The organism is Nonomuraea endophytica (assembly GCF_014203235.1).
Taxonomy (GTDB): Bacteria; Actinomycetota; Actinomycetes; order Streptosporangiales; family Streptosporangiaceae; genus Nonomuraea; species Nonomuraea endophytica.
Genome location: NZ_JACHIN010000009.1, coordinates 1 through 54969, shown reverse-complemented (window position 1 = coordinate 54969; position 54969 = coordinate 1). Strand labels below are relative to the sequence as shown.

Genomic DNA, 54969 nt, shown 5'->3' with positions numbered 1-54969 from the left:
TACATCCTGTACGGCGGCCAGAAGAAGCCGCCCAGAAAGCTCGTCGCGCCAACCCCGAGACCGGGAGCAGGGTTCGGCGAATCCCTGGCCGTCCGCGGCGACCAGATCGCCATCGGCGCCCCGTACGACGACGCCGACGGCGTCACCGCCTCCGGTTCCGTGCACCTGGCGAGCAAGGGCACGATCACCCGCTCGATCACCCAGAACTCCCCCGGCATCCCCGGCACCGGCGAACCGTACGACCGTTTCGGCACCGCCCTGGCCCTGGGCCCGGACGCGGTCCTGGTAGGCACGCCGTACAAGAGAACGGCGACGCTCATCGGCGAGCGCGCGACCAGACTCCAGCCACCGCAGAGCTGCCGCAACTACGCGGCCACCCTCGCCTACCACCGGGGCTACGTCGTCAGCGGCTGCGGCCAGGTCAGGCTCTACGCCGACGACGGCACCCCCAAGCCCCACCTCATCAGGAAGGCGAACCCCACCTTGCTGACGGCCTCACCGAAGGGCTACGCGGCGGTGTGGAGCGACGGCGCCTGGCAGATGCCGCCCGCGGCCGCCCGCCCCTGGCAGCAGCCGGAGCCCTGGTCAGTGGCCCTCACGGAGACGAGCCTGGCCGTCGGCATGCCGACGGCCAGTCCGGGCGGCGCCGTGGCCGTCTTGGACCTCAAGTCCGGAAATATACAGACCTATCGGGTCGCGGGCAGCACCCAGTTCGGCGACTCCGTCTCCGGCTGACCGCCTCAGCCGAACAAGCGGGACCCGCAGTGCGGCCACTGGCCCTCCCACCGGCCGCTCACCCGCTGGTAGAGCAGCTGCGCCCGGTAGGTCTGCTCCTCGGCCGGCCACATCACCGGCGTGCCCGCCCCGCCCACCGACTGCCAGCTGGCCAGGCTGAACTGGTACATGCCGTAATAGGGCCCGGCCGGATTGAGCGCCTTGGGGTTGCCATGGGACTCGCACTGGGCCAGCCCGGCCCAGTTGAGCCTCGCGACCGCCGCCTCGATCGGGACGGTACGCGGCGGCAGCACCGGCCCCGGCGGCGTCACCCTGATCACGGTGCCCTGCCGGGGAAAGCTCTCCGGCGGCGGCGAGACCTTGTACCCCCGAGGCGTCCTGATCCGCTCCTGCCGCAGCACCTCCCGGACCGTTCCAGCGGTGGTCCTGGTCCACCGGCGCTCCGTCCCGGCGATCACCTGCACGCGCCGCGAGGTGTACATGGTCAGCGACATCCCCGACAGCGGCACCACCCGGTCGGGCGGCGCGGACAGCCGCCCGCCCGCGTGGTCGATGTCCAGCTCGTCGAGCGCGGCGGCGACGTTCGTGGCGGTCACCATGCGGTTGCTGGTGCGCCCGTCGACGGTCAGCCGGAGCGGGCGCGCGTGGCGTACCACGATCGTGGTGCCGTCGACGACCTGGTCGTGCCCGCCCGGCCGCAGGTAGTCGCCGAGCCCCACCGCCACGTCGGCCTCCGTCAGCAGCTCGAACACCGATCCGGCGAAGCTGCGGATCACGACGGTCTCGCCGTCCACGACGAGCTTGATGTCCTTGGACATGTTCGCGACGGCCATCAGTCCGCCCGCGACCGCGACCGCGATCAGGCCGACCACCGGCGTCCACGGCGAGCGCCATGGGACCTGCGGGCGCGGGGCGCGCCTTCTGCCACGCACGGGCGACCTCCGGAGAGACTCGGGCGCCCGACGCTAGCGGCGCTCGCGCGCCCGCCTCTACCGGTTCACGAAAAGATGCCGAAGACGGTGGCCCCGTTGGCGGTGATCGCCTCGCACAGCACCTCCGGCTGGACGCCCTTGACCTCGGCCAGGCAGCGCAGCGTGAGCGGGATCAGGTAGGGGGCGTTGGGCTTGCCGCGGTGCGGCATCGGCGGGAGGTAGGGGGCGTCGGTCTCGACCAGCATCAGTTCGGCGGGCGCGAGGGCGGCGGCCTCGCGCAGGTATCCGGCGTTCTTGTAGGTGACCGGACCGGAGAATGACATGAAATATCCGGCTTCGACGCACTTTCTGGCCATATCGGCGTCGCCGGAGAAGCTGTGGAAGACGACGAGGTCCGGCGCCCCCTGCTCGGCGAGCACCTTCAGCACGTCGTCGTGCGCGTCGCGGTCGTGGATCACCAGCGCCTTGCCGGTGCGCTTGGCGATCTCGATGTGCGCGCGGAAGCTCTCGTGCTGGTCGTCCTTCGAGGCCCAGTCGCGGTAGTAGTCGAGGCCGGTCTCGCCCACGGCCCGCACCTCCGGGCGCCCGGCGAGCCGTTCGATCTCGGCCAGCACCTCGGGCGTGGACGCGTGGGCCTCGTTGGGGTGGATCGCCACACCCGCGTAGACGCCTTGGTGCTCGGCGGCGACCCGCGCGTTCCACTGCGAGGAGGTCAGGTCATAGCCGATCGTGACCAGGCTCGTGACCCCCACCGAGCGCGCCTCGGCCAGGATCGTCTCCACCGAGGCTGCCGCCGCCTGCGCGGCCTGCGCCACCGGGTCGCCCGATGACGCCTGCCGGTTGCCGACCATGATGTCGAGGTGGCAGTGGCTGTCGAAGACCTCGGCGCCCAGGGGCTCGGGAACAGCGGGACTCTTGCTCACGTGACCCAACCCTATAGTGGCTGGCATGCGGTTCGGCGTGCTCGGGGCGGTCCGCGCCTGGCGGGCGGACGGGGGCGAGGTGCCGCTCGGCGGCCCGGCCAGGCGCGCGCTGCTGGCCGCGCTCCTGCTGAGTCCCGGCCGCGCGGTCGGCGCCGAGCGCCTCATCGACGAGGTGTACGGCGAGCGCCCCCCGAAGGACGCGCACCACGCCCTGCAGTCCCAGGTGTCCAGGCTGCGCCGCGACGGCATCGCGGTGGAACGCGTGGCCGCCGGATACGTGCTGAACGTGGACCCGGACGACGTCGACGTGCACCGCTTCCTCCGCCTGGCCGAGCAGGGCCGCGAGGCGCTCGGCTCCGGTGACCCGGATCGGGCCGCCGAGCTGCTGCGGGAGGCGCTCGGGTGGTGGGCGGCGCCGGCGCCGGCCGTACACCTGGAGGAGCGGCACCTCGCCGCCCTGGAGGACCTGGCCGAGTCCGACCTGCGGCGCGGCGACCACCGCGCGGCCCTGGCCGCGCTCGGCGAGCTGGTCGAGCGCCACCCGCTGCGCGAGCGCCCGCGCGCGCAGCTCATGCGCGCCCTGCACGCGGCCGGCCGGCCCGCCGAGGCCCTGGTGGTCTATGAGCGCACCCGCAGGCTGCTGGCCGACGAACTGGGCGCCGACCCCTCCCCCGAGCTGTCCGCGATCCACCGGGAGCTGTTGCGCGGGGAAGATCCGCCCGGCCCGCCGGAGGCGCTCGCGCTCACCAGCTTCGTCGGCCGCGAGGAGGACGCGGCGCGGGTGCGCGCGCTGCTGGCCCAGGCCAGGCTGGTGACGCTGCTCGGGCCCGGCGGGGTCGGCAAGACCAGGCTGGCCACCGAGGTCGTGCGCGGGCAGCCGGACCGGCAGGTGGTCGAGCTGGCCGCCATCCGCGACGGCGGCCAGTTGCCGCAGGTCATGATGGCCGCGCTCGGCGTCCGCGACAGCGGCCTGCATCCGCCGGGAGATCGCGGGGAACCAGCCGACCCGGCCGCACGCCTGGTCGCGGCGCTGTCCGGGCGCGAGCTGCTGCTCGTGCTGGACAACTGCGAGCAGATCATCGACGACGTCGCCGCGCTCGCCGAGCGGCTGCTCACCGCCTGCCCCGGCCTGCGCGTGCTGGCGACCAGCCGCGAGCCGCTGGGGCTGACCGCCGAACACCTGTGGCCGGTGCGCCCGCTGCCGCTGCCCGACGCGGTCAGGCTGTTCACCGACCGGGCGCGGGCCGTGCGGCCGGACTTCCCTGCCCACGCCGCCGTGGAGTCGATCTGCCTCGCGCTGGACGGGCTGCCGCTGGCGATCGAGCTGGCCGCCGCCCGCATGCGCACTCACGAGGCCGCCGAGCTGGCCGGACGCCTGGAGTCCGAGCGGTTCCCGCTGTTGTCGCGCGGCAGCCGTACCGCCGAGGCCAGGCACCGCACGCTGCGCGCGGTCGTCGCGTGGAGCTGGGAGCTGCTGAGCGCCGACGAGCGGGCGATGGCCGCGCGGCTGACCGTGTTCGCCGGCGGGGCGAGCGCCGCGGCCGCCGCCCGGGTCAGCGGCCTGCCGGACGCGGAGGCGCTGCTCGACTCGCTCGCCGACAAGTCGTTCGTGGAGGTCTCGGGCGGCCGTTACCGCATGCTCGCCACGATCCGCGCCTTCTGCGCGGAAAAGCTGGACACCCCCCACGCCGTACGGCAGGCGCACGCGGCCTGCTACCTCGACCTGGCCTTGGAGGCCGACCCCCACCTACGCCGCGGCGAGCAGCTGGGCTGGCTGGACGCGCTGGCCGCCGAACACGGCAACCTGCGTGAGGCGCTGCGCTTCGCCGTCGAGTCGGGAGCGGTCGAGCTGGGCATGCGGCTGATCGGCGCGCAGGCCCACTATCTGTGGATGCGCGGCATCCGCACCACCGCGACGGCCGAGGCCGCGGCGCTGCTGGCGGCGGCCGGCCCGCGACCGGACCCCGCGCTCGGCGACGGCTACGCGCTCTGCGCGCTGATCGCGGGCGAGGCTCGCTACCTGCGGCTGGCCTCCGCACTCGTCGACCGGGACCACCGCCATCCGCTGCTGACGTTCCTGTGGCCGCTGATGACGGCGAGCGGCGGCGATCCCGAGGTCGTCCTGCGCGTGCTGCGCCGGGCCGAGCGCGGCGACGATCCGTGGGGGCGGGCGATGGCCAGGTTCATCTGGGCCTTCCCGCACATGGCGGCCGGCGAGTACTCCGCCGCGCGCGCCGGCCTCACCGCCGCGCTGGAAGGTTTCCAGGAGCTCGGCGACCGCTGGGGCTCGGCGCTGGCCCTCGACTCGCTGGGCTGGCTGGGCGCCAACACCGGCGACAGGGTGTCGGCGCTGGCCCACACCAGCCGGGCGCTGGAGCTGGCCGAGCTGCTGGGCGCCGACGAGGACCACGCCGACCTGCTGTGCAACCGGGGCGACCTGCGCCAGCGCGACGATCCGGCGGCCGCGCGGGCCGACTACGAGCTGGCGGCCGAGGTGGCCAGGCGCTCGGGCATCCCCACGTACCTGGCAGCCGCCCTGCGCGGCCTGGGCGACCTGGCGCGGATGGCGGGCGACCTGCCCGCGGCCCGCGAGCTCTACGAGCAGGCGCTGGCCCGCTCCGACGCCGGATGGATCAAGAGCTCGGGCAACCATACGCGGGTGCTGGTCGGCCTCGGGCGGATGGCCGAGGCCGAAGGCGATCCGGTCGCCGCCGCCGCGGCCTACCGGCAGGCCGCCGAGGTGTCCGTCACCACCGGGGCCGTCCCGGAGAGCGCGCGGGCCGTGGAGGCGCTGGCCGGGCTGGCCGAACCGGCCGAGGCGGCGAAGCTGCTCGGGGCGGCCGTGGCGCTGCGCGGCTGTGCCGTACCCGGTGATGAGGATCGTCTCGCGGCCGAGGCGCGCGCCCGTGCGGCGCTCGGCGAGCGGGAGTTCGCGGCCGCGCACCGGGCGGGCGCGGAGCTGAGCAGGCAGGCGGCGCTCACGCTCGCGGGCGTCAGCCCCGAGGCCATCCGCGCCTCACCGCTGGACGTGATCGCCGCGATGACCGGTGAGCCGCCGGTGAGGCAGCGGTGAGCACCACCGGGCAGGCTCGCCGCCATGGACATCCTGATCTCCGGCGCGAGCATCGCCGGCCCCGCCCTGGCCCACTGGCTCAACACCTACGGCTTCACCACGACGATCGTCGAACGGGCCCCCGCGCTGCGTGAAGGCGGCCACGCCGTCGACTTCCGCGGCAAGGCGCACCTGAGCGTCCTGCGCAAGATGGGAGTTCTTTCCGACATCGAGCGCGAGCAGACCAACATGGGCGCCTTGTGGAACGTCAACGAGGCGGGCAAGAAGCTGGCCAAGATGCCCGACGACATCTTCGCCGGTGACGTCGAGATCCTGCGCGGCGACCTGGGCCGCATCCTGTACGAGCGGACGCGGGAGAAGACGGAGTACATCTTCGGCGACTCGATCGCCGAACTCCACGAGGACGCCCACGGCGTGGCCGTCACCTTCCAGCGCGGCGCCACCCGCCGCTTCGACCTGGTCATCGGCGCCGACGGGCTGCACTCCAACGTACGCTCGCTGGCCTTCGGCCCGGAATCGCGCTTCCACACCTACCTCGGGCTGTACAACGCGGTCTTCACCACGCCCAACCACCTCGGCCTCGACTACAGCGGCCAAGGCCTGAACGTGCCAGGCAAGATGGCCGCCTCCTACAGCTCGCGGGCCAACACCGAGGCCAAGGCGGTGTTCTTCTTCGGCTCGCCGGAGCTCACCTACGACCGCCACGACACCGACGAGCAGAAGCGCCTGCTGGCCGACGCCTTCAAGGACGTCGGCTGGATCGTGCCGCGACTGCTTGAGGACATGTGGAAGGCGGAGGAGTTCTACTTCGACTCGATCAGCCAGATCCACATGGACCGGTGGTCACGCGGGCGGATCGCGCTCGTCGGTGACGCCGCCTGGTGCCCGTCCCCGCTGTCGGGAATGGGCACCGGGCTGTCGGTGGTCGGTGCGTACGTGCTGGCGGGGGAGATCGCCGCCCACGGCCACGTCGACGGCTTCGCCGCCTATGAGCGGATCATGCGCGACTACGTGGCCGGAGCGCAGAAGTCGGCCGTGGGGGTCAGCAAGTTCATGGTTCCTGACAACAAGTTCATGGCCTGGTTCATGAACCAGAACTACAAGCTTCTCCCCTACCTGCCGTGGAAGGGCATCATGGCCAAGTCGGTCAGGAAGACCGCCGAGGCGATCACTCTGCCGGAGTATCCAGGCGCGCGAGCTCTTCGTCCACGACCTTCGGGTCGAGCTTCTTGAACAGCGGCACCGGCGGCGCGAGCGGTGTGCCCGGCTTGATCGGCCGGTGCTCCCACCGCGCGCCGTCCTTGTAGTCGCCGGTGATCACCGGGTACGGCGTGCCGCCGTCCTCGTCGACCTCCCGGATCTCCGGCATGCCCGACCAGACGCCCTCGCCGCCGAGCATGGCGTGGACCTTGTTGGACGAAGCCGGCAGGAACGGCGTGAGCATCGTCTTGGCGTCGTCGACGACCTGCAGAGCGGTGAACAGGATCGACTTCTGCCGCTCCGCGTCGTCCTTGAGCTTCCAGGGCTCCTGCTCGGCCAGGTATTTGTTGGCGTCGCGGACCACGTCGAGCGCCTCGGTGATGGCGTTCTTGAACCGCGAGCGGTTCAGCTCGGCGCCCACCGGCCCGAACGCCGCCCGCGAACGCTCCAGCAGCGCCCGGTCGGCGTCGGTCAGCTCGCCGGCCTCGGGGATGACGCCGAAGTTCTTGGCCGCCATCGAGATCGAGCGGTTGACCAGGTTGCCCCAGGCCGCGACGAGCTCGCCGTTGTTGCGGTTGACGAACTCCTGCCAGGTGAAGTCGGTGTCCTGGTTCTCCGGCCCGGCGACCGCGATGTAGTAGCGCAGCGCGTCGGCGTCGTAGCGCGCCAGGAAGTCGCGTACGTAGATGACGACCTGCCGCGAGGAGGAGAACTTGCGGCCCTCCATCGTCAGGAACTCGCTGGAGACCACCTCGGACGGCACGTTGAGCGCGCCCAGCGAGCCCGCCTTGCCGCCCCTGGCGCCGATGCCGCTGTAGCCGAGCAGCATCGCCGGCCAGATCTCGGCGTGGAAGACGATGTTGTCCTTGCCCATGAAGTAATAGCTCTTGGCGTCCGGGTTTTGCCACCACTGGCGCCACGCGTCGGGGTCGCCGCTGCGCCTGGCCCACTCGATGCTCGCGCTGAGGTAGCCGATGACCGCGTCGAACCAGACGTAGAGCCGCTTGTTGGCCTGCTCGCTCCAGCCGTCGAGCGGGATCGGCACGCCCCAGTCGAGGTCGCGGCTGATCGCCCTGGGCTGCAGGTCGCCGAGCAGGTTGAGGGCGAACTTGAGCACGTTGGGCCGCCACTCGCCCTGCTTGGACTGCAGGTAGGTGCCGAGCACCTCGGCGAAGGCGGGCAGGTCGAGCATGAAGTGCTCGGTCTCGACGAAGACGGGGGTCTCGCCGTTGATGCGGCTCTTGGGGTTGATCAGCTGGATCGGGTCGAGCTGGTTGCCGCAGTTGTCGCACTGGTCGCCGCGCGCTCCGTCGTAGCCGCAGATGGGGCAGGTGCCCTCGATGTAGCGGTCGGGCAGTGTGCGCCCGGTGGACGGGGAGATGGCGCCCATCGTGGTCTTCGGGAAGATGTAGCCGTTGTCGAACAGGCCCTTGAAGATCTCCTGCGTGACGGCGTAGTGGTTGTTCGTCGTGGTCCGGGTGAACAGGTCGTAGGACAGCCCCAGGCCGGTGAGGTCTTCGGCGATGACCCGGTTGTAGCGGTCGGCCAGCTCCCGCGCCGTGACGCCTTCCTTGTCCGCCTGGACCTGGATGGGGGTGCCGTGCTCGTCGGTGCCGGAGACCATCAGCACCTTGTTGCCCGCCATGCGCTGGTAGCGACTGAAGACGTCGGACGGCACGCCGAACCCGGAGACGTGCCCGATGTGGCGGGGGCCGTTGGCGTAGGGCCACGCGACAGCGGTCAAGATGTGCTGGGACATGCCCTAAGCCTACGGGTTCCCGCCACCTGGAGTATTAGATGGGTCAGTCCAAAACGTGCTAACGTCGGTCCCATGGCACGACCGAGGCAGTTCGACGAGGAGCGCGCGGTGGACGCGGCGATGCGCGCGTTCCTGGGCGCCGGGTACGAGGCGACCTCGACCCAGGACCTCTGCACCGCCACCGGCCTGGGCCGCAGCAGCATCTACAACACCTTCACCAGCAAACACCACCTGTTCAAGAAGTCCCTGCGGCACTACATGGACATCAGGACCGCGGGCATCATCGAGACGCTGGAGGGCCCGGCGCCGGTCCGCGAGAAGATCGGGACCCTGATGCGCCAGGCCGTCGACCCCCGCGACGGCATCCCCCGTGGCTGCCTGGTGGTGAACACGATGATCGAGCTGGCCCCGCACGACGCCGAGGTGGCCGCGATGCTCAAGCGCGACTACGAGCGGCGCCTTGAGGCGCTGCGAGCGGCGATCGAGGCCGGCAAGATCTCGGGAGAGCTCGCGGCGGACAGGGACGCCACCGCGCTCGCGCACTTCGTCATCGCGACCATCAGCGGGATCCAGGTCTCGCTGCGCGGGGGCGCTGGACCGGCGGCCGCGCAGGCGGTCATCCAGACGGCGCTCGGCGCGTTCTGACGCCCTCACACCTCTTTGGCATGCCCTCATTTTGAATCGATCGATCTAAAACTAAGGAGACGTATGCCCCTCGCCGTCTATGTCCTCGGACTGGCGATCTTCGCCATGGGGACCTCGGAGTTCATGCTCGCCGGACTGTTGCCCGCGATGGCCGCCGACCTGGGCGTCACCGTCCCGGACGCCGGGCTGTTGATCTCGGCGTTCGCGATCGGGATGGTGATCGGGGCGCCGCTGCTGGCCGCGCTCACGTTGCGGTGGCCGCGCCGCCGTACGTTGCTGGCCTTTCTCGCCGTCTTCGTCGCCATGCACGTGGTGGGCGCGATCGCGCCCGACTACGGGGTGCTGTTCGCCACCCGCGTCGTCGGCGCCTTCGTCTACGCCGGGTTCTTCGGCGTGGCCGCCGTCGCCGCGACCGACATGGTGCCCGTCGGCTCCAGGGCCAGGGCGCTGGCCGTCGTCGTGGGCGGCATCACGCTGTCCACCGTCCTCGGTGTGCCCGCCGGCACGCTCATCAGCCAGTTCGCCGACTGGCGCGCCGCCTTCTGGACCGTCGCCGTGCTCACCGCGCTGGCCTTCGCCGGCGTCTTCGCCCTGGTGCCCGCGGGGCGGGCGGCAGCCGCCGTACCGCGCCTGCGCGACGAGTTGCGGGCCATGGCCAACCTGCGGCTGTGGATCACCTATGGCGCGGTCTCGCTGAGCTTCAGCTCCATGATGGCCAGCTTCGGCTACCTCGGCGCGCTCCTGACCGACACGACCGGCCTGTCAGAAGGGTGGGTCTCGCTGGTCCTCGCCCTGTTCGGGCTCGGCAGCCTCATCGGCATCACCATCGGCGGTCGTACGGCGGACGCCCGGCCGTTCACCACCTTCTACATCGGCATGGCCGGAGTGCTCGTCACCTCGGCCGGAGTCGCGCTCCTGGCCTCGTCCCCGGTGGCCATGGTCGTCACGATCTTCCTGATGGGCGTCGCCGGCATGGCCACCAACCCGGCGGTCAGCGTCCGCGTGTACGCCCTGGCCGGCTCCGCCGCGACGCTGGCCGGGTCCACGAACGTCTCGGCGTTCAACGTCGGCAACACCCTCGCTCCCTGGCTGGCGGGACTGGGCATCAGCGCCGGGTTCGGCTACCCGTCCGTGGGCTGGGTGGGCGCAGCGATGGCCGCGGGCGCGCTGGGACTGGGCGCACTCGGCCACGCGCTGCACCGCCGCGCGGTCCCCGTCGCCGTCTGAGCTCACCCACCTGCGGGCGGCAGGCGGAGGGTGGCTACGGCGCCGCCGTCCGGGGCGTTGGCCAGGGTGAGGGTGGCGCCGATGACCCGGGCCTGTCCCGTGGCGATCGTCAGGCCCAGGCCGTGCCCCCGGCCGCGTTCGGCGGCTCCGGTGCGGAAGCGCTGCGGGCCGTCGGCCAGCAGGTCGGCGGGGAAGCCCGGACCGTGGTCGCGGACGACGATCGTCGTGCCGTCCACCGCCACCTCCACGGGGGCGCCGCCGTGGCGGTGGGCGTTGATGACCAGGTTGGCGAGGATGCGATCGAGGCGCCGGGGATCGGTCTCGGCGGTGCCCAAGGTGCCCGAGGTGGGGGCGGCCAGCCGTACCGGGAGGGCGGTCTGTTTCAGGGACGCGCTGACGACGTCGGCGAGCGCGACGGGCCTGAGGTCGGCGCGCTCGGCGCCCGCGTCCAGGCGGGAGATCTCCAGCAGGTCCTCCACGAGAGCGCGCAGCACGCGCACCCGGTCGCGGACCAGGTCGGTCGCCTCCCCCTCCGGCAGCAGCTCGGCGGAGGTGACCAGGCCCATGAGCGGGGTGCGCAGTTCGTGGGCCACGTCGGCGGTGAAGCGCTGCTCGTTCTGGAGGCGGGTCTGGAGGCTGTCGGCCATCGAGTCGACGGCCGTGGAGATGTCGGCGATCTCGTCGCCGCGACGGGCCGGGCCGGCGATGCGGGCGTCCAGGTCGCCGCCGGCGATGCGCCGCGCGGTCCCCGCCACCCGCCGCAGCCGACGGTTGGGCAGCTCGGCCAGCAGCAACGACAGCGGGACGATCACGGCCAGCGCGCCGAGCGAGGCCTGCGCGACGTCCCGGTCGAAGGCCACCAATGCCCGCATGTGCACGCCCATGTCGACCTGCACGGTCAGCAACTGGTCGCCCACCCGCTGCCCGCCCCACATCCAGGGGCTCTCCGATTTGCGGTCGTCGAACCAATAGGCCGGTTCGTCCGACAGGAGCATCTGGGACAGGAGCGGCGGCGGGATCTCCTCGGTCGACTTGTCCTGCCCCGTCCCCTCCCGCCGCATCTCGGTCAGCGCGTTGTACGCGCGCTCCCTGCCCACCTGCAAGGAACGTTCGAGCGTGCCCCGGTGGACCAGCACGCCGATGACCACGGCCACCGCACAGCAGGCCAGCGCCACCAGGGCGGCGATCCGCCAGCGAAGCGACCTCACCGGCGCAGCTTGTAGCCGAAACCGCGCACGGTCTCGATCCGGTCGGCGCCGATCTTCTTGCGCAGGCGCTGTACGCACAGGTCGACGACGCGGCTGTCGCCGTTCCAGCCGTAGTCCCAGACGTTGGAGAGCAGCGTCTGGCGGTCCAGGACGATCCCGGGGTTGGCCGCGAACTCCAGCAGCAGCCGCAGCTCGGTGGGGGCCAGCGCGACCGGCTGCCCGGCCCTGGTCACCTCCAGGCCGTCCCGGTCGATGGACAGGTCGCCGAAGACGAGCGCCCCGCCCCCGGCGGACTCGGGCGCCGGGGCGGCACGCCGCAGCAGCGACCGGATCCTCGCCACGAGCACGGCGGTGTCGACCGGCTTGACCACGTAGTCGTCGGCGCCCGCCTCCAGCCCGGAGACCACGTCGAGCGAGTCGCCGCGGGCCGACATCATCAGGATCGGGGCGAGGCTGGTCTCCCTGACCTTCCTGCACAGGCCGATGCCGTCCAGGCCGGGCAGCATCACGTCAAGAAGCAGCAGGTCGTGGCCGCCTTCCCGGGACATCTCCAGTCCGGTGAGGCCGTCCTGGGCGGTGCTCACGCGGTAGCCGTAGCGCTCCAGCGCCATGGCGACCGACTTGCGGATCACCTCGTCGTCCTCGACGAGCAGCACCCTGACGGGATCCTCCTCCCGCAAACCAGACATTTCACCCCTTAAGTCGACACCTCCATGGTGCCGTACGCGCACGTCCGCTCCGCCTCGGCCATGTATCAGCCGTGAATCAGACGTCGAGCGCGGTTGGCACGCCACCCGAGCGCTGGTCCGCACCCAGCCAGGACGGCGGAGCCCACAAGGCGTCTCGATCGCTCTTGGTCCGTCAACGACCAGCAGCGGCGAGGTCGGGAGCGTCTGAGCGGGGGTGAAAGGCGTTGTCAGTGGGTGGAGGAGTCCTCGCGGGTGACCGCTTCGGCGGCTTCCTCGGCGGCCTTGGCCGCGTAGTCGATCGGGGTCTCGCGGCTGCGCCGGATGCCCAGGATGCTGATGAACAGCGAGGCGAAGATGGTCTGGAAGCTCATGATGAACGCCGTGGCCGCCGGCACCACGAGGCGCAGGGACTCGCGCGGGTCGAGTTCGCCGAAGCTGCGCACCTGCCAGTGCACCAGCGACATCACCAGCCCGATCAGACCGGCCAGGGCCAGCAGTCCACCGACCACGAGGCCCTTTTCCAGGGTCACGATGCTGATGAGCTTGCGGACCCGTGGCGACTCGGGCAGGAAGCCCTCCTCCGCCGCGTACACCTTGGTGAACAGCGCGAACAACGCCGCCTGGAAGCCGATCACGACCATGGCCGACGCCCCGACCAGGGTGTCGACGTCGAAGGCGAGTTCGCCGATCCGGACCGGGCCGAAGGTCAGCGCGGTGCCGGCGACCAGGCCGACGAGCATGAGCGCGAGCCCGGGGATGAAGAACAGCCACTTCGGGCTGTAGAGGAGCAGGAAGCGCAGGTGGCGCCAGCCGTCGCGCCAGGAGCGCAGGTGCGGCGGGCGGGAGCGGCCGTCGGGCGAGAGCGTGGTCGGGACCTCGCGCACGTCGAGTCCCTGGAGCGTGGACTTGACGACCATCTCGCTGGCGAACTCCATGCCGCCCGTCTGCAGGCCGAGGCGGAGGATGGACTCACGCCGGAAGCCGCGCAGGCCGCAGTGGAAGTCGCCGATGGCGCTCGGGAAGAACAGCCGCCCGACGAACGACAGGACGGGGTTGCCGAGGTAGCGGTGGAGCGGGGGCATGGCGCCGGGGGCGATGCCGCCCTTGAACCGGTTGCCCATGACGAGGTCGGCGCCCTCGCGCAACTGCTCGACGAAGGGCAGCAGGCCGGTGAAGTCGTAGGAGTCGTCGGCGTCGCCCATGATGACGTATTTGCCGCGCGCGGCCCTGATGCCGCCCATCAACGCGTTGCCGTAGCCCTTCGCGTCAACGTGGACCACACGGGCGCCGGCGTCCCTGGCCAGTTGCTGGGAACCGTCGGTGCTGCCGTTGTCGGCGATCAGCACCTCGCCCTCGATCCCGTGCTCCTCCATGCACGCAAGTGCTTTGCGGACACAGACTTCCACGGTCTCCGCCTCGTTGAGGCAAGGCATGACCACCGTCAGTTCCACGTCGTAGCCCTTCCAGTCACGGCACATCCAGCACACCATCATGCCGTCTGCCCACCCATGCTCGGGTCAAGTCCGAAAAACGCCTGGCATTCTTGTTGCCATGGTGAGCGTCGCGGAGATAACCCCAGTGGACGACTCCGCCCGTGGCCGAACCGCGCGTCTGCGCACGTTCCTGCGCCGTCATCGGGTGTTCGCCGCAGCGCTCGCCGTGGGCGGGTTGCTGCGGCTCGTGACCATGCTCGGGTACGGCCCGGCGATGTGGTTCAACGACTCCTACGAGTACGTCTCTGTGGCCCTGCACCCGAGGCCGCACCCGATCAGGCCGGACGGCTACGGATTCTGGCTGCTGGCGCTGAAGCCGTTCCACAGCTTCGCCCTGGTCACCTTCACGCAGCACGTCATGGGCCTGGCCACGGCCGTGTTGATCTACGCGCTGCTCCGGCGCAAGTTCGGGCTGCCGACGTGGGGCGCGACGCTGGCGGCCGCGCCGGTGCTGTTCGACGCGTACCAGATCCAGCTCGAGCAGCTGATCATGTCGGACGCCATGTTCACGCTGCTGGTCGTGGGCGTGATCACGCTGGTGCTGTGGCACCGGCGGATGTCGTGGAAGATCGGCGCGCTGGTGGGGGTGCTGCTGGCGCTGACCTGGCTGACGCGTTCGATCGGGTTGCCGATCCTGGCGCTGGTGGTGGCGTACCTGCTCGTGAAGCGGGTGGGCTGGCGGCCGATCGTCGCGATGATCACTGCGTGCGCGGTTCCGGTGATTTGCTACATGGCGTGGTTCTCCACAAATTTCGGTAAATTCGCGATGACCAACAGCGACGGGCTCATCCTCTACATGCGCACCGCCATCTTCGCCGACTGCTCGAAGATGAACATCGATCCGCGCAAGGAACTCGACATCGCGCTGCTGTGCATCGAGGAGCCGGTGAGCCAGCGTCCCGAGTACGCGCAGTGGTACCTGTGGCGCTCCGAGTACGGCCAGCCGCTGCACCGCCTGGGCGGCAAGACGTTCGAGTCGGTCAAGAACGACGCGGCCAGCAAGTTCGCCATGCGCGCGATCCTGTCCCAGCCCGGCGACTATCTCCAGGTCGTGGGCCGCGACTTCCTGCGCTCCTTCCACTGGGGCCGCCCGCGCTTCCCGGACGCCTCCACCTACAACATGTACGAGTTCCGCCCCTATTACGAGCTCGTCAACGGCAAGCCGAAACGTCTGCCCACCTGGCCCTCCTATGCGCAGGGCCGTACCGACACCGACGCCTACTCCTACGAGCAGGGCCCGCCGGAGACCCGCATCGTCAGCCCGTGGGCCGACATCATGAGCGGCTACCAGAAGGTGTTCTACCTGCGCGGCATCATGCTCGGCGGCATCCTCCTGATCGGCCTGTACGGCGTGGCCGTCCGCTGGCGCACCTGGGGCGGCCCGGTGGCGCTGCCCTGGCTGGCGGCGTTCGGACTGCTTCTGGCCCCGGCCGCCACGGCCGAGTTCGACTACAGGTACGTGCTGCCGGCCGTACCCCTCGCGTGTGTGGCGGCGGCGATCACGCTGCGGAACGGCGTCAAGAGGAAGGTCACACCCACGAGCGCATCAGCATCCGAGCCCACCACTGAGCGTGCGTGATCGTCTCCGACGACAGGACCGGATAGAGCCACCAGAAGTTGATCAGCACGACCAGCGTGAACGCCCCGACGGCGGCGCCGCCCCCGGCCCGTCTCATGGGCGGTGCGTCCTGCTTGCCGAGCACCAGCCCGCCGACCAGCGCGAGCGCCATGGCCATGAACGGCACGAGCGGCACCATGTAGAAGAGGTACATGGTGCGCTTGTCGGCCAGCCAGTAGTAGACCCAGGGCAGCCACCCGGCGGCGTACGCCAGTAGCACCGCCCCGGCCCGCCAGTCACGCGTGGCCACGTACCAGACGACGAGCGCGACGAGCGCGAACAGCGCCGCGTACCAGAGCGCCGGCGTGCCGACCCCGAGCACGGCCTGCGAGCACTTGTCGGCCCCGCACCCGGCCGGCGGCAGGTCGCCCTCGTAGTGGAAGGAGACGGGCCGCTTGAGCACCAGCCACTCCCACGGCTTCGACTGGTAGGGATGCCCCTCGACCAGCCCGGTGTGGTAGCCGAGCACCTGGAGCTGGTACTTCACCCACGACCGCACCGAGTCCAGCACGAAGAAGACGGGCCCGGAGGAGGTCGCCTGTTCCCAGTTGCGCCCCCACCCGTGCGCCGAGACGAACCAGCCCGTCCACGAGAGCGTGAACACCGCCGCCGGCGCCGCGGCGAGCGCGGCCATCGCGGGCCCCAGATCAAGCGAGAAGGCTCCCCGGTACGGCTGCCGCAGCCCGACCGCCCGCCTGGCCCCCATGTCCCACACGAACGACAGCAGGAAGAACGCCAGCAGGAACGGCAGCCCCGACCACTTGACCGCGCAGGCCGCGCCCATGCAGATCCCGGCGGCCAGCCGCCACGGCCGCCTCCCGAGCCGCGGCCCCTGGTCCGACAGCCGCGAGCGCTCGTACCAGTCGGCCAGCCGCCGCCGCGCGTGGTCCCGGTCGGTCACCAGGCAGGCGAACCCGGCCAGCACCCAGAACATCACGAAGATGTCCAGCAGCGCGGTGCGCGAGAGCACCAGGTGCAGCCCGTCCAGCGCCAGCAGGAGCCCGGCCAGGCAGCCCAGCAGCGTCGAGCGGGTCATCCGGCGGGTGACGCGGGCCAGGATCAGGATGGACAGCGTGCCGACGACGGCGGCCATGAAGCGCCAGCCGAACGGGGTCATGCCGAACATCCACTCGCCGACCGCGATCATCCACTTGCCGAGCGGCGGGTGCGCGACGTAGCTGGCGCACTCAGCCGATTCCGCGCACTTCTTGAAGATGTCCAGGTTGCCGGTGATCAGGCGCTGGTCGGCGATGGGGTTCTTGGCGTCGCCGAGGAAGGTCCGCTCGACGCCGTACCTGAGGAGTGAGAAGGCGTCCTTGATGTAGTACGTCTCGTCGAAGACCACGGCCTTCGGCTCGCCCAGCCGGAAGAACCGCAGGATCGCGCCGAAGGCGGCGACGAGGACGGGGCCGAGCCACCCCCACAATGCGCCTTCCTGCATTGGCGGAACCAGCCGCTGTGCGGAAACCCCCCAGTTCTTCACGATGCGCACCCTATGGCGTTGGAGATCTCCTGTGAACCGCGTCATACAGCTCTCGTTTGGGAATCCCGGCCTCCTTGGCCACGTCCGCGACGGCCTGCTTACGCTGGGTTCCCGCCTCGGCCCTGCGGTCGACCTCGGCGACGAGCGCCTCGATGTCCTGCCCGCCCGCCTCGGCCGTGTGACCGGCCACGACGACCGTGATCTCGCCCTTGACACCGGCCTCGGCCCACGCCGCCAGCTCGGCCAGGCCGCCGCGCCGTACCTCCTCATAGGTCTTGGTGAGCTCGCGGCAGACGGCGGCGGGGCGGTCGTCGCCGAAGGCGGCGGCCATCGCGGCCAGTGAGCCGGCCAGGCGGTGCGGCGCCTCGAAGAAGACCATCGTGCGCTCCTCCGTGGCCAGCGCGCCCAGGCGGCGCGCCCGCTCGCCGCCCTTGCGCGGCGGGAAGCCCTCGAAGCAGAAGCGGTCGCTGGGCAGCCCGGAGATCGCCAGCGCGGTCGTGACCGCGGACGGGCCGGGCAGCGCGGTGACCGTGACGCCCGCCTCGACGGCCAGGTGCGTCAGGCGGTAGCCGGGGTCGGACACGCCCGGCATCCCGGCGTCGGTGATCACGACGACGGTGCGGCCCTCCTTGAGCGTTTCGACGAGCTCCTGGGCGCGCCCGGCCTCGTTGGCGTCGTAGTACGACACCACGCGGCCGCTGATCTCCGCGCCGATGTCATGCGCCAGCCTGCGCAGCCTTCTGGTGTCCTCGGCCGCGATCACGTCCGCGCTCTCGAGCGCCTGTCTCAGCCGGGGGGAGACATCTCCCGCTTGCCCGATCGGGGCTCCTGCCAGCACCAACTTGCCGTCTTGTGTCACCCGGCCATTGTCGCAGGGCACCCCAATTGCACCGTGTTTCTTATCTATTCCACGCCTTGGGGCCCGTACGATGTCCGAATGGCCGTGACCGATTTCCAGTACCAGGCCGTGGACGATCCGAAAGAGCCGCAGCCGCGATCGGTGCGTGACCGGCTGGTCCCGCCGATGGGCGGCAGCGTGCTCTGGGGCTGGGTGGGCCCGCTTCTGATCGCGGTGTTCGGCGGGGTGCTGCGTTTCGTCAACCTCGGCCATCCGAAGGCCGTCGTCTTCGACGAGACCTATTACGCCAAGGACTCCTTCTCGCTGATCACCTGGGGCGTCGAGAAGGTCGCGATCAAGGACGCCGACAAGGCGCTGCTCGCCGGCAACACCGACATCTGGCAGAAATGCACCCAGGACGCACTCGACAAATGCGCTTCCTACGTCGTGCACCCGCCGCTCGGCAAATGGATGATCGGCTTCGGCGAGTGGCTGTTCGGCATGAACCCGTACGGCTGGCGCGTCGCCGCCGCCATCGTGGGCACGCTGTCGATCCTGGTCATCGCCCGACTGGCACGCCGGATGACACGTTCGACGCTGCTCGGCTGCTTCGCCGGACTGCTGCTGGCCCTCGACGGCCTGCACTTCGTGCTCTCGCGCACCGCACTGCTGGACATCTTCCTCATGTTCTGGGTGCTGGCCGGGTTCACCTGCCTGGTGGTCGACCGGGACAAGATGCGCGGCCGGCTGGTCGACTGGTACGAGACCTCGCCGATGACGCCGGAGGGCCCGTGGCTGGGCTGGCGGCCGTGGCGGATCGCCGCCGGTGTGTGCCTGGGCGCCGCGTGCGCGGTCAAGTGGTCGGGCATCTTCTTCCTCATCGCGTTCGGGATCATGTCCCTGATCTGGGACATGGGGGCGCGCCGGGCGGTCGGGCTGCGCAAGCCGTACGCGGGGGCCTTCAGCAAGGACGCGCCCACCTGGCTGGGCGCGGTGGCGCTGGTGCCCGCGGTCACGTACGTCGCCACCTGGGCGGGCTGGTTCGCCAGCGCCGACGGCTACGGCCGCAACTGGGCGCAGGCGACCTCGTCGGGGCCGCTCTACTTCGTCATCGACTCGGCCAAGTCGTGGTTCGCCTACCAGGTGCAGGTGCTCGGCTTCCACACCGGCCTGGAGTCCACGCACCCCTACCAGTCGGAGCCGTGGCAGTGGCCGCTGCTGCTGCGCCCGGTCGCCTTCTACTACGAGGGCAAGCAGACCGGCTGCGGCGTCAAGGACTGCTCGGAGGCGGTGCTCGGCGTGGGCACGCCGGTGATCTGGTTCGGGGCGCTGGCCGCGCTGGTGGCGTTGATCGCCTGGTATGTCGCCTCGCGGGACTGGCGGGCCGGCGCGGTGCTTCTGGCGTACGCGGTGGGCTGGCTGCCGTGGTTCTACTACGCGATCGCGGACAACCGGACGATGTTCCTGTTCTACGCGATCCCTATGATTCCGTTCATGGTGCTGGCCATCACGCTCTGTGCCGGTCTGCTGATCGGCCCAGCGGCGCCTCCGGGTAGTCCGCTGCCGATGCGGCGTACCGTCGGGGCCGCCGCGGTCGGCGCGTTCGCCCTGCTGGCTCTGGTGAATTTCTGGTGGTTGCACCCCATCCTGACCGCCGATCTGATCCCCTACGCGGAGTGGAAGGCACGCATGCTCTTCGACAAACGCTGGATCTGACCCGCATCACAAGCCGCAATAGGATGAATTCATAGGGTAGCCACTGTGCAAGACCCAATACGCACCGGATTCGGTCATCGTCAGGCCTGGGGTCCATACGGCAAACTTCGAGGCATGAGTGCACCGGATGTCACAGCGCTTCTCACGGAGATGGAGCGCTCCGAGCCGGACCTGGCCGAAGATGCCAGGACCGCAGTCGAGTGGCTGACGGGCGGGGAGCCGTTGGAGACGGTGACCCAGCTCGATGTATGCGAGTTTCTCTGGTACACGCTTCCGCTGAAGGTGGGCGGCGACCACGAGCGGCTGGCCCGCTCGCTCGGCAGACTCCTGGCCCTCGGCGGCCTGGAGCGCTACGCCGCCCTGTGCGACTCCCCCACGACCACCCAGATCCTGCGCACCTACGCCCGCGACGGCGAGGACGCCGGCACCACCGCCTACCAGGAGGCGCTCGAAGCCACGGGCGTGCTCCCTCCCGACGTGCCCGACCTGCGCTGGAGCATGATCATGGGGCCGGAGGAGCTGGGCGCCCACGTGGCCTGCTCCGCCGCGCTCGAACTGGCCATCCTGTCCGGCGAGGAGATCGACCGCGTCGCGCTCACCCGCCGCTGGCTCACCGAGCCGCGCGCCGAACTCGGCGGCGACAGCTGGCTCAACCGCGTGCACGGCGAGCGCCTCAACCGCTGGGTCCTGGGCCGCGGCCCGGCCAGGCGCGAGCTGGCCCAGCCGTTCGAGGTACGCCTGCATGCCCCCATCCCCCACCAGCCGCTGCCCGCCCTGCACCGGCTGCTCACGCTGGCCTCGTCGGAAAGCCTCCCGCTCCGCCTGGCTCCGTCTCCGGAGGCGCTGCGCCTGCGCGAGGTGGCCGAGCACGACCTCGGAGCGCTGCTGCGGGACGGCTCCAAGCTGACCATCACCGAGGAGGGCCGGCGCCTGCTGCGCTCACCGGAGCAGATGTGGGCGACCGCCACCGGGCTGCTGCTCTCCCGCGTGGACCACGAGTTCGACCTCTCGGTGCGTGAGGCCGCGCTCATGCTGCTCGCCGACGGCAGCGTGATGTCCCCGCTGGAGCTGAACACCCGCGTGGCCGAGATCGTCGGCGGCGAGGGCTGGCACCCGGCCACCGGCCGCGAGGACATCTCCCGCCCGCTGTCCGACCTCGTCGGACAGCTCACCGCGCTCGACCTCGCCTTCGGCGACGAGTTGGTGGTACGGCTGACGCCCACCGGCCACCTGGCCGCCCTGGCCGCACTACGGTCGCACGCGCTCCGCCCCCGCCAGTACGTCAGCCCAGGATGACCTCAACCTCCGAGCACCCCCGGAACTCGGCATAGGGCGCGGCCTCGGCCGCGACCGTGTCCCGATCGGCCTTCCCCTCGACCGTGATCACCAGCTTGCCGCCCTTCTTCTGCTGCCGCCACATCCCCGCCAGCTCGCCGTCCAGCAGGATCACCCCGGGGTTGCCGGTCTTCCTCCAGATCCTCGGCCGCAGCCCCGGGTCGGGCGCCAGCGTGCCCCGATCACGCATCTGCAGAAACGGCTCATAGGGCGGCAGCAACCGCATCCCCTTGGGCCGCTCGGCCGCCTTGAGCTCGGCCAGATCCTCACCCAGCACGAACCCCGCGCCCACCGCGGCCGTCTCCCCCGCGACCCTCGCCCACGAACGCGCCGCGTAGTGGACGCTGACCCCAGCCCAGGCGGCGAAGTCATCAGCCGTACTGGGCCCGTAGAGCCGCAGATACCGCCGCACCAGCCCGGCCCGCGCGTCCTTGTCCACCGGCACCCCGGCCAGCCACTGATCCACCCGCATCAGCGACGCCTCGTTGCCCACCCGCGGCGCGATCGCGAACTCCCCCGTCAACGACGCCGCCCGGGTGAGAATGGCGCTGAACGACGAGAACATGTCCGGCTCCATCCACGGCGCGAACTCCGCCGGCAGCCGAGGAGCCAGCGCGCTGCCCAGCTCCCGCTTGGTGAGCGTACGCCCGTCCAGCGCGTCCCTGGTGGCCTCGATCACCCGCTCCATCGTCGCGCTGGCGCTCCTGCCCATCTGATCGAGCATCGGCAGGAACCCGGCCATCTGCGCCCGCCACGACTCCTCGTCATCGGGTAGCAGCCCACGGGTGAACAGCGGCAACTCCGCACTGCTCACCAGACACGGCGAACCCCGCAGGCTCCACGTCTGAACCAGAGTGCGCCGCTTGGCGATCGCCGCTCCCACCTCCGCTGCGCTCACCTCGGCCCTGGCCCGCAACGCGAGCTCCGCCGAACCCGGCGGCGTGTTCTGCGGCGCCGTGACCGCGGCACCTGCCAGCGTGCCCCGCTCGTCCAGCTGGTGCCGGCGCAGCCGGAAGGCGATGACCTGCTCTCGTTCGACGTTCATGACCCCGCCCGCGTCCTCTCTGCCCGAACCGACACTATCCACCTCATAAGATCCATGACCATGGAAAGTCACCTGGCCGGTGCGGGCGAGGTCGGCGTCCTCGTCCTGGCCGGATCCAGCGGCCGGATCGACTCCGCCCGATGCGACCTGCTGGCCGCACACGGTCTGACGGCTCTGTCGATCCGCTGGTTCGGCGGCCCGGGACAGACGCCGGGAATCCGGGAGATTCCGCTGGAGACCTTCGTCGCCGGGCTGGATCTGCTCGCCGAGGCGGGCGCGCGGCGGCTGACCGTCCTCGGGCTGTCCAAGGGCGCCGAGGCGGCTCTCTCCCTCGCCTGCTTGGAACCCCGTGTGGAGGCCGTCGTCGCGCTGTCGCCGTCCTCGGTGGTCTGGGCCGGTTTCGGGGCGGAGCCGTACCGCTCCTCGTGGACCTGGCGCGGCCGCCCGCTCCCCTTCGCCCCCTGTCCGCCCGAATGGCCGACCGACGGCCCGCCCACCTCGTTCCGTACCTTCTACGAACGCGGCCTCGCGACGGCTCCCGCCGAGTCCGCCATCCCCCTGGAACGCTCCCGCGCCGACGTGGTCCTCGTGGCCGGGGGCGACGACCAGATGTGGCCGTCCCTGACGTTCGCGCACGCCCTGGCGCGACGTCGCGACGTCCGCCTCGTCTCCCACCCGCAGGGCGGCCACCGCCCGCGCCTCCCCGGCGAGCCCGCCCCCGCGCCGTCCGACTCCTACGTGTACGGCGGAGCCCCCCGCACCGACGCCGAACTCGGGAGAAAGGCCTGGCCCGAGATCCTCGGAGCACTTCGCGGCCAGACATGAAGAAGGGCCCACGCATTGCGTGGGCCCTTCTTCAGTAGACGGTGCGCAGGTCGCCTATCGGCGAAATGCACAACGCGGCTCCAGCCGAACGGTAATCCGCGAAGGCGGTAGGTGAGGCCCTGGGACACTGGACACACCGGCTACGGGTTGTGTAACGACCGCCCTGCCAAGAACATTCCCGGCTACGCGACCGTCCCGTAGACCGGCGCCCCGGCCCACTCGTACACCAGATGCACCACCCCGGTGCTGGTCACCCGCGACCCGGCCAGCTTGAGCCCGGCGGGCACCGTCCCCTCGGAGAACAGCCGCTTCCCCTCACCGACCACCACGGGGAAGACCAGCAGGTGATACTCGTCCACCAGCTCAGCCTCCTGGAGCGTCCGCAGCAGGTCACTGCTCCCCTGCACCAGAATCACCCCGTCGGTGCTCTTCTTGAGCTCAGCCACCGTCTGCGCCGCTTCCCCCTGAAGCACGTGGCTGTTGCTCCAGTCGACGTCCTTGGGCGAGCGAGTGGTGACGTACTTGGCCATGCTGTTGATCTTGGCCCCGCCGTCCTCGTCCGACACGTTCGGCCAGTAAGAGGCAAGAATGTCGTAGGACTTCCGCCCCAGCAGCATCCCGTCCGCCCGCTCGAGAACATCCCCCATGATCTCGTTGAAGTCCTGGTCGACATGGGCCGGCAACCACCCACCCCGGGTGAACCCGTTGGACTCATCCTCGGTCGCCCCACCGGGCCCCTGCATGACACCGTCCAGCGACACGAACGTCCCGACGATCAGCTTGCTAGCCATGTTCCCGCTCCCTCTGTTTCTCGCCGCTCTCTGTCTGTGCCCACAGCCTGCCGGGACCGCCTTAAGCTCTCCCTACGATTCCCCTACGCCCACCACCGTCGAACCGGGCGCGGGCGGGATCCGGGCCGCGATCCGGTCGCGAGCGTGCTCACACTCGGCGAAGCTGTGCGGACAGGCCAGCGCGTGCCCGAACCGGTGTGCCAGCTCCCCGATGCTGGACTTCATGCGTCCATAAACCTGCACGCTCACGGCATGATCAAGCCATCGATCGCGCTCACCCGCGTGGTCAACTCCTGTGGTCTGCTGGAGCTGGACGGCCACGCCGTACTCACCGACCCGCCACCCGCCCGCCGGTGGACCTCGCCCTGCTCCCCGTCAACGGCCTGCGCCCGCTGCCCGGCCCCCGCCTGGTGATGGGCCCGGAACAGACGCGATCTCCACGCAGCCGACCTGCCAACAGGGCAGGCGGTGGAAGCTCCCGCACTGAATCCGCCTCCACCCATTGTCAAGTCTGGAAGTACGTACTAGTCTCCTTGCTTACTATGAAGGACGTACATACTTACGAACATGATCCGGACGGCTTCCTCTACGATCCGCGAGTCAGGGCGGCGATGACCCGGTTCGCCAACGGCGACCTGCTCGCTTTCGAGGCAGGCGCCGCCGTCCGCAGCGCCTCTCACGCCATCGAACGCATGCGCGCGCACGGCTCCGAAGGCAGAGGCATCAGCGCGGGCGCCCTGGATGTACTGATCCGGCTCAGCACGACCGACCGGGGCATCAGCATCGGTGATCTCGCCCGCGCCGGCGGAGTCAGCTCCCGCAACGTCACCGGCTTGGTGGACACGTTGGAGCGCGATGGGCTGGTCCGCCGCGTCCCCGACCCCGAGGACCGACGGTCCGTGCTGGTCGAGATCACACCTGCCGGGCAGGCGTGGATCGAGGCCTTCCGCAAACCCTCGCAACTCGCGATGCGGGCGATGTTCCAGGGCTTCACTCCGGAGGACCTCCTCACCTTCCGCGACCTGTGTCTGCGGCTGGCCACCAACCAGCACCGCCTCGCCGACCACCTCCGCCAGATCGGATCTCAGCCGTGACCCTGTCAGCGCAGGACCAGACCCGCCAGGCCGTACGCGGCTATCACGAGGCCCGCTTCCGCGGCGACGTGCCCGCGGCCGCGGCGCACCTGGGAGAGCCGTTCCGATTCGAAAGCCCGTTCATCGACTCCACCGACCGAACGGGACATCTAGCGACATTGCCGGGCTTCGTGTCGATCGTGACCGGAGTCGAGCTCATCAGCGAGCTCTACGGCGAGACCGAGGCCACGCTCGTCTACGACGTGCACACCGCCACCCCGGCCGGCACGCAGCGCACCGCCGAACACTTCCGCCTGGCCAGCGGCAAGATCGTAGCGATCATGCTGCTGTTCGACGCCTCCCCCTGGCAGTCGATGAAGGCCCAGATCGACCCGTGAGGTCCTCACACGACAAGAACCCACTCCCCAACCTGCGAACCTCCACGGCCCCGTCGTCGGACACCGACCAATGATCTCTTCGACGACAGTCGGCACAACCAGAAGGGTCCGAGCGAGACCTCTCAGACACACAAAAGGGGCTCCGGAAAACTCCGAAACCCCTTCTGACCTGGTGGAGATGAGGGGATTCGAACCCCTGACCCCTTCGATGCGAACGAAGTGCGCTACCGGACTGCGCTACATCCCCAAGGACTCGACCAGATTAGCAAACTCCCAGGGGTCCTCGCGCCACACATTCAGTCCCCGACCGCCCGCCGAGGCGGTTCCGCGTACTGGTCGAACAGGACGTCCGGCTGCCTCGCGGTGAACTCGATGATCTCGGCTTCGCGCTCGGCCTCCAGCCGCCGCTGCTCCCGCACCCGGCGCCGCCGTTCGGCGCGGGACTGGGCGGCGCGCCGCCGTCGTTCCTGATCCACCTGTACGGCGATGCGCAGGAACCCCAGATAAGCCGCCATCACCACCACAGAGGGAGCAACCCCCCACCACGGCATCATCTGCACCGCAGCCGTCACCAACGACGCGATCACCAGCAACGACGTGAAGAACAGCAACCGCCGCCGCCGGGCCACGATGATCGCCCGCCGCCGCGCGCGGAACTGCCGAGGGTCCACGACGGGCGCGGCGGGTTCCTCGATGGAGTATTCGCCGGTGTCCGGCTGGTCCATCAACGAGGCGCCCTGCACCTGCTCCAGGTCCGGCAGCTGGTGCTCGCCCGTGTAGTACTCCTCTTCGAGCTCGGCCAGCTCGGCGAGGTTGGTCTTGTCCCTGCGCAACCACATCGGGACAAGGACGCACAACCACATGACGACGATGGCGAGATAGAGGAGGACGCTGCTCACGACCACCTCCGGACACGATTAAGGGCAGCATGAAAACGCCTGTGCGTTCTTGGCGTCTTCGATGTGCTCACGTCACGCACCGTAAGACCGCGTGTCACTAATTGACGAGCATTCGATGCGGTGTGTCGCGAGATCGTCAAACCTCTTCTACCGGAGACCCACCGTGAGCCGCTGACTCACGCGCGCGACGCCACTGCACGAGTAGACCGCCGGGAACGTCCTCGACGGTCAACGCGTAGCAGATGTGGTCGCGCCAGGCTCCGTCGATGTGGAGTTGGCGACGCCGAATGCCTTCTTCCCTGAAACCGAGCTTCTCAACCACTCTTCTGCTCGCGTGATTCTCGGGCCGGATGTTGGCTTCGATGCGGTGCAGTCCGGTGGTGAAGAAGCAGTGGTCGACGGCCAGGGCGAGCGCCGTCGGCGTGATGCCGCGCCCGGCGAGCGCGCCGTCGACCCAGTAGCCGACCTGCGCGGAACGGGCGGATCCCCACACGATCGCGCCGATGGTGAGTTGTCCGGCGAATCGCCCCTGGTAGGTGACGACCCAGGGCAGCGCCATGCCTTGCCTGGCTTCTCTGCGCAGCGTGCCGACCATGGACACGTACGGCCCGAGACCGGTCCTGAACAGCGGCGTCTCCGGATTGCTCGGCTCCCACGGGCGCAGCCATTCGGCGTTGCGCAGCCGCGTCTCGCGCCACACCCGTACGTCTCCCAGCCGCAACGGCCGCAGACCCACTGGCCCTTCGCTCAGCGTCGCCGGCCAGCCACGAAGTCGATCCACACCCTCATCATCCCCCCATCGGACGTCATGTCGCCACGCATCAGCGCGGGTGGTCGCCGCCGCGGATCTGCTCGACCGCGTGCCGAAGGATGGGCGCGAGTACGGCAACGCCGTCACGCACGCCACCGCTGGAGCCGGGCAGGTTGACGATGAGGGTGTCGCCCGCCTGACCGGCCAGACCCCGCGACAGAATCGAGGTCGGCACTTTTTCGCGATTCGCCTGCCGGATGGCCTCCGCGATACCCGGAATTTCCCGGGAAATTACCCGGGCGGTCATTTCCGGAGTGAGATCCATTGGCGTCAGCCCGGTGCCGCCGGTAGTGATGATCACTTCGTATCCGCCCGCGATGCCGTCGCGCAGCGCGGCCTCGACCGGATCGCCGTCGGGAACCACCACAGGGCCGTCCACTTCGCAGCCCGCCTCACCCAGCAGCGAAACCAGAAGAGGTCCGGATTTGTCGGCGTAAATCCCGGCGGAGGCGCGGTTGGAGACCGTGATCACCAATGCGCGGATCACGGCCGCGTCCAATGGCCGGTCTTGCCGCCGGTCTTCTCCTCCACCCGCACATCGGTGATCACCGCGGCCGGGTCGACCGCCTTCACCATGTCGATCAACGCCAGCGCCGCCACCGACACCGCGGTGAGCGCCTCCATCTCCACGCCCGTGCGGTCGGCCGTCTTGACGACGCAGGTGATGTCCACGCCCTCGTCGACGATGTCGAGCGTGACCTTCACCCCGTGCAGCGCGATCGGATGGCACAGCGGGATGAGGTCGGGCGTGCGCTTGGCGCCCATGATGCCGGCGATCCTGGCCACGCCCAGCGCGTCGCCCTTCGGCACCTCGCCGGAGCGCAGCAGCGCCACGGCCTCTTCCGACAGCAGCACGCGGCCGGTCGCGGTGGCGGTGCGCGCGCCGACGTTCTTGGCGGAGACGTCGACCATGCGGGCGGCGCCGGACTCGTCGAGATGGGTGAAGCTCACAGTCTGATCACCTGCACAGAAGCGCCCGCCGGTACGTCGGTGACGTCCTCGGGCACCAGGATGAGGGCGTTGGCCGAGGCCAGCGCCGCGAGCTGGTGGGAACCCTGGCCGCGTACCGGCGTCACGGTGCCGTCATCCGACAGCACGCCGCGCAGGTAGGAACGCCGGCCCGCGGGCGAACGCAGCGACCCGGCGACATGAGCCGTCAACGTCTCCGGGGCCCCGGCCGGCAGTCCGCGCATCTTCCGCAGCGCCGGCCGTACGAACAACATGAAGGAGACGAAGGACGAGACCGGATTGCCGGGCAGCGCGAAGATCGGCACCTGATCCTCGCCGACCACGCCGAAACCCTGCGGCATGCCCGGCTGCATCGCGACCTTCTCGAAGCGGACCGTGCCGAGCGGCGCGAGCGCCTCCTTGACCGGCTCGTAGGCGCCCATCGAGACGCCGCCGCTGGTGATGATGGCGTCGGCACGCACCAGCTGGGCGTCGAGCTGCTCCAGGAACTTGGCCGGGTCGTCGCCCACGGTCGCGGCGCGGTAGCCGTCGCCGCCGCTCTCGCGGACGGCGGCGGTGAGGGTGAAGCTGTTGGAGTCCCAGATCTGGCCGGGGCCGAGCGGGAGTCCGGGTTCGACGAGTTCGGCGCCGGTGGAGAGCACGACCACGCGCGGGCGCGGGCGCACCCACACCCGGCGGCGGCCGACGCCGGCCACGATGCCGAGCTGGGCCGGGCCGATCACCGTGCCGGGGCGGAGCACGACCTCGCCGGCCAGCACGTCCTCACCGGCCCGGCGGATGGCGTTGCCCGTGGGCGCGGCCTGGTTGATCGTGACCGTGACGGTGCCGCCGTCGGTCCACTCCACCGGCACGACGGTGTCGGCGCCGGCCGGAACGGGCGCACCGGTCATGATGCGCACCGCGTGCCCGGGGCCGACGGCACGCAGCTCGTCGGATCCGGCCGCCACGTCGTCGATCACCGGCAACGTGACGGGAACCGCCGCGAGGTCGGCCGCGCGTACGGCATAGCCGTCCATGGCCGAGTTGTCGAACGGCGGCAACGGCACCGGGGAGCTGACCTCCTCGGCCAGCGTGGTGCCCAGCGACCGCTCGAGCTCGAGCTCGAGCGGCGCCAGCGTACGCACCGTGGCCAGGATCTCGGCCAGGTGCGCGTCAACCGATTTCACGAAGGAACTCCCGCAACCACGGAACGAACTCGGGGGCCAGGTCGGGGCGGTCGGCGGCGAACTTCACCACGGTGCGCAGATAGTCGAGCTTGTCGCCGGTGTCGTAGCGGCGCCCGCGGAACAGCACGCCGTGCACCGGCCCGCCCTCCGAGCCCGACCGCCCGGCCAGCGTGCGCAGGGCGTCGGTCAGCTGGATCTCGCCGCCGCGGCCGGGCGGGGTGTTCTCCAGCACCTCGAAGACGGCCGGGTCGATGACGTAGCGGCCGATGATCGCCCAGTTGGACGGCGCCTCCTCGACCGGGGGCTTCTCGACCAGGTCGGTCACCCTGACCACGTCGTCCTCGCCGGTGGCCTGGATGGTGGCGACGCCGTAGAGGGAGACCTGCTCCTTGGGGACCTCCATGAGCGCGATCACGCTGCCGCCATAGGTGCCGCGCACCTCGATCATGCGTTTGAGCAGCTCGTCACGGTAGTCGATCAGATCGTCGCCCAGCAGGCAGGCGAAGGGGTGGTCGCCGACGTGCTGCTTGGCGCAGAGCACGGCGTGGCCGAGCCCCTTCGGCTGGCCCTGCCGTACGTAGTGCAGGGTCGCCAGCGCGGCGGGTTCGCGGACCTGGGACAGCTTGTGCTCGTCGCCTTTGGCTTCGAGCACCTCCTCCAGTTCGAAGGCGCGGTCGAAGTGATCCTCGATCGACCGCTTGTTCTTCCCCGTGACCATGAGGACGTCGAGGAGCCCGGCGGAGGCGGCCTCCTCAACGACATACTGGATCGCGGGCTTGTCGACGATGGGCAGCATCTCTTTGGGTGTCGCCTTGGTCGCCGGGAGGAACCGGGTGCCCAGACCCGCGGCGGGCACGACGGCTTTCGTCACAGGGTCGAAGTCAGCCATGAGTAGACCCTAGTGGAGGTACCTGTGGACAAGATGAAGCTGCGCCGCGAGCTGGTCGAGGCGCGTGCCTCTCTCTCCCCCGAGCAACGCAGGGCAAACGCGACAAGCATCCGGGAAACCCTCCTTGATCAGCCGTGGGTCCAGATGGCGGGGCTGGTGGCGTGCTACTGGTCTATCGGAAGCGAGCCGGAGACGCACGGGCTTGTCTTCGCCCTGTGGAAACACGGGGCCACAGTGATCTTGCCTGTGCACAAAGATGATGATGATCTGGACTGGGCGGTATACGACGGGCCAGATACCCTCACACCTGGACGATCCGGGATCATGGAGCCCATCGACACCCGGCGCGGCGTGGACACGATCCGTACCGCCGCGCTGGTGATCGTCCCGGCCCTCGCCGTAGACGCCCGGACCGGCGTCCGGCTCGGGCGCGGCGGCGGCTCCTACGACCGGGCCCTGTCCAGGGTCGGTCCGAACGTCCCCGTGGTCGCCTTGCTGCACGACGGCGAACTGATCGACGGCGTCCCCGCCGAGGCCCACGACCAGCGGGTCCGTTATGCGGTGACTCCTACGGGACTCACTAGGCTTATGTGACTGCAAAGGGAGAGGGGGCCAGGTGACCGTCGAGTTCTGGCTCCTTCTCGGTGGCGCGGTCTTCATCGCCGCCATCGCCTCCGTCCGCGTCGCCCACCGGAGCGGGCTGCCGAGCCTGCTGCTGTTCCTCGGATTCGGGCTGGTGCTGGGCGAGAGCGGCTTCGGCATCCAGTTCGACGACCCGAACCTGGCCAAGCACATCGGCCTCACGGCACTGGCGGTGATCCTGGCCGAAGGTGGTCTGACCACCAACTGGAACCACGTCCGCCGGGCCGTGCCCCTCGCGCTCATCCTGGCCACGGTCGGCGTGGCCGTGAGCATCGTGGTCGTAGCGCTCGCCGTCGCCGGCCTGCTCGGCTACGAATGGCGGGCCGCGCTGATCCTCGGCGCCGTCCTGGCCTCCACCGACGCCGCCGCGGTCTTCTCCGTCCTGCGCCGCCTGCCCCTTCCGCCGCGCCTGGCGGGCATCCTGGAGGCCGAGTCCGGCTTCAACGACGCCCCCACGGTCATCGCGGTCGTCCTGCTGAGCAGCGTCACCGACCCCATCCCCAGCCTCGGCGAGTTCGTCCTGAAAGCCGGCGCCGAGCTGCTCATCGGCGCCCTCGTGGCGCTGGCCGTCGGCCCGCTCGGCGCCCTGGCACTGCGTCACGTCGCGCTGGCCGCCTCCGGCCTCTATCCGCTCGCGGTGCTCTCCCTCACCTTTCTGGCGTACGGCGGCGCCGTACATCTGCATGGTTCTGGGTTTTTGGCGGTTTACATGACGGCGCTGATACTCGGCAACGCCCGGCTCCCCCACAGGGCAGCCACCAGGGGCTTCGCGGAGGGCGCCGCGTGGCTGGCGCAGATCCTGCTGTTCGTCATGCTCGGACTGCTGGCCAGCCCCGGCGAGATGCCCAAGGCGGTGGTCCCCGGCCTCATCGCGGGAACGGTCCTGCTGCTGCTGGCCAGGCCGATCTCCGTCATGGTCTCGGCGCTTCTGGCGCGTATGGCCCGCCTGGGCAGGACCGGTCTGCGCGAACAGGCCTTCCTGTCGTGGGCGGGGCTGCGCGGGGCGGTGCCGATCGTGCTCGCGACCATCCCCTGGGCGGCCGAGGTGAAGGGGTCGGAGGACATCTTCAACCAGGTGTTCGTCATCGTGATGGTGTTCACGCTGCTGCAAGGGCCGACGCTGCCGTTCGTGGCCAGGCTGCTGGGCGTGAGCGCGCCCGGCGAGGTGCACGACCTGGAGGTGGAGGCGGCGCCGCTGGAGGAGCTCAACGCCGACCTTCTGCAGGTCAAGGTGCCGCCGGGCTCCCAGTTGCACGGCGTGGAGGTCTTCGAGCTACGGTTGCCGGCTGGGGCGAACGTCACGCTGATCGTGCGCGAGGGCAGATCGTTCGTTCCGTCCACGACCACCCGGATCAGGGCGGAAGATCAGTTGCTCGTCGTGACCACCGCGAGTTGCCGCGAACAGGTCGAGCTGCGGCTGCGGGCGGTCAGCCGCCGTGGGAAGCTTGCCGGATGGTACGGCGAGCGGGGTCTGGAATGAAAGTTTGACCCCATCGGTTAGCATTAGCAGTCGCCACGGTCGAGTGCCAACCCAGAGGAGGAATGCGTGCCCACGTACCAGTACGTCTGCAACGACTGCGGGCAGCCTCTCGAGGTCGTTCAGAAGTTCTCCGATGACGCGCTGACCGTCTGCCCAAACTGTGAGGGCAAACTGCGCAAGGTGTTCTCGGCAGCGGCGATCGTGTTCAAGGGGTCGGGCTTCTACAAGACCGACAACCGTTCGTCGTCCACGAGCGCCACCACGACGCCCGCGTCCTCCACCCCGGAGAAGACCGCTGCCCCGTCGACCTCGTCTTCGTCGTCGGAGAAGTCCTCCACCCCCGCCGCGGCCTCCAGCTGATCAGCCCGGCCGGTCGGCGTCCGCGCCGAGCAGCTCGGGCGCGATCCGCTCGCACAGCTGCAGCAGCTGCGGACTCGGCCCCCAATCCGCCACCAGTCTGCCCAGTCCGGCCTTGGCCTGCTCCAGGAGCCGCTCGGCGACCGCGTCGCCCTGCTCGGTCAGCCGTAGCGAGTCGCCGTCGGGCGAGCGCGTGACGAGTCCGCGCTCGGTGAGCCTGTCCACGTACGGCCGGCCCTCCTCCCGGCTGACGTGGGCGCGTTCCGCCAGGTCGGCGGCCTTGACCCAGCCTTCCCCGCCCAGTCTGGCGATGACCCACACGCTCTGGGGAGGCAGGCCGGACAGGCCGGCGAGCTGGCCCAGGCGTACGTAGTAGTCCTTGCGCAGGTCGGCGTCGGCCAGCCGTACCAGACCTCTTTCCACCTCCGCGAGCGAGGAGCGCTCGGCGGAGGTCGCGCCCATGCCCTCGCCGTAGTCCATGGCCTTGGTGGTCTCGCGCAGGCGCTGTTCCGGGATGAACCAGGACAGCAGGAACGCGACGAACAGGACGGGCGTGCCCACCAGGAAGACGGTGGCGATCGCGTCGGCGTAGACGTGCAGGAAGTCCTGCGCCAGGGGCTCTGGGAGCTTCTGGATGAGTGTGGGGTCCTTCTGGATGTTCGCGGGGTCCACGCCGGGCGGTATGGGGGTTCTGGCCACCAGTTCCGCCATGTCGGCGTTGAGCCTGCCGGTGAAGACCGCGCCCAGAGTGGCGACGCCGAAGGAGCCGCCGATCGAGCGGAAGAACGTGGCGCCCGAGGTGGCGACGCCGAGGTCCTCGAAGTCGACGGCGTTCTGCACCACGATGACCAGGACCTGCATGGTCATGCCCAGGCCGACGCCCAGGACGAGCAGGTCGATGCTCATGACCAGCGTGCTGCTGGTCTCCGTCAGGCGGGAGAGCATGAACATGCCGACGGTGGCGGTGAAGGTGCCCGCGATCGGGAAAAACCGGTACTTGCCGGTGCGGGAGATGATCTGTCCGCTGACGATGGACATGGTCAGCATTCCGGCCATCATCGGGAGCAGATGGACCCCGGACAGCGTGGCGCTGACGCCATGGACCGTCTGCAAGTAGAGCGGCAGGTAGGTGAGGGCGCCGAACATGCCGAAACCCACCACGAACCCCACGATCGACGTCATCGTGAACGCTCTGAGCTTGAACAGCTTCAGCGGCATGATGGGCTCGGCCGCCCGCCGTTCCGCGAAGTATGCCGCGATGAGGAGCGCCACGGCGGCGAGCCCGAGTCCGAGTATCTGCGGACTCGTCCACGCGTACATGGTGCCGGCCCACGTGGCGATCAGCACCAGACAGCTCGTGGCGCCGCCGATCGTCACCACGCCCGCGTAGTCGATCTTGTGCCTGGTCCTGCTCTCGTGGCCGGGCAGGACCGCGATGATCACGAACAGCGCCACGGCGCCGACCGGCAGGTTGATGTAGAAGACCCAGTGCCAGGACAGATGGTCCACGAACAGGCCGCCGAGCAGGGGTCCGATGATGCTGGAGACGGCGAAGACGGCCCCGAAGAAGCCCTGGTACCTGCCGCGCTCGCGGGCCGGCACGACGTCGCCCACGATCGCCTGGGCCAGCACCATGAGCCCGCCGCCGCCGAGTCCCTGAATGGAGCGGAACAGGATGAGCTGGCCCATGTTCTGACTCAGCCCGCACAGCGCGGATCCGATGAGGAAGATGACGATCGCCCCGATGAACAGCCCTCTGCGGCCGTACTGATCGCCGAGCTTGCCCCACAGCGGCGTGGAGACGGTGCTGGCCAGCAGGTACCCCGTGACCACCCACGACAGCTGCTCCAGCCCGCCGAGGTCGCTCACGATCGTCGGCAGCGCCGTGGACACGATCGTCTGGTCGAGCGCCGCCAGCAGCATGCCCAGCATGAGCGCGATGATGATGAGGCCCAGCCCTTTTTGCCGCATACCTAGATCGTACTGTGTGTAGTCTTTCGACTACTTATCGGAGTCTCCTCTGTCCACAACCATCCCACTGTCCACAGAACGCCGCTCTGCCCCACCCACCCCCCAACCCCGCCCGCTAATCTCTGCGGCATGCGTGCAGACATCGGCGTCATCGGCGGTTCCGGCTTCTACTCCCTGCTCGACGACGCGGAGGAGATCACCCTCACCACTCCGTACGGACCGCCCAGCGACGTCGTCACCGTCGGCCGGATCGGCTCGCGATCGGTCGCGTTCATCCCCAGACACGGGCGTGACCACCGCTTTCCGCCGCATCGCATCCCGTACCGCGCCAACCTCTGGGCGCTGCGCGCGCTCGGGGTGCGCCAGGTGCTCGCACCGAGCGCCGTCGGCTCGCTGAAGGCCGAGCACGGGCCGGGCACGATCGTCGTCCCCGACCAGATCGTCGACCGCACCTCTGGGCGCGTGCAGACGTATTACGACATGGGAGGGGCCGTTCACGTCTCCTTCGCCGACCCCTACTGCCCGTCCGGCCGCGAGGTGGCCGTGTCCGCCGCCCAGGCCGGCCAGTGGAACACCGTCGACGGCGGCACGCTCGTCGTCATCGAGGGCCCGCGTTTCTCCTCACGCGCCGAGTCGCAGTGGTTCGCCGCCAACGGCTGGACGATCGTCGGCATGACCGGCTTCCCCGAGTCCATCCTGGCCAGAGAGCTCGCCCTCTGCTACACCTCGCTGTCGCTGGTCACCGACCTCGACGCAGGCGTGGAGGCGGGCGAAGGCGTCACCCACGACGAGGTCCTCGCCTTCTTCGCGCAGAACGTCGCCCGCATGCGCACGCTGGTGGCCGACGCGGTGAAGGCCCTGCCCGAAGACCGCACCTGCCCCTGCGGCTCCACCCTCGACGGCATCAAGCTCCCCTTCGACCTGCCATGAGACGCCGCCTGATCGCCGCCGTCCTGGCCGCCACGGCGACCCTCGCCGCCCTGCTGGCCGTACTCCCCGAGCCCGGCACCCCCGTGGTCGTGGCCGCCCGCGACCTGTCCCCCGGCACCCTGCGCGAGGGCGACCTGCGCCTGGCCCCGCTCAACGCACCCCCCGACGGCGCCCTGCGCGCCCCGCCCACGGGCGGCGTGCTCGCCGTGCCAATGCGCCGCGGCGAGCCCCTCACGGACGTCCGCCTCCTCCATCCGGTACGGCTCGCGCCCGGCCTGGTGGCAGCGCCCGTCCGCATCGCCGATCCCGACGCCGCGAAGCTCATCAAACCCGGCACCACGATCGGCGTACTGGCGGCCTGGGAGGGCCAGTCGGCCCAGCTCGTGGCCGACGACGTCACGGTCCTTTCGACCCCCAGAACACAGGACGACCAGGGCGCCCTCATCGTGCTGGCCACCACCACGACGCAGGCCGCCCAGCTCGCCGCGGCCCAGTCCGGCGGGCGGCTCTCCGTGATCCTTAAGCCTCACCCTGTGTAATCATTAGGCTACGATCCCTGCACATGAGTGGATTCAAGAAGTTCCTCATGCAGGGGAACGTGATCGACCTGGCCGTCGCGGTCGTCATCGGCGCCGCCTTCACCGCCATCGTCAACTCATTCGTGGCCGACCTGCTGACCCCGCTGATCTCCGCCTTCGGCGGCATGCCCGACTTCTCCTCGCTGAAGGTCACGATCGGGCAGTCCAACTTCAACTACGGCAACTTCATCAACGCGCTGATTTCGTTCCTGCTGGTCGCCGGGGTCGTCTACTTCCTGATCGTCCGGCCGTACACCTCGTACAAGGACCGCCTGGCCGCCGGCGAGGAGGCGACGCACCACGAGTGCCCGCAGTGCCTCACCGAGATCCCGAAGGCCGCCACCCGCTGCCCGGCCTGCACCTCGGAGCTCACTCCCGCCTAGATGAGCGAGTCGATCTTGGGATCGTACTCCCAGTGCCAGGGCTCGAACGGACTGCTGTAAGCCCAGTCGGGGTGGAACCACCCGTATCGCTTGCCGTTCTTCTCCAGCCAGTTGAACTCGGCCGACCGGAAGCGCTCCACCCCTCCGCACAGGTCGACCGCCAGCCCGAACCCGTGATTGCTCCGCCCCGGCACCGCGGCGAACCCCGGCCGCCGATAGTAGACGGACTGCTGCTCGGCCAGGCTGCGGTAGGCGTCGGTCACGCAGATCTGCCGTCCGAACTGCTTGCGATAGGCCTCGTTGAGGCTGACGAACGCGATGGCCGCGTCCGCCCGCAACATGTGCCCGCGCTGCTGCAGCGGGCAGAGCAACGTGCGAGGAATGAGCCCGTTCGGATAGGCGTCGGCCGCGGTGATCCGCAGCGGATTACAGGCCAGCGCCGCCCGCCCCACCTTGTCGATCTTGATGCCCATCTTCACGAGCGCCGCCGTCAACGACTTCACGATCTTGTCCGACCGCAGCCGCAGAGTGTCGATCTCCGCCGCCATCTGCGCCTCGGCCAGCAGGTTCCCGGCCCGCAGTTCCTGAGCCTCGGTCGCCAGCCGTTCCGTCTCCTTGTAGAGCCGACTCGTCTGCTCAACGGCCAGCTGCCGAACCGCGACGATCTGACTGGCATCGCTCATGGCCCGAAGCGTCCCCACCCCGGCGTCCCCTGAAAGGAACGGGATGATCCCGTCACCGCCGATGGGCTGCTGATAGAACAGCTCGGCCAGCCGCGAGACCGGCTTACGAATCTCCGCCAGCTGACTCTCGGCCTCATCCAGGGCGCGAAGCTTGGTCTTGAGCTCCTTCTCCTGGGCAGCGACCTTCGATCGCCGCTGCTCCAGCGCCTTGGTGGCGTCCTCAAGCTCCTTGGCCGACTTCTCGGCTTCCTTGCGAAGCTCCGTGAGACTGCCGGGATCCACGACAACAGCGGCCTTGGGCACGTTGGTGGGGGCCTCAGCACGAACCGGGGGTGCGAACAGTGAAGTCATCGCCACGACGACCGCGATCAGACCCGCTGATCGAGGAGTTGGCACGCTTGACTCCTCCGTTTGCACACTCGTTACCTTGGTCAGGCACGCACGTTACTACAGCCCCCCGAGTGCCCGGACCCAACTCCGGAGAGCCGCTATATCCCGTTTAGGGTTTTTAACCCGCATCCCCGCCCCGCCCCTCACAGTTCACTAGCCATCCACCCAGCGCCTCAACCCGCTTGACCCAACCACCGCCCCCACCTACCAAACCTGGAGCCCCCTCCCAGCCAACACCTACACCCCCGGGAGGCTTCGCGAGCCCACCCCCAGCCCGTCCGCGCCGTTCATGCGTCAGGCCGAACCCGCGCAGTCAGTTCGTCAGGCCTGAATCACGCCGTTCGTTCGCCAGGCCGAAACCGCGCCACCAGCCCGTCAGACCAGAACCGCGCGGTCAGTTCGTCAGACCGGAATCACGCCGTCGGTCCGTCAGGCCAGTCGGTGCGTCAGGTCTGTCGGCCCGTCAGGCAGGAGCCGGCTCCCGCTCCCGGCACAACTCCCAGAGCCAGGTCTCCTCCCACTCCCCCGGACACCCGCCCCCCTGCCCTGGCGCTTGTTCCTGCCCCCGCTCTCGCCGAACCGGCTCCGGCGACCCCCGCCGCACCACCGATTCCCCAGCAGGAGGTACCGCAGGCACATCCACCACCCGCACCCTCACCCCTTCCTGCTTCCGAGGCGCAGGCAAGCTCCCCTCATAGACCAGATCCGCCCGAGCCGGCGCAGGCACATAGACCGGCTCGAACGCCAACCCCACCCCCGGAGGCAACCCGTCACCGGCAACACGCTCCCCGTCGTACCCGACGCCCTCCCCCACCATCAGCCCCCCAGCAAGAATCGCCGGCGCGAGCAACGCGGCCACAAGCACGGTTGGCCTCTGTTTACGTCCCCTGTTCGTCACCCGCCCGACGCTATCCATGCGCCATGATCGGCCAGGGGATCGCTGGCGATCCCTTTACCCCACCCCGCCCCACCCCTGACCCCGCCACACCCGGCAACTCACCCTCGGCCGGGTGACCCATGCGCTCCCAGACTTCGCTAGGCTTAACGCGTCCGCCTCCGTAGCTCAGGGGATAGAGCACCGCTCTCCTAAAGCGGGTGCCGCAGGTTCGAATCCTGCCGGGGGCACCTTGTTGATCAGGCGTTTTGGGCATTGACCTGCGGTTTCTCTGCCGTAGGTCTTTCGCTTGGTAGGTCACTGAAAGCAGCGGAATGCAGCCGTAGGCCAGTGATCGCGAACCATATGCGAACCGATCATGAGGCTCTTCGTGCAGGTCGTCGGCCCCTTCAAGGCCAGCGCATCGGAAGGCCGTGACGATCGCTGGCAGTGGCTGAGCCCCGTAACAGGGCGGGGGCGATCGCCGCCACAGGGCCTCCTTCGTCGGCCCCGCGGCATCGGTGACCGTGGCCGCACGTCGCCTGGTGCCAAGCGAACCGTGCCTCGCCTGCGCTAATACGGTTCGCTCGGCTCACACCTCGGATCAGGCGGCCTCTTCCGAACCCACCTCTCTCCCGAGGTCAGCAAGAACCTGGGCCAGGCCCTCAGCGGGGTCCAATCTCTGGATCGTGAACACCATCCCGACAGAGTGCTTCCTGCTAGCCAGATACACGACCCGAGAAGCCTCCAAGCTGGGCAGCACGTCAGGCCACATCACTACGCCCTGTCGCAACAGAGCCTCCTTGATCAAGGGCATCCGACGCTTGCTGTTCCGCCTCATTACCGTCTCGGAGTACTCGGCGGCATAGGCATCTCGCAAGATCCCCAGCCCATATGCCTTAACCCCGTCCCTCTTGACCAACGTCGCGATCTCGGACAACTTCATTGCGATCTCCAATCAGTAATCAATCAGCAACTCTCAGACATATGCCCTTTTGGGGGGATCTTTACTCCCGGATACCGAGCCGCTATTACAGGGCATAGGAGCCGTAGCGCCCGTGTTGGCTTCCCGCGATCCAGCTGTTCCTAGCCCTTGGCCGCCCTGATCCTGACCGTTATTCGTCGCCGGTCACAGCCGTACCACCTCGCTGTGCTCCAGGCGCTCCACTTTGACCAGTTCCTCAGCTCGGCGGTTGAAGTGCCACTGAGGATCGAAAGGAAGCGATACGGCGAGCAGAAGGCCCCGGCGATGAGTCCGGGGCCGAGGTCGGATAGGGGTCAGCTATTCGAGCGCGTCATTGATCTTGCCGTTGATGTGGTCCTGCTGGCCGTCGATGCACTTGGCGTAGACGCGGAGTAGGACGTCCACGCTATGACCGGCGCGCTTGGCGACCTCGGGGGCTGGGACGCCCGCGTTGAGCCAGAGCGAGACCGCCGCATGGCGCAGGTCGTATGGCCGAGCCGCCAAGGACGAGGCGACCTGAGCCGGGGAAAGGGCGAGTCGGCGGGTTTCCTGCCAGACGTAGGAGTAGGCCGAGCTGGAGTAGGAGCCGCCCGTTGCGGTGCGGAAGAGTCTGCCGTCCGCTGCGACGCCGTACGCCTCAATGTGCTCACGGAGGATGGCCACCAGCACCGGCGGGATCGGGATCTCCCTGGTCTCCTTATCGGCCCGATGCTTGAGACGGCGGGACTCATGGGTCTGGCCACTGTCGGTCCAGCGCTTGGTTCCCTGAGGCCGGGCACGTTCCAGGACGAGCAGGCCCCATCCTGACTCGGGCAGCGTGCAGTTCTTCTGCCGCAGCTCTGCTGCTTCCTCGGGACGGAGTGCGGCGTAGTAGATGCAGGCGAACAGCGCCTTGAGCCGCGCACCGCGCCTACGGCCCACCTTGGGCAGGGCGTCGAGGAGTTGGCGCGCTTGGGCCGGGTTAACAACCGTGCGCGGGTCGACGACGGTCACGGCCTTGGGCGGCTTCCACTTGATCTCATCGAGAGGGTTCGTGGCGAACAGCTTCTGCTCTACCGCCTGCTCCAGGAGGTGATGGAAGACGGCACGCTTGCGCCGAACGGTGTTGGCCCCGGCGGTCTTACCCGCGAAGGTCACCGCGATGGTGTCGAGCGCCAAGCGGAGCGTCGCCGCTTCCCCAAGCGCCAACATGGGCAGCGACGCCTTGACCAGCCAGCCCAGAGCCCTGATCTGCTCACGGGTCAGCTCCGTGCGCCGATCCACCGGCATGAGGGCATGCGAGCGCAGCGCTTGCCGCACTACTTCCACGTCGGGTTGGCCCGGGATATCTGCCACCAGGGTGGAAATCAGCGAGAGCAGCGCGTAGGCGTCGGTCTCACGTGTGCGGGCCGCCGAGGTACGCCACCGCCCCAATACGTAGGACTGGGCGGACTCCAAGAACGACGGACCGGACGGCTCTGGTTCGAGCATCGACAGCGGGAGGCCCGTGGACAGGTCGAACGCCTCACCCTGCTTAGCGGCCTGCCGGAGGTCGGACAGGAAGGAGTCGGCCAGGCCCTTGGTTCGGAAGGTCTTGCTCTTGGGCTTGCGAGCCACGGTCCAGCGGACCAGGAATGCCGCAGCCTTACGGTCAGTGCGGCGCTGGATCTCCCAGAACTTCACGTCGTAGGTCGTGTTCATACGATCCTCCGGCGGGCGTCGAGCCAGGAGACGAGATCGCTACGCCAGACGCGCAGCTCGTGGTTCGGGAGCTGGATGCACACTGGCGCGGTCCCGAGTTCGCGCCAGCGGTAGAAGGTGCGGCGGGAGACCCCGCCAAGCTCGTCGAGGACCTGGGCCACAGTGAGCAGTTCGTCACGGCGACTCATCGGCCATCACCGCCCAGGTCCGGGAGGCGGGTACCAGCAGTCATCGCGGCGGCCAAGAGCTGGTCTCCAACGGAGTGCCCCTTGCCCGCGTATGCCCATTCGCTGATCACGAGGACGGTGTCCTCGTCGAAGAGCGGGAGGCGGCCAAGAGTGATCTCGTGGTCGCGGACGTGATCTTCCCGAGCTGCGCGGAGCACCCCGAGGGTCGTCGAGTATCGGCGGGAGCGGGTGGAGAAGTGGCCCCGGAAACCGAGCATGTGTGCCCACTCGGCCAGGCGGAGATCCTTCAGTTCTTCGGTGGCGCCCAGGCGGAGGCACTCGGCGATCAGGCGCTTGGCGTGGTCGCGCAGGTTGAAGGCGTCGAGGTTGTCGAGTGGGTTGATGCGACGGTCCAGGGTGCCGACACACTCAGCCGCTTTCGTCGCGTATTTCGCGATGTACCCAGCGACGGCTTGCTCGGTGAGGTCGCCGTCGAGGGTGATGGGGCGGATGTCGAGCTGAGAGCCCCACTTGAACAAGCGGGCCGGGGTGTCGCCGTACGTGGGGACGAGGACGCTGACGACTCCGGCGGCGTGCCGTACGGCTTGCGCCAGGACGTCAGCGGTCGCCCAAGCGGGTGGTTGTACGGCGGGGCCGCCGGGGCCGTCGAGGCGGACCACGGCGTGGAAGTGGACGACTCCGCGCCGCTGGTATTCGGCGACCTTGGCGAAGGAGACCGTCACATGGTCGCGAAGGTCTTTGAGGGCCAGGCCGCCGAGCTTGGCCAGGTGCCGGCGGAGAGAGTCGGCGAACCGCTTCCAGAGGGTCGGCGCGAGCGCGTTGAACAGGACGGAGCCGGTGTAGTCGTAGCAGTCCGAGCACAGCGGTTCGCCGAGGCAGGAATCGTCCAGGCTGTGCTTGGCGGTGCAGGACATGACGCGCCCGTGCGGACAGGTCTCGGCTTTGCGGCGGGGGTGGCAGGGCATCGCCTTGCCGTTCTTCTCCTTGCGGGAGTGGACTGCGCCGAAGGACGGGGCAGTGAGGGTGACGAAGAGCGTGGGGTGAGCAGTGACGGTGTCGGGCACGCCCTTGCCGCCGATAAGTCCGGCGCGGATGAGCTGGTAGGTGTCGGCTCGGTAAATCTCGGCGCAGGCCGGACAGCGGGAGGCGCGGCGGGTCTTGCACGGCAGGCGATGGACGCCGTCAGGCTCGTTTCGTGTGGTGTAGCGGTGGAGCAGTGCGCCGGTTGCGGCGTCGTAGTGTTCGACCTTGCCGCGCAGGTGGATGGGCTGTCGGCAACCGCCGGTTCGCTGGATCTGGGCGGCCCATCGGTCGAAGTTGGGGGCGTTGAGGCGGGCGATCAGGCCGTGGAGTGCGTGCGCGTTGGTGTGGTTTGTGGGCAAGATGGAGTCCTCCTTTCGCTCGTTCGGGTGAAGGGATGGCCCCCGACCTGGCGTTCGTCTTGGCGGATGTGCGGCCAGGCCGGGGGCGCTGCGCTATGCGCCGTGATTGTCGATGCCGGTGCCGTGGCAGTCGCGGCAGGTTTCGCGGTCGCAGTCGAGGCCGGTGCCGTTGCAGGTGCAGCAGCCGTACATGCTGATCACCTCCCTTCCTTGGGCAGCGTGTTGACGTAGACCCGCCAGTGCCGGGGACGGGCGCGGTCGGGGTAGGCGCGGGAGACGCCGGAGACGGTGAAGTTGAGGCGGAGCCGGAACAAGGCGTCGGTGATCTCGGATCGGGTGCCGTCGAGGCGGATTCGCATGATCGGGTCTCCTATTCGGGGTGAACGTGGCCGTAGTAGCTGGATTCGGCCTGGTGACGGGCGCGGGCACCGGAGAGGATCGCCACGGCGCGGTACTCGACCGGCCCGAAGTGGATCGAGGTGGTGTAGTGGCCGTGCGGGATCTTGTCGACGTCGACGGTGGTGCCCAGCCAGATGGCGATCTGGTCGACCTCGGCGCACAGGGCGGTGTCGTCGGGGTTGTGCGGGAAGTGGTGGACGGTGGCGGTCCTCGGAACCGGGATGCTGGGGTTGGCCTCCAGGAAGGCGGCCAGGTCGCGCAGGCCGGTGATGACGGCGTTTCGATGGTTCATGTAGTGGTCTCCCTTCAGAAGGCTTGGATCAGGGTGGAGGCGAGTTGGTCGGAGATGCCCAGGCGGACGCGGAGGGCGTCGCGGGTGATGGGCTTGCCGTGCTTGGCGTGGTGTTCGTCGGCGACGCGGCGGGCATAGTCGAGCAGGGCGGGCGCGGGACCGTCCTCGGTCTCGACCGGCGTTGTGTCCTCGTCGGCTTCCAGGGCCGGGACGGGAGCTGGGCATGGTTCGGGGCGGGGCGAGGCGGCGCGGCGTTCCAGCATGGAGACGGCGACGAGTAAGGCGCCGGCGGGTGTGGCTGCGGTGATCCAGCCCCATACCGTCGGTACGGCTTGCGCGAGGTTGGCGGCCAGGGACAGGACGACGCCGCCGGACAGGACGAGGACGGGCCAGGAGATCAGGCCGCGGCGAAGGCGACCGGTCTTCTTGTCCCGTTGCCGTTCGCGGGCGGCCATGACGCAGGTGAGGTCGATGCAGACCGCGATGGCCCAGGACATCCAGCCGGTTTGGCCGTGGTCGGCGGCGGTGTCGCGGATGTGGGTGAACGATCCGGCACCAGCGATGACGGCCAGGACGAGGACCGGCCCGGAGTCGAGCAGCCAGCAGGCGAAGCGTCGCATCGTTCCACCCCCTTTCGTGGTTCAGGCGTCGATTAGTTCGGACGGGTCGTAGTCGGGCAGGTGAGCGGTGATCTCGTCCCAGGGCAGGGCGAGGTGCGCATAGGTCTTGGCGGCGTGTTCGGCGGTGTGCTCACTGACGTAGAAGGAGCGCGCCCGGTACCACTGGCCGTCCTGAGAGGCGACGATGGCGACGCCGGGTGTCTCGGCTGCGATGGCGCGGGCGGAGGCGAGCGCGGCGGGGTCGAGGTCGCCGAGGGTCATGGTCGCGGTTTCGGGGTCGTTGACGCGGTGGCAGATCCGTCCCGAGCACTGGGCGCGTAGGGCGGTGACGCCGGGGCCGAGGTCGGAGCCGATGCGCTGGCCGCAGCAGAACAGGTAGATCCCGAAGGCCCGCCCGAGCTGGGCGACGCGCAGGAGGGCCGTTGAAGTGCGGGCGATCTCGTCTTTCTCGCTCTTGTCGGCCATCAGGTAGAGCTCTGCCAGCTCATCGACCAGGACCACGATCGGGACGGGACGAAGCGCGGGCGGGAGCTGCCAGATGTTGCGGGCGGCGGCCTGACGGCACAGGCCCATCCGATCGATCATCAGCCCGACCAGGTCATCGAGCAGCTTGAGTGACTCGGTGCGGTCGGTGGCCAGGGCCGACAGCCGCGGACTGTAGGGCGTGAACTCCACACCGCCCTTGAGGTCGAACCCAACCAGCGCCACCGGCTGTGGCGCGAGGCCAACAATGAGGGCGTTGGCGAGGTTGGACTTGCCGGACTGGGTTGCTCCGGCATTGAGCCAGTGCGGCACGGTACGGAAGTCGACCACCCAGGACTTGCCGGTCTCCAACCGGCCCACGGTGACCTTGAGCAAGTCTGGACTCGCCGGGAGGTGGTCGACCTTGACCAGCGGATCTCGCATGGTGGCCATGAGCACAACGCGGCCAGGCCGTGGTGAGGAGACACGTACCGCGTGAACGCCCCAGGAGTGGGCGAGGCGTTCGGCGGCGTCGGCGTAGTCGCCCGGGATTTGCCCTCCAGGGTCCACAGAGTGATGCGCCAGCCGTACCGGGTCGGCAGCGGAAGCCACATCCATGGCTTCGTATCGACGCCCACCCGCTGAAAGCGGCGGCGTACTTTGACGAGGCCGGTGGAGGCGATCGCGCCGGGGACGGTGGTGAACCACCAGCGTTGCCGCTTCTTGGTCAGCCCGCAGCCGAGCGCCACCCGCCGCCACGAGGCGCGGACGGAGATGGCCATCAGCGGGTAGCCGACTACCAGCCAGAAGGACCGGTAGTGCCAGCGACGCCAGGCCCACAGCCCGGCCGCCGAGGCGGCCAGGACTGCGAGCAGGATGAGCGGATCAGGCATCGGCGGCCTCCCGCATAGGGAGCAGCGCCGAGGCGCGGTAGGCGATGCCCCACCGCCCGGCGATCTCCCAGACGTAGCCGAGCAGGTTGACCGCGTTGACCGGGTCGCCGGTTCGGATGGGCGGTTCACCCGTGGTACCGATCTTGACCAGTTCGATCCGGCCGAACTCGTCCTCTACCGAGACGGTGACCTCGTAGACGGTGTTGCCGTTCTTGTCGGTCTTGATCTCGCCGGTGTCGCGGTTGAGCACGCGCGGCGCGGGTGCCTTGACGCAGGTGATCGCGAGCTTGGACGTGTCCACAGGGATGGGAACGGAACGCATAGGAAGGGACCTCCTTATCTGTCCTAGCCAACATAGTTAACCTAGTTGGCTCAGCTGTCAATGTTGGCATGGGTCTTCTGACGTGGTGAGATTGGCGTGATGGTCAAGCACACCGGACGTCCCGGCTACCTCCAGATCGCCGACGATCTGCGCGCGCAGATCCGCGGCGGCGCCCTTGCGCCCGGAAGCCCGTTGCCGTCCACGGCCCAGCTCGCTGAGCAGTACGACGTCTCGCTGTCATCGGTGAAGACCGCCGTCGGCGTCCTGCGCACCGAGGGCCTAGTCGTCGGCCAGCAGGGCAAGGGCGTATATGTCCGGGACGCTGCGGAGGCCCCGGCTGACCTTGCGGGCGAGGTGGCCGAGCTGCGCTCCGCCGTACAGGAGTTGTCGGTACGGCTTGCGCGCCTTGAGGAGCGGGTCACGTCCACTGGACACCCCGCGTAGCCATTCGAGCCCGGACACTGGCGCTCATCCGCCGGTCAGCCCGATGGATGCTCACCACCAGGGCGACGAAGCCGATCACGAGCGTCAGGGCGAGCAGGGCCGTGATGATGATCGCGATCATGACCGGACCTCCCCGGCCTGGAAGCTCTTGCGCGGGCCGCGCGGAGGACGCCGAGTCTCGCCGCGCCGCCTCTTGTTCTTGTTCCTCTGCTTCTTGATCCAGCGAGCACGGGCGCTGCACTTGAGGCAGCGGGTCTCTCCCTCGTCGAGCTGCGCACCGCACTCGCACGTGGGGTCGGGGTAGATCGGGTTGGCCATCTCGGGTCTCCTCTCAATCTGCGGGTGTTGCCTTGCGAGATCGAGAATGCGGCGGAGAGTTAGGACGAGATCACTACACGACGGGACATGTTCAAGACGTCCGGCCTACGATGTTGCGGTCCCTGGACGTCCCCCGCGGAGCAGGTGAGATGGCGAACGAACGGCTACGTGCTGCCCTTTTGGCCAAGGGTGTGGACATCGGCCAGTTGGCCGAGGCGATCCAGGTTGACCCCAAGACGGTGGAGCGGTGGGTCACCCAGGGCCGGCAGCCGTACCGAAAGCATCGTTACGCTGCGGCGTCGTTCCTAGGAACCGATGAGAGCTACCTGTGGCCGCAGGCCCTGACGCGCGAGCAGGTCGCCTCTGCGTCCGAGAGTGAGATCGTGCAGGTCTACCCGCACCGGTGGGCCGTTCCCCGGGACATCTGGGGACGGCTCTTCTCCGGGGCTTCTGAGGAGATCGGCATCCTCGTCTACAGCGGCACGTTCGTTCACGACGACCACGGCCTGATGCGGGTCCTCGCAGACAAGGCACGCAGCGGGGTGCGCGTCCGCATCCTGCTGGGAGATCCCGAATGCCCTGCTGTCGCCCAGCGAGGTATTGACGAGGGTGTGGGTGACACCCAGATCCAGCGATGCCGCAACGCCATCCACTGGTACGGCACGCGGCTCACGCCCGCTGGGGTGGAGATCCGGCTTCACCGGACGGTGCTCTACAACTCCATCTATCGCGCCGACGACCAGCTTCTCGTCAACACCCACGCATACGGCCAGCCCGCAGGGGACGCGCCCGTCCTCCATCTGCGACGGGTGGCCGGCGGCGACATGGCGGGCACCTACGAGCGCAGCTTTGAGAAGACCTGGGACGAGGCCACCCCGCTAGAGTCGTGACCCATGGGCAAGCGGATCGACTTCTACGACGACCCATCCGGGCCGAAGCCGAACAGCCTCGTGCCCTCGGTCAATGTGATCGTGACCAATGACGCGGGCGATCTGCTGATGATCCGCCGTACCGACAACGACAACTGGGCCGTCCCCGGCGGCGCCATCGACCTCGGGGAGTCGATCCCGGCGGCAGCCGTACGGGAAACACTGGAAGAGACCGGGATCGAGTGTGAGATCACCGGTCTCGTCGGCACATACAGCGACCCCCGCCATGTGGTTCTCTACACCAGCAACGGCGAGGCCCGCCAAGAGTTCTCTCTCGTGCTCACCGCCCGAGCGCTCAGCGGGGAGCCGACCCCGAGCAGCGAATCGCGTGAAGTCCGCTGGATGCCTCGCGATCAGGTCACCTCGCTCCACATGGACCGATCAATGCGCATGCGGATCGAGCACTACCTAAACGGAACCGACTTGCCGTACATCGGATGAAATGTCAGGTGTGATCGCTAGGGTCTCCGCCATGGCCGACAACGACGACGCATGGCGTGAGCTTCTTGGGCAGGCACCGGGGTTCCCGACCGTAGGCGCAAGCGAGGCCGACATCGCCGAGCAGGAGGAGCGTCTCGGGGTACGCCTCCCCCCGAGCTATCGCGCCTTCCTTCGTATCGCGAACGGGTGGGGACAGGGCATTTTCCGACCCGTCAACGAGATTGGGAGGGTCCGAGACCTCGCCCCGTGGCTGGCCGAACTGGCGGACCCCAACCCCGCCTACCCGATCGACAGTGCATCGGATGAGGACTACTTCGTCTACGGCGACGATCAGGATCCCGTGTTCTACCGCCCCGAATACCTTCCCGACTCCATCCTGATCGGACAGTTCGACGACGGCGACTTCTTCCTCAACCCGCACGTCATCAGCCAGACGGGGGAATGGGAGGCATCCTTCGCCGCCGCGTGGCTGCCGGGAGTCGAGCGATATCGCAGCTTCTTCGACCTCGTGGCAAGAGACATGGACAGGTTCAAGGACTCCCAACCTGATGAGAGCTGATCATCGCGGACTTCACCGCCCTGACAGCGGCCAGAATGCACGGAGTGGATGCGGTGATCGAACGCGAGACGAGATGCTCGGGACCGTAGCGTGAGTGGATCTCGGCCAGCCGTTCGCTGACGTCGAGGTGCACGCCATCGGGGCCGGTGGTCATGTCGCAGTAGGTCAGCGCCTCGACCAGTTCCGGGCGTTCTTCGTCAAACTCGGCGGTGAGGGCGTCGAAGAGGTTGCGGTTGAGCGCTTCGTTGACCGCGCAGGAGTGGTGAGCAACCAAGCGGCACAGCGTGTCGTCGGCCTTGACCACGTCGCGCAGGTAGCGCGCACCGTCGAGCGGATGGAATCCAGTCTCGACCAGATCCGGCGCGTAACCGATGTCGTGCAGGTAGGCGGCTGCGATCAGGGTGTCGGTCTCCGCGCCGAGCATCGGCGCCAGGGATTCGGCACGATTGGCAACCCCTTGGGTGTGCGCCCAGCGCCGGGGCAAGGTCGGCTCCAGCAGGTGTTTGGCCAGGTCACGTGCCCACTCAGCTTGTCCCATGATGTTCACAATAGGCGGGTGCCCCCCGAGGAGATCCAGAGGTCAGGCGTGGACGTCCCAGGACGTCTCACCTCACACTCGCACGAACCGACCCCGCCCATGCTCAGCCACGATCAGCCCCTCCCGCTCCAGGATGGCCAACGCCTGACGCACCGTGTTTCGCGAGGCCGGATAGCGCCGCCGGAGGTCGGCCTCACTCGGTACGGCAGCGCCAGGCCCCAGCGTGCCCTGAGCGATCTGATCACGCAGGTCATCGGCAATCTGCCGGTAGCGGTACGGCGTTGCCGGAGCGCCGCAGACCACGCGGCCCTTGCTCGGGATGGTGGCGATCAGGCCCTCGTCCTCCAGGACCGCTAGACCGCGCCGGGCGGTGTTGCGCGCGACCCCGAACTCTGCACACACCTGCGCCTCGCTGGGCAACACGGCCCCGGCCGGATAGGTGCCGTCGGCTATCCGGGCGCGGAGCCGATCAGCAATCTGGGAGTAGACCCGCCAACCAGTCAAGATCTCAGCGGTACGCATCGGCAATCTTGCTGAGGTCGATGCCGAGTTCGCCCTGTTCTCCCTCGTGCCAGCCGTCGCGTGCAGCCTGAGCGATCCGATCGGCAGCCGCCGGGAGCTGGAGGAAGGAGGTCCGTTCGTCGTGCTGCTCTCCCCAGTAGAACCAGCAGAACGGCAGGTGCACGAAGACCCACCGAGCCCGGCCCCGACCGTCGGTGACCTCCAGGGCGGGGCGTCCATCCGTGGTGACGCCCAGGACAGCCGGCAATTCCCGCGCGGCGAGTTCCTGCTGCAGGCCCGTCAGCAACTCCTGGGAGTAGGCGCGCTGCCGTTCCTTGATGATCTGCTTTCCCTGCATCCTTGTCCCTCCATTCGCTGTGCATCGAGCGTCACGCAGCGTCGAGGGCCGGAACACCACGACTTTGGGACGACTAGGGACGTCTCGTGTTAGCGTCGCAGGCAGCGCCGGTTTCGCGAGAGGAGCGGCCCCGAATGAACCACCACTTGCGTCACGCTCTAGCAGACGCACGACTGCAAGCTGTGGACTTGGCCGCCCACCTCGCCGTGGATCCCAAGACCGTTGAGCGCTGGCTGAAGGGGCGAGTTCCCTATCCCCGCCATTGATGGGCCGTCGCCGATTTCCTTCAGGTGGAGGAGGCTGACCTTTGGCCTGAGGTCGCTGGGAACCGGCGCCCGATCTCCACTGAGGTTAGAGCCGTCTACCAGCATCGCCACCAAGTCCCGCAAGCGTTCTGGCGGGAGTACTTCGCCAGCGCGAGACGAACCATCGACATCCTGACCTACAGCGGCCTGTTCCTCGCCGAGGACACCACCATCGTGCGGACTATCGGCCACCGCGCCCGCCAGGGCGTCAAAGTCCGGATGCTACTGGGGAACCCCGACAGCGCCGAGGTAGCCACCCGGGGAGCTGATGAAAAGATCGGCCCGGAGGTGATGGCGGCCAGGATCAGGAACGCCCTTGCTCTCTACATGCCGCTTCTCGACATCCCCGGCGTCGAGGCCCGACTCCACGGCACGACCCTCTACAACTCCATGTACCGGGCGGACGATCGACTCATCGTGAACACTCATGCCTACGGCACCCCGGCCGCTCAAGCACCGGTCATCCATCTCCAGATCACCGGGGACGAAGGGGCGGCAGCCGTCTACCTCGCCAGCTTCGAGCGCGTATGGACTGACACAAACTGCATCGATGCTCAGTAGCGCGGGTCCATCGCCACATGGACGAAGACGACGAGCAAGATGATGAGCACGCATGCCGCCAGCACGAGACAGCCGCAGGTACGGTCAGCGGCGGCTCCGGACGGATCTGACGGCTGCCCGTTGTCATCAGGGACCATCCCGCGAAGCTAGCGGAGCAGATCCCATGGTCACCGGCGAACGCCGGGGGTCACCAATGAGAGACCGGACAGAACGCCCCAGGACGCCGGCGGTCCCAAGCCCGGAGACTCAGCGAAAGCAACTTCTCTACACGTGATTTAAAGGCGGCCCGCCTGCGGCAGCCCGCCGCGCGTTGAGCGGTCGCCGGCCGCGCTGCGGCTCTTCGGCCGGTCGCGCCCGGCGCCGCCCACGCGCTGATGTCCACCGAGCAGGAGTCTAGGACCGGCAGAAGACTTCCCCACATCGTGGTTGAACTGTCCGTAACGGCTGCCGCGCCGCTTCCGGTGCTCGGGCCTGGCGGCCCTGCGCTCCGGGTCGGCTTGCCATCGGCTATCCCGGCTGACGGTGGAGATCATTACGGCAGCGGTGTACGGCACGGACACACAACCCGCGCCGCCGCCCGACAGGTCAGTCGCCGATGAGATCGTCAAGGCTGGTGACCGGAACATTCTCGGACGTACTGTCGTCGTCCTCAGCGATCAACGCGTCGTTGTCGGAGGAGATCTCGTCAGCAGTAAGAGCTGCCGGGGATTTTGCAAGCGATGAGAGCCAGGACTCGTACGTCTCCTCAGACAGGTAGAACCAGTCCCTCAGCGCCCGCTTGATCGAATTGCTTGCCGCCTGCTGAGCTTCGACGCGGAGCTTTGCCTCGGCAGACCCTGGCTTGCTGATCTTCAGAGCCTTGAGTTGCTGGTCGGTACACAGCTTCAGGTACAGCTCACGGGCAGCGCTGATCATCCGATCAAAGCCTGAACGATCGGGGAACCACGGCGCGATGTGCACCCAGGCAGCCGCCGTGTCGAGTGCCTGCATCCAGAAGTACCGGAAGAACACCGACTGCGCAGTGTCCATATTCCCAATCTGGTTTAGCGGGTGGTTGACCTCAGCCTTGTTGAACGCGAGCCTGCGATCCTTCGCCTTTCCCTGATCCTGGAAGAAGTACGCGTTCCAGCCCTTCACCAACGCGTCGGCAAATGCGGGCAGATCCTTGGTGTCCGCGCCGCCAGGCTGCTCCTTACGAAGTTGCCACAGCGTGCCAAGGGTCAGCACCAAACCGAGCTGGCAGGCATGTGTGTTGAACACCGCGTAGGCGGCCTTCGACTTCTTGAGGGCCTCAAGCTTACCGGATTCCAGGAACTCCACCGCTCGGTAATTCTCGAAGTTCTCCTCGCGGACTTTCAGGGCCTCCCAAGCCTTGATCACGTCTGACTTGGTGGTCTTCGTGCCGAGCGCCTTCTTTTCCTGGTAGTGCTCATAGCTGTCCCGCAACGTCCAGAAGACGCCGACACCACTGAAGAGTGCATCGTGAGCGAGGGTCAACCCGGTGTCGTCGACATGCCAGTCGTCCTTCAAGCGGGTCAGCGCTTTCGCGTGGGCGGCGTACGGGGCGGTCTTCGACAGAACCGTGAGAATGCCGCGTCCCCACGTCTCGGCGAACTGATCGCTGATCGTGTCCACCTGGCCGATGGGGAACTCGGAGTTGCCGAGGCTTTCCCGCTGGTAGGTGAAGCCACCATCCTCGAACTGGGCTGGGAAAAGGCTGGTCAAATCCAGCTGTTCGCGCATGAATGCGTCCTGCTCAGCAGGGCTCTGACGACTCCCGAACCTCAAGGTCACATCCTTGAGGTACTTAGGCGGACCAAACACGCAACGCTCCACCGTCGTCTTCAGGAGGTTGATGTTCGTCAGCACCGACCAGCGAGCTGGGCGGCTGGAGTTGACCTCTGGGTTGTCATACTCGACCGCGTACAGCGGCAGATAGGACTCGTCCTGTCCATTCCGGAGCTCGCTAAGCAGCCGCCGTGTCAGCACATTGCTCAACTCGGCATCGGACAGCAGGATGATGCGCGACTCGGATGGAGGGCGTGCCTCCTTGTTGACGTCCACGAAGAGCTTGCGTGCGGCCTCGTGCGGCTTGGCGTCCTCGCCGGCCTGGTCAGGGAACCAGCAGACCGTCACCGGTACCTCGACCTTGCTCAGGTCCAATTCGCCATGACTGATGTCCTGCAGCGCCTGCTTGACCTGGTTCTCGTAGAACGATCTGTATCTCGCGCCGGCGGAGTTCTGCCAGCTATTCGTCGTCGTGCGCTCGACAGCGAGCAGCGCCATTGCACGATGCTGGCCGTCCAAAACGACTAGCTGCGACTCAGTCCTGTTCCACCACAGCTTGCCGACGTTCGCAGGGTGCAGCCGATCATTTCCGCCGAGGAGCCGTTGCACCTGGAACGAGGTCCCCGCCTGTTCCTGCTCCCACCTGGCGCCGTCATCTTCGACCACCGTCGGCGCGTCCAAGACCGGAAAGCGCGATGGGCGCTTGTTGCGGAACGGCAGCAACACCGCCACGATCGGAGGGAAGAACGCAGGTCCGGTCGCTTGGGGCTTCAGCAAGTACGGGATCAGGCTGACTGCAACTCGGTGGTCATCCAAGTCGCGTTGCAGGAGCTGGTTGAAGTCCAGGTCCCCGGCCTCCATGACTTCGCGGACTGGGGACAAGCTCTTGGTGAGCTGACGTTCCGGGTCGTCGGCGTCGTCTCCGAGCCGGGCCTTGGTCATGATGTAGTCCACCCGGCCGGCCGGCGTGGAGAAGCTCCCCCACGTGCCCTGCACACAGTCACGGAACGTGAGCTTGGTACCTGAGCCGAACATCTCTTACTGCCTTCCCAGAATCGGTGAGTACAGCCGATGCAGGAGCCACTCGGCTGACTCGGCCGTGTTCCGTAGGTGCTTCTTCGTTGCTTCGTCGTTGTCCTCGTCGGCCAGGTCAATGATCCAGGCTTCGAGGTGTTCCATCGCAATGTTCCGGGCCGCGGCACGCTGGCCGAAGTTCTTCCCCCGGCCTCGGATGGTCTCCGCGTCCTCAGGGTGCTCACGCAGCCAGTCATGGGTCCGTGTGTAATCCAGACGGTGCTTGCGAAGACGTTCCTGCAGGTTCGTTGCGACCCCAATGTAGAGAGGGGCGGAGAACACGGGAGACGCCTTCTGGAGGATGGTTGACATCACCCGGCGCCGCTCCTCGGTGTCGAGGGAACTCATCAGCATTTCGAGGCGCTGCAGTGAGTCCTCATCCCCGACCTGAACGCCTTCTGCGGGCTCACGAAGAGGGTAGTCAAGCTCCAGAGAGCCCTCCCATTTTGCTCCGTACGATCCTCTGCCGCTCAGATCGATTGGCAGGGGCTCATAGTAGCCAGCGTACTTGCGGAGCAGGTTCAGGAAGCCCTCAATGGCCTGGTCTCCATCGGCACTGGGCTTAATCTTCCAGTCGTGCGGGCCGGCACGAAAGCTGACATACCAAGCGTAGAGTCCAGGACTCTCCGGAGCCTGGTCTACGTCCAGCATGGAAAAATGGTTCAGAAAGGAACTGTCCGTCACTGGGTGTCGCCTCGCCCTGGCCTCGACTCCAAGCTGACCAGGGGGCCGTACGTCTTGTGTGCATACCCCAACAGCGTTGGTCTCCCGACTACGTGTGGACCGTTACAGATGCAGATCATCCGAAGATATTGCCACTTCGATGCCGAGTGTAGGGGACAGGGCTAACAATCCGGGCAATTTCTTCGCTCACACCTATTGACTCAGCGTATTCATAGCGGGACCAACCCCATCGGATATACCCCGGCATCCCTGACTGCGCCTACTCCACTACTCCGCTGCGAAGGTCACCAGCTCTTGGATCGGCCGCATGTCTTTGTTCCCCGCCAGATAGCCGATGCCTCGGTGAAGGTGGATCACAAGCGTGCGACTCACCGACTCGTCCGTGAGCGGCTCACCGTCGGCACGGTCGCGTCCGTGGTGGCGACGTTCGTGATCAGGTTGGGCAGCACGATCGTCTGCCGTTCGTGTCGGCGGCGGTGTCGCAGAACTCGCTGATGTGCAGTTTGTAGCGTTTCATAACAAGTCGTCGCCTTTGGCCGACCACCGGGCGTCGACATCGTAGGGAAGGTCAGCCGTACTCTGCCCGGCGGCAGTCCTTCTCGATCGTCTTCGAGGGAGCGCCGCCGCTGGACCACCTCCTGCCCCTCGCGGTCGGTGACGCGCACAGTTTTGGATCAACCTGACCCGCAGCGCCTGCACCGCGAGCAGATTCCGCAGCCAGACCGGGAAGAACGGCGCATAACCGTCGACGCCGTAGGCGCACGCAAGCTCGGCGCGCTTCGTCTCCGAGACCGGCAACCGCCAGGAGTCGACCCAGGCGGTAGCGTTTGGCCCTCCAGGCAGCTCCAGTGCTTTGCTCGTCCTGCCCGGGTCGGCGACCGAGATCGCCCCCAACGCCTCGCGGACGCATTCCCCGGCCGCCTCCAGCCGGTTCAGGCCCGGACCGCGCTGATCACGTGGTTGGCGTCGGTACGCTGCTTTCCACCCGCCCCAATCAGGCCCATCTCCACGAGCTTGGCCAGCGGCTGGTCCGGGGCCCTCTCCTCTAGATGGTTGATTCCAAGGCGGCGGCTTACGATCAATGGTCGTAGGCGGTGAGGGATCGGGCGGTGGGCTGGCCGGTCTTGTCGTTGTGCCAGATGGCGGCGGTGAGGGATCGGGCGGTGGGCTGGCCGGTCTTGTCGTTGTGCCAGATGGCGGCGGTCAGCGCCAGGATCCGGGTGATGACGCGGATGACGA

58 protein-coding genes, 2 tRNA genes and 1 pseudogene (1 of these 61 only partly in view) are annotated in these 54969 nt (G+C 68.5%); 24 read left to right on the top strand and 37 right to left on the bottom strand.

The window, feature by feature from the left end; all coding sequences use genetic code 11:
• A protein-coding gene (locus HNR40_RS30740) for an FG-GAP-like repeat-containing protein (protein WP_184967465.1) crosses the window boundary here: on the top strand, positions 1–735 show its 3' portion. The gene continues 324 nt to the left of window position 1, outside the view; only the last 735 of its 1059 coding nucleotides appear in the window; its start codon lies beyond the left edge, outside the window; the stop codon is at positions 733–735.
• 5 nt (positions 736–740) lie between these two features.
• Here the strand turns inward: HNR40_RS30740 and HNR40_RS30735 are convergent, their stop codons facing one another.
• Together HNR40_RS30735 and HNR40_RS30730 are read right to left on the bottom strand one after the other, a co-directional pair.
• The gene (locus HNR40_RS30735) at positions 741–1667 is read right to left on the bottom strand and encodes a resuscitation-promoting factor (protein WP_184967464.1); all 927 of its coding nucleotides are present in this window, start codon (positions 1665–1667) and stop codon (positions 741–743) included.
• Between the two features lie 65 nt (positions 1668–1732).
• A complete protein-coding gene (locus HNR40_RS30730) occupies positions 1733–2617 on the bottom strand; it encodes a TatD family hydrolase (RefSeq protein ID WP_184967462.1) in 885 nt (294 codons plus the stop codon).
• On the opposite strand from HNR40_RS30730, the gene HNR40_RS30725 reads away from it, so the two are divergent.
• Positions 2616–5663, top strand: coding sequence for an ATP-binding protein (locus HNR40_RS30725; RefSeq protein WP_184967460.1), 3048 nt, complete (start codon positions 2616–2618; stop codon positions 5661–5663). The genes HNR40_RS30730 and HNR40_RS30725 overlap by 2 nt on opposite strands.
• 24 nt (positions 5664–5687) lie before the next feature.
• Positions 5688–6896: an FAD-dependent monooxygenase gene (locus HNR40_RS30720; RefSeq protein ID WP_184967458.1), complete on the top strand. Its 1209-nt coding sequence runs from the start codon at positions 5688–5690 to the stop codon at positions 6894–6896.
• Here the strand turns inward: HNR40_RS30720 and metG are convergent.
• Positions 6832–8622, bottom strand: a complete 1791-nt coding sequence (gene metG / locus HNR40_RS30715; RefSeq protein ID WP_184967456.1) for a methionine--tRNA ligase — start codon at positions 8620–8622, stop codon at positions 6832–6834. The genes HNR40_RS30720 and metG overlap by 65 nt on opposite strands.
• A 72-nt stretch (positions 8623–8694) precedes the next feature.
• On the opposite strand from metG, the gene HNR40_RS30710 reads away from it, so the two are divergent.
• Both HNR40_RS30710 and HNR40_RS30705 read left to right on the top strand, forming a co-directional pair.
• Positions 8695–9267 carry a TetR/AcrR family transcriptional regulator gene (locus HNR40_RS30710; RefSeq protein WP_184967454.1) on the top strand — a complete coding sequence of 191 codons (573 nt, stop codon included), beginning with the start codon at positions 8695–8697 and terminating at the stop codon, positions 9265–9267.
• 63 nt (positions 9268–9330) lie between these two features.
• Positions 9331–10494, top strand: coding sequence for a Cmx/CmrA family chloramphenicol efflux MFS transporter (locus HNR40_RS30705; RefSeq protein ID WP_184967452.1), 1164 nt, complete (start codon positions 9331–9333; stop codon positions 10492–10494).
• A 2-nt stretch (positions 10495–10496) separates the two neighbouring features.
• Here the strand turns inward: HNR40_RS30705 and HNR40_RS30700 are convergent, their stop codons facing one another.
• The 3 genes from HNR40_RS30700 to HNR40_RS30690 all read right to left on the bottom strand — a co-directional run bounded on the left by HNR40_RS30700 (position 10497) and on the right by HNR40_RS30690 (position 13842).
• Positions 10497–11702, bottom strand: coding sequence for a sensor histidine kinase (locus tag HNR40_RS30700; protein WP_184967450.1), 1206 nt, complete (start codon positions 11700–11702; stop codon positions 10497–10499).
• Entirely contained in the window at positions 11699–12391 is a 693-nt protein-coding gene (gene cseB / locus HNR40_RS30695) for a two-component system response regulator CseB (protein ID WP_184967448.1), read from the bottom strand. Before cseB ends, HNR40_RS30700 begins: the two co-directional genes overlap by 4 nt.
• A 227-nt stretch (positions 12392–12618) precedes the next feature.
• Positions 12619–13842: a glycosyltransferase family 2 protein gene (locus HNR40_RS30690; RefSeq protein WP_184968088.1), complete on the bottom strand. Its 1224-nt coding sequence runs from the start codon at positions 13840–13842 to the stop codon at positions 12619–12621.
• A 100-nt stretch (positions 13843–13942) separates the two neighbouring features.
• Between HNR40_RS30690 and HNR40_RS30685 the strand changes: the two genes are divergently transcribed.
• Positions 13943–15463 (top strand): hypothetical protein, encoded by a 1521-nt coding sequence (locus HNR40_RS30685; RefSeq protein ID WP_184967446.1) that lies wholly within the window; start codon positions 13943–13945, stop codon positions 15461–15463.
• Here the strand turns inward: HNR40_RS30685 and HNR40_RS30680 are convergent.
• Both HNR40_RS30680 and rsmI read right to left on the bottom strand, forming a co-directional pair.
• The gene (locus tag HNR40_RS30680) at positions 15414–16943 is read right to left on the bottom strand and encodes a dolichyl-phosphate-mannose--protein mannosyltransferase (RefSeq protein ID WP_184967444.1); all 1530 of its coding nucleotides are present in this window, start codon (positions 16941–16943) and stop codon (positions 15414–15416) included. The genes HNR40_RS30685 and HNR40_RS30680 overlap by 50 nt on opposite strands.
• Positions 16944–16995: 52 nt before the next feature.
• Entirely contained in the window at positions 16996–17844 is an 849-nt protein-coding gene (gene rsmI, locus HNR40_RS30675) for a 16S rRNA (cytidine(1402)-2'-O)-methyltransferase (RefSeq protein WP_184967442.1), read from the bottom strand.
• A 78-nt stretch (positions 17845–17922) separates the two neighbouring features.
• Between rsmI and HNR40_RS30670 the strand changes: the two genes are divergently transcribed.
• Together HNR40_RS30670 and HNR40_RS30665 are read left to right on the top strand one after the other, a co-directional pair.
• Positions 17923–19539, top strand: a complete 1617-nt coding sequence (locus tag HNR40_RS30670) for a dolichyl-phosphate-mannose--protein mannosyltransferase (RefSeq protein ID WP_184967441.1) — start codon at positions 17923–17925, stop codon at positions 19537–19539.
• A 114-nt stretch (positions 19540–19653) separates the two neighbouring features.
• Entirely contained in the window at positions 19654–20835 is a 1182-nt protein-coding gene (locus HNR40_RS30665) for a hypothetical protein (protein ID WP_246509664.1), read from the top strand.
• Here the strand turns inward: HNR40_RS30665 and HNR40_RS30660 are convergent.
• Positions 20822–21919, bottom strand: a complete 1098-nt coding sequence (locus tag HNR40_RS30660; protein ID WP_184967440.1) for a winged helix DNA-binding domain-containing protein — start codon at positions 21917–21919, stop codon at positions 20822–20824. The two genes, HNR40_RS30665 and HNR40_RS30660, sit on opposite strands and share 14 nt — an antisense overlap.
• A gap of 60 nt (positions 21920–21979) precedes the next feature.
• Between HNR40_RS30660 and HNR40_RS30655 the strand changes: the two genes are divergently transcribed.
• Complete coding sequence (locus HNR40_RS30655; protein WP_221341048.1) at positions 21980–22744, top strand: acyl-CoA thioester hydrolase/BAAT C-terminal domain-containing protein; 765 nt, start codon at positions 21980–21982, stop codon at positions 22742–22744.
• A 182-nt stretch (positions 22745–22926) separates the two neighbouring features.
• On the opposite strand, the gene HNR40_RS30650 is transcribed toward HNR40_RS30655, so the two are convergent.
• Both HNR40_RS30650 and HNR40_RS30645 read right to left on the bottom strand, forming a co-directional pair.
• Positions 22927–23535, bottom strand: coding sequence for a dihydrofolate reductase family protein (locus HNR40_RS30650; RefSeq protein WP_184967438.1), 609 nt, complete (start codon positions 23533–23535; stop codon positions 22927–22929).
• A 72-nt stretch (positions 23536–23607) separates the two neighbouring features.
• Entirely contained in the window at positions 23608–23760 is a 153-nt protein-coding gene (locus tag HNR40_RS30645) for a hypothetical protein (RefSeq protein ID WP_184967437.1), read from the bottom strand.
• A gap of 27 nt (positions 23761–23787) precedes the next feature.
• Here HNR40_RS30645 and HNR40_RS30640 point away from each other — a divergent pair, with 27 nt between their 5' ends.
• From HNR40_RS30640 to HNR40_RS30630, 3 genes are all read left to right on the top strand, one after another.
• Positions 23788–23949 carry a hypothetical protein gene (locus HNR40_RS30640; RefSeq protein ID WP_184967436.1) on the top strand — a complete coding sequence of 54 codons (162 nt, stop codon included), beginning with the start codon at positions 23788–23790 and terminating at the stop codon, positions 23947–23949.
• A gap of 128 nt (positions 23950–24077) precedes the next feature.
• On the top strand, positions 24078–24629 hold the full coding sequence (locus HNR40_RS30635; protein WP_184967434.1) for a MarR family winged helix-turn-helix transcriptional regulator: 552 nt from the start codon (positions 24078–24080) through the stop codon (positions 24627–24629).
• Positions 24626–25006, top strand: a complete 381-nt coding sequence (locus tag HNR40_RS30630; protein ID WP_221341047.1) for a nuclear transport factor 2-like protein — start codon at positions 24626–24628, stop codon at positions 25004–25006. The genes HNR40_RS30635 and HNR40_RS30630 overlap by 4 nt, the downstream gene beginning before the upstream one ends.
• 170 nt (positions 25007–25176) lie before the next feature.
• On the opposite strand, the gene HNR40_RS30625 is transcribed toward HNR40_RS30630, so the two are convergent.
• From HNR40_RS30625 to galU, 7 genes are all read right to left on the bottom strand, one after another.
• A tRNA-Ala gene (locus HNR40_RS30625) sits at positions 25177–25253 on the bottom strand.
• 49 nt (positions 25254–25302) lie between these two features.
• Entirely contained in the window at positions 25303–25905 is a 603-nt protein-coding gene (gene sepX, locus HNR40_RS30620) for a divisome protein SepX/GlpR (protein WP_184967432.1), read from the bottom strand.
• 136 nt (positions 25906–26041) lie between these two features.
• Positions 26042–26686 (bottom strand): GNAT family N-acetyltransferase, encoded by a 645-nt coding sequence (locus HNR40_RS30615; protein ID WP_184967430.1) that lies wholly within the window; start codon positions 26684–26686, stop codon positions 26042–26044.
• Positions 26687–26726: 40 nt separating this feature from the next.
• Entirely contained in the window at positions 26727–27200 is a 474-nt protein-coding gene (locus HNR40_RS30610) for a MogA/MoaB family molybdenum cofactor biosynthesis protein (RefSeq protein ID WP_184968082.1), read from the bottom strand.
• Positions 27200–27667, bottom strand: coding sequence for a cyclic pyranopterin monophosphate synthase MoaC (moaC, locus tag HNR40_RS30605; protein WP_184967428.1), 468 nt, complete (start codon positions 27665–27667; stop codon positions 27200–27202). The genes HNR40_RS30610 and moaC overlap by 1 nt, the downstream gene beginning before the upstream one ends.
• Complete coding sequence (gene glp / locus HNR40_RS30600) at positions 27664–28851, bottom strand: molybdotransferase-like divisome protein Glp (RefSeq protein WP_184967426.1); 1188 nt, start codon at positions 28849–28851, stop codon at positions 27664–27666. Before glp ends, moaC begins: the two co-directional genes overlap by 4 nt.
• Positions 28838–29740, bottom strand: coding sequence for a UTP--glucose-1-phosphate uridylyltransferase GalU (gene galU / locus HNR40_RS30595; RefSeq protein ID WP_184967425.1), 903 nt, complete (start codon positions 29738–29740; stop codon positions 28838–28840). The genes glp and galU overlap by 14 nt, the downstream gene beginning before the upstream one ends.
• A 33-nt stretch (positions 29741–29773) precedes the next feature.
• On the opposite strand from galU, the gene HNR40_RS30590 reads away from it, so the two are divergent.
• The 3 genes from HNR40_RS30590 to HNR40_RS30580 all read left to right on the top strand — a co-directional run bounded on the left by HNR40_RS30590 (position 29774) and on the right by HNR40_RS30580 (position 32222).
• Positions 29774–30334, top strand: coding sequence for a 5-formyltetrahydrofolate cyclo-ligase (locus HNR40_RS30590; protein ID WP_184968080.1), 561 nt, complete (start codon positions 29774–29776; stop codon positions 30332–30334).
• 22 nt (positions 30335–30356) lie between these two features.
• Complete coding sequence (locus tag HNR40_RS30585; RefSeq protein WP_184967423.1) at positions 30357–31862, top strand: potassium/proton antiporter; 1506 nt, start codon at positions 30357–30359, stop codon at positions 31860–31862.
• A 66-nt stretch (positions 31863–31928) separates the two neighbouring features.
• The gene (locus HNR40_RS30580) at positions 31929–32222 is read left to right on the top strand and encodes an FmdB family zinc ribbon protein (protein ID WP_184967421.1); all 294 of its coding nucleotides are present in this window, start codon (positions 31929–31931) and stop codon (positions 32220–32222) included.
• Here the strand turns inward: HNR40_RS30580 and HNR40_RS30575 are convergent, their stop codons facing one another.
• Positions 32223–34190 (bottom strand): MFS transporter, encoded by a 1968-nt coding sequence (locus HNR40_RS30575; protein WP_184967419.1) that lies wholly within the window; start codon positions 34188–34190, stop codon positions 32223–32225.
• A 129-nt stretch (positions 34191–34319) separates the two neighbouring features.
• On the opposite strand from HNR40_RS30575, the gene HNR40_RS30570 reads away from it, so the two are divergent.
• Genes HNR40_RS30570 through mscL form a run of 3 tightly spaced genes read left to right on the top strand, consistent with a single transcriptional unit; the run spans position 34320 to position 36081 of the window.
• A complete protein-coding gene (locus HNR40_RS30570; protein ID WP_184967417.1) occupies positions 34320–35120 on the top strand; it encodes an S-methyl-5'-thioadenosine phosphorylase in 801 nt (266 codons plus the stop codon).
• Positions 35117–35659, top strand: a complete 543-nt coding sequence (locus tag HNR40_RS30565; RefSeq protein ID WP_184967415.1) for an SAF domain-containing protein — start codon at positions 35117–35119, stop codon at positions 35657–35659. The genes HNR40_RS30570 and HNR40_RS30565 overlap by 4 nt, the downstream gene beginning before the upstream one ends.
• Before the next feature lie 23 nt (positions 35660–35682).
• Positions 35683–36081 (top strand): large conductance mechanosensitive channel protein MscL, encoded by a 399-nt coding sequence (mscL, locus tag HNR40_RS30560; RefSeq protein ID WP_184967413.1) that lies wholly within the window; start codon positions 35683–35685, stop codon positions 36079–36081.
• On the opposite strand, the gene HNR40_RS30555 is transcribed toward mscL, so the two are convergent.
• On the bottom strand, positions 36078–37160 hold the full coding sequence (locus HNR40_RS30555) for a D-alanyl-D-alanine carboxypeptidase family protein (RefSeq protein WP_312896566.1): 1083 nt from the start codon (positions 37158–37160) through the stop codon (positions 36078–36080). The two genes, mscL and HNR40_RS30555, sit on opposite strands and share 4 nt — an antisense overlap.
• Positions 37161–38206: 1046 nt before the next feature.
• Here HNR40_RS30555 and HNR40_RS30550 point away from each other — a divergent pair.
• Positions 38207–38279 (top strand) — tRNA-Arg (locus HNR40_RS30550).
• Between the two features lie 353 nt (positions 38280–38632).
• Here HNR40_RS30550 and HNR40_RS30545 read toward each other — a convergent pair.
• The 10 genes and pseudogenes from HNR40_RS30545 to HNR40_RS30505 all read right to left on the bottom strand — a co-directional run bounded on the left by HNR40_RS30545 (position 38633) and on the right by HNR40_RS30505 (position 45230).
• Complete coding sequence (locus HNR40_RS30545; RefSeq protein WP_184967410.1) at positions 38633–38974, bottom strand: hypothetical protein; 342 nt, start codon at positions 38972–38974, stop codon at positions 38633–38635.
• Positions 38975–39310: 336 nt separating this feature from the next.
• Entirely contained in the window at positions 39311–40672 is a 1362-nt protein-coding gene (locus tag HNR40_RS30540) for a tyrosine-type recombinase/integrase (protein ID WP_184967408.1), read from the bottom strand.
• Entirely contained in the window at positions 40669–40860 is a 192-nt protein-coding gene (locus tag HNR40_RS30535; RefSeq protein WP_184967406.1) for a helix-turn-helix transcriptional regulator, read from the bottom strand. Before HNR40_RS30535 ends, HNR40_RS30540 begins: the two co-directional genes overlap by 4 nt.
• Positions 40857–42242 carry a replication initiator gene (locus HNR40_RS30530; protein ID WP_221341045.1) on the bottom strand — a complete coding sequence of 462 codons (1386 nt, stop codon included), beginning with the start codon at positions 42240–42242 and terminating at the stop codon, positions 40857–40859. The genes HNR40_RS30535 and HNR40_RS30530 overlap by 4 nt, the downstream gene beginning before the upstream one ends.
• A 197-nt stretch (positions 42243–42439) precedes the next feature.
• Positions 42440–42601: a DUF3970 family protein gene (locus HNR40_RS30525; RefSeq protein ID WP_184967404.1), complete on the bottom strand. Its 162-nt coding sequence runs from the start codon at positions 42599–42601 to the stop codon at positions 42440–42442.
• Between the two features lie 11 nt (positions 42602–42612).
• Positions 42613–42933 carry a hypothetical protein gene (locus HNR40_RS30520; protein WP_184967403.1) on the bottom strand — a complete coding sequence of 107 codons (321 nt, stop codon included), beginning with the start codon at positions 42931–42933 and terminating at the stop codon, positions 42613–42615.
• A gap of 14 nt (positions 42934–42947) precedes the next feature.
• Positions 42948–43553 (bottom strand): DUF2637 domain-containing protein, encoded by a 606-nt coding sequence (locus tag HNR40_RS30515; RefSeq protein ID WP_184967401.1) that lies wholly within the window; start codon positions 43551–43553, stop codon positions 42948–42950.
• Positions 43554–43574: 21 nt separating this feature from the next.
• Positions 43575–44468 (bottom strand): FtsK/SpoIIIE domain-containing protein, encoded by an 894-nt coding sequence (locus HNR40_RS30510; RefSeq protein WP_246509663.1) that lies wholly within the window; start codon positions 44466–44468, stop codon positions 43575–43577.
• A 48-nt stretch (positions 44469–44516) separates the two neighbouring features.
• A pseudogene (locus tag HNR40_RS58180) lies at positions 44517–44633 on the bottom strand (hypothetical protein); the annotation flags it as partial.
• 267 nt (positions 44634–44900) lie between these two features.
• Positions 44901–45230, bottom strand: coding sequence for an SCO3933 family regulatory protein (locus tag HNR40_RS30505; RefSeq protein ID WP_184967399.1), 330 nt, complete (start codon positions 45228–45230; stop codon positions 44901–44903).
• Between the two features lie 99 nt (positions 45231–45329).
• Here HNR40_RS30505 and HNR40_RS30500 point away from each other — a divergent pair, with 99 nt between their 5' ends.
• The gene (locus HNR40_RS30500) at positions 45330–45674 is read left to right on the top strand and encodes a winged helix-turn-helix domain-containing protein (RefSeq protein WP_184967397.1); all 345 of its coding nucleotides are present in this window, start codon (positions 45330–45332) and stop codon (positions 45672–45674) included.
• Here HNR40_RS30500 and HNR40_RS30495 read toward each other — a convergent pair.
• Positions 45649–45795 (bottom strand): hypothetical protein, encoded by a 147-nt coding sequence (locus HNR40_RS30495; RefSeq protein ID WP_184967395.1) that lies wholly within the window; start codon positions 45793–45795, stop codon positions 45649–45651. The two genes, HNR40_RS30500 and HNR40_RS30495, sit on opposite strands and share 26 nt — an antisense overlap.
• 346 nt (positions 45796–46141) lie before the next feature.
• On the opposite strand from HNR40_RS30495, the gene HNR40_RS30490 reads away from it, so the two are divergent.
• From HNR40_RS30490 to HNR40_RS30480, 3 genes are read left to right on the top strand one after another with little or no spacing between them, the layout of a single operon-like run.
• Positions 46142–46882 carry a helix-turn-helix domain-containing protein gene (locus HNR40_RS30490; RefSeq protein ID WP_184967392.1) on the top strand — a complete coding sequence of 247 codons (741 nt, stop codon included), beginning with the start codon at positions 46142–46144 and terminating at the stop codon, positions 46880–46882.
• A gap of 3 nt (positions 46883–46885) precedes the next feature.
• The gene (locus HNR40_RS30485) at positions 46886–47362 is read left to right on the top strand and encodes an NUDIX hydrolase (protein ID WP_184967390.1); all 477 of its coding nucleotides are present in this window, start codon (positions 46886–46888) and stop codon (positions 47360–47362) included.
• 31 nt (positions 47363–47393) lie between these two features.
• The gene (locus HNR40_RS30480; RefSeq protein ID WP_184967388.1) at positions 47394–47921 is read left to right on the top strand and encodes an SMI1/KNR4 family protein; all 528 of its coding nucleotides are present in this window, start codon (positions 47394–47396) and stop codon (positions 47919–47921) included.
• On the opposite strand, the gene HNR40_RS30475 is transcribed toward HNR40_RS30480, so the two are convergent.
• From HNR40_RS30475 to HNR40_RS30465, 3 genes are all read right to left on the bottom strand, one after another.
• Positions 47893–48459, bottom strand: a complete 567-nt coding sequence (locus HNR40_RS30475; protein WP_184967386.1) for an HD domain-containing protein — start codon at positions 48457–48459, stop codon at positions 47893–47895. The two genes, HNR40_RS30480 and HNR40_RS30475, sit on opposite strands and share 29 nt — an antisense overlap.
• 72 nt (positions 48460–48531) lie before the next feature.
• The gene (locus HNR40_RS30470; protein WP_184967384.1) at positions 48532–48981 is read right to left on the bottom strand and encodes a GntR family transcriptional regulator; all 450 of its coding nucleotides are present in this window, start codon (positions 48979–48981) and stop codon (positions 48532–48534) included.
• The gene (locus HNR40_RS30465) at positions 48968–49318 is read right to left on the bottom strand and encodes a hypothetical protein (protein WP_184967382.1); all 351 of its coding nucleotides are present in this window, start codon (positions 49316–49318) and stop codon (positions 48968–48970) included. Before HNR40_RS30465 ends, HNR40_RS30470 begins: the two co-directional genes overlap by 14 nt.
• A gap of 290 nt (positions 49319–49608) precedes the next feature.
• On the opposite strand from HNR40_RS30465, the gene HNR40_RS30460 reads away from it, so the two are divergent.
• Entirely contained in the window at positions 49609–50184 is a 576-nt protein-coding gene (locus tag HNR40_RS30460) for a phospholipase D-like domain-containing protein (RefSeq protein ID WP_246509662.1), read from the top strand.
• Here the strand turns inward: HNR40_RS30460 and HNR40_RS30455 are convergent.
• The 3 genes from HNR40_RS30455 to HNR40_RS30445 form a co-directional block, all read right to left on the bottom strand.
• Positions 50178–50321, bottom strand: a complete 144-nt coding sequence (locus tag HNR40_RS30455; protein ID WP_184967380.1) for a hypothetical protein — start codon at positions 50319–50321, stop codon at positions 50178–50180. The two genes, HNR40_RS30460 and HNR40_RS30455, sit on opposite strands and share 7 nt — an antisense overlap.
• A gap of 448 nt (positions 50322–50769) precedes the next feature.
• Complete coding sequence (locus HNR40_RS30450; protein ID WP_184967378.1) at positions 50770–53007, bottom strand: ParB N-terminal domain-containing protein; 2238 nt, start codon at positions 53005–53007, stop codon at positions 50770–50772.
• A 3-nt stretch (positions 53008–53010) separates the two neighbouring features.
• Positions 53011–53697 carry a hypothetical protein gene (locus HNR40_RS30445; RefSeq protein WP_184967377.1) on the bottom strand — a complete coding sequence of 229 codons (687 nt, stop codon included), beginning with the start codon at positions 53695–53697 and terminating at the stop codon, positions 53011–53013.
• Between the last annotated feature and the right edge of the window lie 1272 nt (positions 53698–54969).

Coding starts and splice junctions, on each gene's coding strand:
- HNR40_RS30510 (WP_246509663.1), bottom strand. CDS start 44,468: ATGGCCACCATGCGAGATCCGCTGGTCAAGGTCGACCACCTCCCGGCG.
- HNR40_RS30685 (WP_184967446.1), top strand. CDS start 13,943: ATGGTGAGCGTCGCGGAGATAACCCCAGTGGACGACTCCGCCCGTGGC.
- HNR40_RS30680 (WP_184967444.1), bottom strand. CDS start 16,943: ATGCAGGAAGGCGCATTGTGGGGGTGGCTCGGCCCCGTCCTCGTCGCC.
- HNR40_RS30545 (WP_184967410.1), bottom strand. CDS start 38,974: ATGAAGTTGTCCGAGATCGCGACGTTGGTCAAGAGGGACGGGGTTAAG.
- HNR40_RS30665 (WP_246509664.1), top strand. CDS start 19,654: ATGAGTGCACCGGATGTCACAGCGCTTCTCACGGAGATGGAGCGCTCC.
- HNR40_RS30495 (WP_184967395.1), bottom strand. CDS start 45,795: ATGATCGCGATCATCATCACGGCCCTGCTCGCCCTGACGCTCGTGATC.
- mscL (WP_184967413.1), top strand. CDS start 35,683: ATGAGTGGATTCAAGAAGTTCCTCATGCAGGGGAACGTGATCGACCTG.
- HNR40_RS30445 (WP_184967377.1), bottom strand. CDS start 53,697: ATGCTGGACGTAGACCAGGCTCCGGAGAGTCCTGGACTCTACGCTTGG.
- HNR40_RS30710 (WP_184967454.1), top strand. CDS start 8,695: ATGGCACGACCGAGGCAGTTCGACGAGGAGCGCGCGGTGGACGCGGCG.
- HNR40_RS30640 (WP_184967436.1), top strand. CDS start 23,788: ATGATCAAGCCATCGATCGCGCTCACCCGCGTGGTCAACTCCTGTGGT.
- HNR40_RS30455 (WP_184967380.1), bottom strand. CDS start 50,321: ATGGTCCCTGATGACAACGGGCAGCCGTCAGATCCGTCCGGAGCCGCC.
- HNR40_RS30540 (WP_184967408.1), bottom strand. CDS start 40,672: ATGAACACGACCTACGACGTGAAGTTCTGGGAGATCCAGCGCCGCACT.
- HNR40_RS30720 (WP_184967458.1), top strand. CDS start 5,688: ATGGACATCCTGATCTCCGGCGCGAGCATCGCCGGCCCCGCCCTGGCC.
- metG (WP_184967456.1), bottom strand. CDS start 8,622: ATGTCCCAGCACATCTTGACCGCTGTCGCGTGGCCCTACGCCAACGGC.
- HNR40_RS30660 (WP_184967440.1), bottom strand. CDS start 21,919: ATGAACGTCGAACGAGAGCAGGTCATCGCCTTCCGGCTGCGCCGGCAC.
- cseB (WP_184967448.1), bottom strand. CDS start 12,391: ATGTCTGGTTTGCGGGAGGAGGATCCCGTCAGGGTGCTGCTCGTCGAG.
- HNR40_RS30485 (WP_184967390.1), top strand. CDS start 46,886: ATGGGCAAGCGGATCGACTTCTACGACGACCCATCCGGGCCGAAGCCG.
- galU (WP_184967425.1), bottom strand. CDS start 29,740: ATGGCTGACTTCGACCCTGTGACGAAAGCCGTCGTGCCCGCCGCGGGT.
- HNR40_RS30670 (WP_184967441.1), top strand. CDS start 17,923: ATGGCCGTGACCGATTTCCAGTACCAGGCCGTGGACGATCCGAAAGAG.
- HNR40_RS30475 (WP_184967386.1), bottom strand. CDS start 48,459: ATGGGACAAGCTGAGTGGGCACGTGACCTGGCCAAACACCTGCTGGAG.
- HNR40_RS30650 (WP_184967438.1), bottom strand. CDS start 23,535: ATGGCTAGCAAGCTGATCGTCGGGACGTTCGTGTCGCTGGACGGTGTC.
- HNR40_RS30535 (WP_184967406.1), bottom strand. CDS start 40,860: ATGAGTCGCCGTGACGAACTGCTCACTGTGGCCCAGGTCCTCGACGAG.
- HNR40_RS30655 (WP_221341048.1), top strand. CDS start 21,980: ATGGAAAGTCACCTGGCCGGTGCGGGCGAGGTCGGCGTCCTCGTCCTG.
- HNR40_RS30645 (WP_184967437.1), bottom strand. CDS start 23,760: ATGAAGTCCAGCATCGGGGAGCTGGCACACCGGTTCGGGCACGCGCTG.
- HNR40_RS30505 (WP_184967399.1), bottom strand. CDS start 45,230: ATGCGTTCCGTTCCCATCCCTGTGGACACGTCCAAGCTCGCGATCACC.
- HNR40_RS30480 (WP_184967388.1), top strand. CDS start 47,394: ATGGCCGACAACGACGACGCATGGCGTGAGCTTCTTGGGCAGGCACCG.
- HNR40_RS30470 (WP_184967384.1), bottom strand. CDS start 48,981: ATGCGTACCGCTGAGATCTTGACTGGTTGGCGGGTCTACTCCCAGATT.
- HNR40_RS30590 (WP_184968080.1), top strand. CDS start 29,774: ATGAAGCTGCGCCGCGAGCTGGTCGAGGCGCGTGCCTCTCTCTCCCCC.
- HNR40_RS30725 (WP_184967460.1), top strand. CDS start 2,616: ATGCGGTTCGGCGTGCTCGGGGCGGTCCGCGCCTGGCGGGCGGACGGG.
- HNR40_RS30575 (WP_184967419.1), bottom strand. CDS start 34,190: ATGCGGCAAAAAGGGCTGGGCCTCATCATCATCGCGCTCATGCTGGGC.
- HNR40_RS30525 (WP_184967404.1), bottom strand. CDS start 42,601: ATGCGAATCCGCCTCGACGGCACCCGATCCGAGATCACCGACGCCTTG.
- HNR40_RS30570 (WP_184967417.1), top strand. CDS start 34,320: ATGCGTGCAGACATCGGCGTCATCGGCGGTTCCGGCTTCTACTCCCTG.
- HNR40_RS30465 (WP_184967382.1), bottom strand. CDS start 49,318: ATGCAGGGAAAGCAGATCATCAAGGAACGGCAGCGCGCCTACTCCCAG.
- HNR40_RS30515 (WP_184967401.1), bottom strand. CDS start 43,553: ATGCGACGCTTCGCCTGCTGGCTGCTCGACTCCGGGCCGGTCCTCGTC.
- HNR40_RS30490 (WP_184967392.1), top strand. CDS start 46,142: ATGGCGAACGAACGGCTACGTGCTGCCCTTTTGGCCAAGGGTGTGGAC.
- HNR40_RS30500 (WP_184967397.1), top strand. CDS start 45,330: ATGGTCAAGCACACCGGACGTCCCGGCTACCTCCAGATCGCCGACGAT.
- HNR40_RS30635 (WP_184967434.1), top strand. CDS start 24,078: ATGAAGGACGTACATACTTACGAACATGATCCGGACGGCTTCCTCTAC.
- HNR40_RS30705 (WP_184967452.1), top strand. CDS start 9,331: ATGCCCCTCGCCGTCTATGTCCTCGGACTGGCGATCTTCGCCATGGGG.
- HNR40_RS30520 (WP_184967403.1), bottom strand. CDS start 42,933: ATGAACCATCGAAACGCCGTCATCACCGGCCTGCGCGACCTGGCCGCC.
- HNR40_RS30565 (WP_184967415.1), top strand. CDS start 35,117: ATGAGACGCCGCCTGATCGCCGCCGTCCTGGCCGCCACGGCGACCCTC.
- HNR40_RS30730 (WP_184967462.1), bottom strand. CDS start 2,617: ATGCCAGCCACTATAGGGTTGGGTCACGTGAGCAAGAGTCCCGCTGTT.
- HNR40_RS30450 (WP_184967378.1), bottom strand. CDS start 53,007: ATGTTCGGCTCAGGTACCAAGCTCACGTTCCGTGACTGTGTGCAGGGC.